This is a genomic window from Mesorhizobium sp. LNHC229A00, assembly GCF_000502415.1.
Lineage (GTDB): Bacteria > Pseudomonadota > Alphaproteobacteria > Rhizobiales > Rhizobiaceae > Mesorhizobium.
This window is the reverse complement of record NZ_AYWQ01000006.1, coordinates 1-56,021: the sequence shown is the minus strand read 5'-3', so window position 1 is coordinate 56,021 and position 56,021 is coordinate 1. Positions and strand designations below refer to the sequence as shown.

Genomic DNA, 56,021 nt, shown 5'->3' with positions numbered 1-56,021 from the left:
TCGGCGGGCACATCGTCGCCGAGCCCGTCACGCTCGTTGACGACACACCATAGCGCGCCGGTCGCCGGCTGGACGGTCATGCCCGAACAGTTGCGCAAGCCGGTGGCGACTGTGCGGCCATTCTTGCCGTCGGGATCGAAGGCCCGGACCTCGGCCCGGCCCGCCTCGGAACCCCAACTGGCGCCGAGCGGCTCAGCCTTGGCCCAGGCGTCGAGCCCGCCCCTGGGCCTCTTGCCCATGTCCTCGGCGACATTCGAGCCGGAGCCGACGGAGAGGTAAAGTGTCTTGCCGTCGGGCGAGAAGGCGATGTCGCGGGTCCAGTGGTGGGTCGAGGGGATGTCACCGACGATGGTTTGCGGCTCGCCCGAGGCCTTCAGGTCGCCATTGCCATAGGCAAAACGCACGATGCTGTCGCTATTGGCGACGTAGACCCATTGCGGGTCCTTGCCCGGGGGATAGAAGGCAATGCCATAGGGCCGGTTGAGACCGCCGGCAAAGATACTTTTCTCAGCGGCTTTCGCGCTGCCCTTCGCCAGGCGATAGACGCGGACCTGGTTGGCCTTGCTGTCGGCAACGAACAGGTCGCCATTGGGTGCGATGCGCACGACGCGCGGATTGTCGATCCCCGAGGCGATCAACTCGGCCGAAAACCCCGGCGGCAGATGCGGCTTTGCATCCGCCGGCATGTCGATTACGCCGGCGCTGTTGGAGGCGGATTCGGTTACATAGGGCTTCGGCAGGTCTTCCGGCTTGATCAGCCGGCGTATGCCGGGCCTGTCCGCCCGCCAGTCGCCGAAGGCGGCCGTACCTTTGAGCAGAGGCTGGTCCGCTTGCTGGGCGAGCGCCGCGGTCGTGATAAACAGTGCGGACATCGCCAGTCCAGCCAGTCGCATCACTTCCTCCAATCAGTCGTGAGGGAAATCAACGATCGGTTTGCCCGTGGGTTCCGTGACGCACAATGACTTGAAGCAACCTCCTGGAATCAGGTCCCGGCAGCGTAAAAATCGTCGTCCAGGCGTTTTTCCAATTCAACGAGATCGGCCGGCAACGGCAGGCCCATGGCGCGCATTTCCCGTAGTTTTTCGCGCAGCTGTTCCTGAATTTCGTGCTGGTCCTCCGGCTGGTTGACCATCTCTTCGAGCAGCAGACTGATCTGGGCCTTGAACGATTCGAGCGCCATTCTTTTTCTCCTTTGCAGCCTGTTTGGATTGGGCCCCGCCAGGAAAGTCATCGTCCTCGGGACAAGCCCGGGGATGGCGACTCTCGAAGTCACTCGCGGTCGAATTCCGGCATGGAAACCAAAGCGATAATTCCTCGGCTCTCTTACCTCAGCATGCGGGAAATCAGCTGCGCCGTATAATCCACCATCGGCACGATGCGGGCATAGTTGAGCCGGGTCGGGCCGATGACGCCGAGCGCACCGACGACGCGGGCGTCCTTGTCGCGATAGGGCGCCACCACCAGCGACGAGCCCGACAGCGAGAACAGCTTGTTCTCCGAGCCGATGAAGATGCGCACGCCCGATCCCTGCTCGGCGAGGTCGAGCAGCTGGATCAGCCCGTCCTGCGTCTCCATGTCCTCGAACAGGTGGCGCAAGAGTTCGATGTCGGCCTGGGCGGTGACGTTTTCCAGCAGATTTGCGCGGCCGCGCACGATGAGCCGCGCCGGCAGGCCGCTTTCGGCGCCGGCCCACACCGCAAGTCCCTTCTCGACGAGGTCCTGCGACAGCGTGTCGAGGGCGGCTCTCGTCTCTTCCTTGATGCGGGCGATCTCGGTGCGCGCCTCGGCCAGCGTGCGGCCGCGAATATGCGCGTTGAGGAAGTTCGAGGCCTCGTGCAGTTGCGAGACGGTGATGCCGGCGGGCAACTCGACGACGCGGTTCTCGACATCGCCATTCTGCGAGACCAGCACGGCAAGCGCCTTGGTCGGCTCCAGCTGGATGAATTCGATATGCTTGAGCGCCACCTCGTTCTTGGCCGCCAGCACCAGGCCGGCGCCGCGCGACATGCCCGACAGCATCTGGCTGGCCTCGGTCAGCATATGCTCCAGCGTCGCGCCCGAGCCGGAGGCCCGCACCTGTGCCTCGATGGTGCGGCGCTCCTCGTCGGAGAGGTCGCCAAGCTCCATGAAGGCGTCGACGAAGAAACGCAGGCCAGCCTGGGTCGGCAGGCGCCCGGCCGAGATGTGCGGCGCATAAATCAGCCCGAGATGCTCGAGGTCGCTCATCACGTTGCGGATGGTGGCGGGCGACAGCGAGGACGGCAGGATGCGCGACAGGCTGCGCGAGCCCACGGGTTCGCCGTCCCGCAGGTAGGAATCGACGATGCGCCGGAAGATGTCGCGCGAGCGCATGTCGAGTGACTGAAGAGCCAACGACTGCGAAACGGGATCGACTGCCTTGGTCATTCGGCCAAAAACCTCCGGTTCAAGGATATAGACTTCGGTGCGCCGCGCGCAACCCGGTGTCTGTGCCGGATCGCTCGGCCATTTTCCTTTGCACCACGGGCTTGGTGGGGCTACAAGCCGGCCACAATTCAAAAATGACAAGAAAGCAGGCCGAATGCGCCCCTCCAAACGCCAATTCGACGAAATGCGCGCCATATCCTTCGAGCGCGGCGTCTCCAAGCATGCCGAAGGCTCGTGCCTGGTGAAGTTCGGCGACACGCATGTCCTGTGCACCGCGAGCCTCGAGGAAAAGGTGCCTGGCTGGATGCGCAATTCCGGCAAGGGCTGGGTGACGGCCGAATATGGCATGCTGCCACGCTCGACCGGCGAGCGCATGCGCCGCGAGGCCTCAGCCGGCAAGCAGGGCGGCCGCACGCTGGAAATCCAGCGGCTGATCGGCCGTTCGCTGCGCGCCGTGGTCGACCTGCAGGCGCTGGGCGAACAGCAGATCACCGTCGACTGCGACGTCATCCAGGCCGATGGCGGCACTCGCACCGCTTCGATCACCGGCGGCTGGGTGGCGTTGTATGACTGCCTGCGCTGGATGGAAGCGCGGCAGATGGCGAGCGTTTCGAAAGTGCTGAAGGATCATGTCGCGGCGATTTCCTGCGGCATCCATGACGGCCAGCCGGTCATCGATNCACCGCTTCGATCACCGGCGGCTGGGTGGCGTTGTATGACTGCCTGCGCTGGATGGAAGCGCGGCAGATGGCCAGCGTTTCGAAAGTGCTGAAGGATCATGTCGCGGCGATTTCCTGCGGCATCCATGACGGCCAGCCGGTCATCGATCTCGATTATATCGAGGATTCCTCGGCCGGCACCGACGCCAATTTCGTCATGACCGGCAAGGGCGGCATCGTCGAGATCCAGGGCACCGCCGAAGGCGAGCCTTTCTCCGAAGAGCAATTCGCGGCCTTGATGGGCCTGGCCAAGAAGGGCATTTCCCGGTTGGTCAGCCTGCAGCAGATGGCGGTGGCCTGAGTTTTCGATGCCGAGCCTGGGCGCCCCCCTCTGGCCTGCCGGCTATCTCCCCCTCAAGGGGGGAGATCGGATGTTCGATCGGCTTTCGACATCTATCAACGGCGCAGGATGTGCGGCGGAGCTGAAACCGCCAATCTCCCCACTTGAGGGGGAGATGCCCGGCAGGGCAGAGGGGGGCGCCTCGTGACACCCTCCGCAATCCTGGAATCGGCCCTCTACGTCACCGACCTCGCTGAAGCAGAAGTCTTCTACACCGACATTCTCGGCCTCACTCCCCTCGGCAAGGTCGACGGCCGCCACCTGTTCTTCCGCTGTGGCGTGGGCGTGCTGCTCGTCTTCAACGCCGAGGCGACCAAAATTCCGCCCGCACCCGATGCAAGGCTGAAAGTGCCGCCGCATGGCGCGGTCGGCGAGGGCCATCTGTGCTTTGCCGCGACCGCCGATGAAATTGAGCTTTGGAAAGCCCATCTCATGGCGAAGAAAATCGCCATCGAAAGCGAATTCGAATGGCCGCAAGGTGGCCGTTCGATCTATATACGCGACCCTTCGGGCAATTCGATCGAGTTCGCCGAGCCGAGAATCTGGGGCCTTTGATGCATTCGCCAAACCTCCATGCGCTTGATGGCAAGAAGATCGTCGTCGCCAGCCACAATGAAGGCAAGCTGCGCGAATTCGCCGAGCTGATGGGGCCGTTCGGCTTCGAGGCGAAATCGGCCAAGGCGTATGGCCTGCCCGAGCCGGACGAAACCGGCACCACCTTCGAGGAAAACGCCTACATCAAGGCCTTTGCCGCCGCAAAGGCGACCGGGCTGCCGGCACTGTCGGACGATTCTGGCCTGTGTGTCGACGCGCTCGACGGCGCGCCCGGCGTCTATACAGCGAACTGGGCCGAGACTCCGGACGGATCGCGCGATTTCGCCATGGCCATGCAGCGCACCGAAGTGGCGATGCAGGAAGTTGGCGCGGCCACGCCCGAACGGCGCACGGGCCGCTTTGTCGCCGTCATCTGCCTCGCCTTTCCCGACGGCGAGGCCGAATATTATCGCGGTGAGGCCGAGGGCACGCTGGTCTGGCCGCCGCGCGGCGAGCTCGGCTTCGGCTATGATCCGGTGTTCCTGCCCAATGGCTTCGACAAGACCTTCGGCGAAATGAGCGCGGAGGAAAAGCACGGCTGGAAACCCGGCCAGGCGACGGCGCTGTCGCACCGCGCCCGCGCCTTCCAGAAATTCGCCCAAGCCCGGCTTGGTTCGGTGAGGCTTGGCTCGGCATGATCGGATCCGGCACCACCATGGCTCTCGACCGCGGTCCCGGCTTCGGCGTCTACGTGCATTGGCCGTTCTGCGCGGCCAAGTGCCCCTATTGCGACTTCAACAGCCATGTCCGCCACCAGCCGGTCGACCAGGAGCGCTTTGCCGCGGCCTTCGAGGCCGAGTTGGCAACGATGCGCCAGCGCACCGGGCCACGCGAAGTGACCAGCATCTTCCTCGGCGGCGGCACGCCGTCGCTGATGAAGCCGGAAACCGTGGCCAGGGTCCTGGACTCCGTGGCCAGGAACTGGACGGTGCCTGACGGCATCGAGGTAACGCTCGAGGCCAACCCGTCCTCGGTCGAGGCGGAGCGGTTTCGCGGTTACCGGGCGGCGGGCGTCAACCGCGTCTCGCTCGGCGTGCAGGCGCTGAACGACAAGGATTTGCGTTTTCTCGGCCGGCTGCACAACGTAAGGGAAGCCTTGCACGCCATCGGGCTCGCGCGCGACATCTTTCCGCGCCTGTCCTTCGACCTGATCTATGCGCGTCCCGGGCAGACGCCAGAGGATTGGCAGGCGGAACTCGAACAGGCGATCGGCCATGCCGCCGACCACCTATCGCTGTACCAGCTGACCATCGAGGAAGGCACGCCCTTCCATGCGCTGCACGCGGCGAAGAAATTCGTCGTTCCCGATAACGACCACGCCGCCGATCTCTATGCACTGACGCAGGAGATCACGTCGGCGCACGGCCTCCCGGCCTACGAGATCTCCAACCACGCCAGGCCGGGGGCCGAAAGCCGGCACAATCTGACCTACTGGCGCTACGGCGAATATGTCGGCGTCGGCCCCGGCGCGCATGGCCGCTTCGTCGAGAACGGCCATCGTGTGGTGACCATCGCCGAACGGATGCCGGAAACCTGGGCCAATCTGGTCGAGGCCAAGGGCCATGGCATCACTGGCGGCGAGCTCCTGACGCGCTCCGAAGAGGCGGACGAGTTTCTTTTGATGGGGCTCAGGCTCGCCGAAGGCATNGGCGGCGAGCTCCTGACGCGCTCCGAAGAGGCGGACGAGTTTCTTTTGATGGGGCTCAGGCTCGCCGAAGGCATCGACCTCTCCCGCTACGAGGCCTTCTCCGGGCGCGGCCTGTCGAGCGCGCGGCTGTCGGTGCTGCAGGGCGAAGGCCTGGTGGCGCCGATCGGCAATTCCCGCCTGCGCGCCACGCCGGCCGGTATGATCGTGCTCGACGCCGTTGTGGCCGATCTGGCGCGGTAGAGCATGATCCCGAAAAATAGGAACCGGTTTTCGGACGAGATCATGCTCACCAAGAGACAGTAACGTTGAAAAACGTCCTTTTCGTCTGCAGCCAGAACCGCTTGCGCAGCCCGACCGCCGAGCAGGTGTTTTCCACGCGGCGCGACATCGAAGTCGCCTCGGCCGGCACCAATCATGATGCCGACGCGCCGCTGACGCACGAACTCGTCGGCTGGGCGGACATCATCTTTGTCATGGAGAAAACCCACCGGACGAAACTGCGGAAGCAATTCAGTGCTGGCCTGAAGGCGGCCAAGGTGATCTGCCTCGACATCCCCGACGACTATGAATTCATGGACCCGGAGCTGATCGCGCTTCTGAAGGCGCGCGTGTCCCGGTATCTGGACTGAGCGCTTGCGTTCGCCCCTTTGCCTTCGGCCGAACACCGTTGACCCCGAAGCCCATCTGCCCGAATTGTAGCCCCCGATCCTCCCGGCTCCGGACGCCATGGCCACGCGCGAACCACCCAAACCCTCGGACCCCCCGCTCACCTTCGCGGTGCTGGTGTTCCCCGGCTTTCCGATGATGGCGTTCAGCTCGGTCATCGAGCCACTGCGCGCCGCCAACCTACTGGCGAAGCGGCAATGCTACCGCTGGATCATCGTCGGGGCGACCCAGGGTCCGGTCGAGGCCTCGAACGGCGTCGTCATCCAGCCAGGCTTTTACGCCGAGGCAGCGCCCAAGGTCGACCGCATCGTGGTCTGCTCTGGCGGCGACGCCGATCATCTCGTCGCCGAGGACGCCGCGAGCTGGATCCGCCGCAGCCTGCGCGCCGGCGCTCATATCGGCGCGGTCGCGGATGCGGCGTTCTTCCTGGCCCGTGCGGGCCTGCTCGACGGCCATGCCTGCACCTTGCACTGGACCAGCCAGGCCGCCTTCACCGAGGCCTTTCCCAACATCGAGCTGCGGCGCGATCTCTATGTGATCGACCGCAAGCGTTTCACCTCGGCCGGCGGCGTCGGCAGCCTCGACATGATGCTGGAGATCATCACCCGGGATTACGGCGCCGAACTTGCCGCGGGCGTCGCCGAGTGGTTCGTGCACAGCCAGTTGCGCTCCAGCGTCGACCGCAAGCTGATGCCCTTGCGCCTGCGCACCGGCGTGCAAAACGAACTGGTGCTGTCGGCCATCGCCATCATGGAGGACGCGGTGGAGGAGCGGCTCGGCATGGCCGAGCTGACGGCAAGGCTCGGCGTTTCCTCCGACAAGCTCGAGCGCTCCTTCCGCTCCGAACTCGCCATCTCGCCCAATGGCTATTATCGGCGGCTCAGGCTGAAACGCGCCGCCGACCTCTTGGCGCACTCGACGCTGGCTGTGCGCGACGTGGCGCTGGCCTGCGGTTTTGCCTCTATGTCGAGCTTTGCCCGTGCCTTTCGCGAGAAGCACGGCCATCCGCCGAAGCTGGCGCGGCGGCATTAGCTCAGCGGCATACCGCATAACAAACGCGGTTTTTCGCACAATGTTTTCTCACCTTCTGCGCCATGGTCTCGCCTTGCAATCCAGCCAAGGCCAGGCACCCCATGAGCATCGTCGTATTCGACCCAGACAGCACCGAGGACGTCGACTTCAAGGATCGCATGCGCCACCCGGCCGCGGCCGATCCGGCCGGCGGCATGTGGCTGTCAGACACCGAGCCGTCCTTCATCGATGCCGACGCCTTGCGCAAAGGCCGGCTCAACAAACTGCGCGGCTGGATGCGTGACGCTGGCTATGGCGGCGTCGTGCTGTTCGATCCCTACAACCAGCGCTATGCCACCGGCTCGCGCAACATGTTCGGTTATTTCCTGCGCAACTCGACCCGCTATTTCTTCATTCCGACCGACGGGCCGATCGTGTTGTTCGAATATCCGCAGAGCTACCATGTCTCGATGGTGCTCGACACGATCGACGAGGCGCGTCCTTCCAAGCTGGTCTGGTCTTCGGTCTCCGGCCGCGACGACGAGACCGCCGGGCCCTTCGCGGACGAGATCGCCGAACTGCTGAGAAGGCACGGCGGCGGCTCGATGAAACTCGGGCTCGACCGCTGCAGCCATTTGCAGGCCTTGGCGCTTGAAAAGCGCGGCTGCGAGGTTCGCGATTGCCAGGGCGAAATCCTGGCCGTGCGCGCCGTGAAGACGCCGGAGGAGGTGAAATGCCTGCAGGTGTCGATGGCCGGCGCCGAGGCCGCCGTCTATGCGGTGCGCGAGGCGATCAAGCCCGGCGTCTCCGAAAACGATCTGTTCGCCATCATGTATGGCGAGGTCATCCGCCAGGGTGGCGAATTCATCGAGACCCGGCTGCTGACCTCGGGCCAGCGCACCAATCCGTGGTTCAACGAGGCCAGCGGCCGCAAGATCAGGCCCGGCGAATTGCTGGCGCTCGATACCGACACGATCGGCTGTTACGGCTATTATTCGGATTTTTCCCGCACCTTCCGCTGCGGGCCGGGCAAGCCGACGCCTTATCAGAAGTCGCTCTACCGCATGGCGCACGATCAGGTTCAGCATAATATTTCCATCGTGAAGCCCGGCATGGCGTTCCGCGAGATCGCGGAGAAGGCGTGGAAAATTCCGGACCGCTTCGTCGACCAGCGCTACACCTCGGTCATGCACGGCGTCGGCATGCATGGCGAGACGCCGTTCATCGCGCATGCCATGGATTACGAGACCTATGGCCGCGACGGCCATATCGTGCCAGGCATGGTGGTGAGCGTGGAAAGCTATATTGGCGAGAAGGGCGGCCGCGAAGGCGTCAAGCTGGAGGACGAAATCCTGATCACCGAGACCGGCACCGAGCTCCTGTCGCGCTTTCCCTATGAGGATGAGTTTCTGGAGACGCAGGTTTGATGTGGGTTGGCCACCTCACCGTAAACGGGCGAAACACCCCTCGCTTCGTCATCCCAGGGCGAAGCAAGGAGCGTTGCGACGCGGCGCGGACCCTAGGATCCAAGCCGCGACTTCAGCGCGCCGGCAACGGTGCGGATCTGCTCCAATGCACGCGACGGTCGAGGTCACCGCATGGATCCTCGGGTCTGCGCGTCCGCTTCGCTCCCGCTCCGCCCGTGGATGACGAAGTCGGGGAGGCTTCGGCCGGCCTGCAAGAGTTCCGACAGCCCACGGGACGGAAAGGCGTTGGCTTTCGAACCAGGCGCGCTCGCATGAGACCACTCGCATGAAAAGCCCTATCTCCCTCAAGCGCGGCACGGTGGCCGCCGTGTTCATCGACCTGCAGGAAGAGCACCGGCAGGACAAGCGCTACCTTGTCGAGGGCTACGAAAGAATCCTCGCCAACGTGCAGCGCCTACAGGCGGCGGCGCGGCAAAACCATGTGCCGCTTCATCACTGGGCCTATATCGTCGATCTCGACAGCCAGGACCGGCCCTTTCATCCGGTCGGCGAAGACGGCAAGTCGGCCTTTTCCGACAAGAGCGACCCGCTGACCGAGATCTGCCACGAGGTGGCGCCAGGCAATGGCGAGGCGGTGCTGATCAAGGCCGAGGCCAGCGCCTTCCGCTCCGGTCCGGCTGGCGACCGGCTCAAGGCTTCCGGCATCGAATGGCTTGTCATAGCTGGCGTGTGGACCGAGGCCTGTATCGACGCGTCGGTCAGGGATGCCGTGGCAAGGGGCTTTCGCGTGCTTTTGGTCAAGGATGCCTGCGGCAGCGGCAGCATGGCCATGCACCAGACCGGCATCCTCAACCTAGCCAACCGGCTCTATGGCGGCGCGGTTACCGACACCGGCGGCGCCTGCCGGCTGCTGGCCGGCGAGATGGTCACCGTCTGGCAGGTCGAAGGCTCGGTACCCCTGCGCTTCACTTTTGAAAACGCCGCCCATCTCTATGCCGAGCTTTGACGTGCCCCTCGGACTGAAATGACCAGCCGCGGCAAATACGGACCATGGCTCGACCCGGCGCTCTGGGCCTATATCGACAGCGTCAACGCCTGGTACCCGCCCGAGATCGTCGGCCTGCCGATCGACAAGCAGCGCGCGGTCTATGCCAGGATGTGCCGGGCCTTCCACCAAGGCCGCCCGCCCGGAGTCATGGCCACGGACAGCCTGGTCGCCGCTTCGAGCCATGATATCCCGGTTCGCCGCTACCGGCACGCCGGCGCCACACCGCGCGCGACGGTGCTCTATTTCCACGGCGGCGGTTTCATCCTCGGCGGGCTCGAAAGCCATGACGACATCTGCGCCGAAATCTGCGCCGGCACCGGCTTCGACGTGCTGTCGGTCGGTTACCGGCTGGCACCCGAGCATCTCCACCCGGCCGCCTTCGACGATGCGCTGGTGGCTTTCGAATGGGCGGCAGCGACCAGCGAGTTGCCGCTCTTGCTCTGCGGTGAAAGTGCGGGCGGCAATCTGGCGGCGGCGGTGGCACAGGCCACGCGTCACCATCCGCGCGCCGCGATCGGCCAGGTGCTGATCTATCCCGATCTCGGCGGCAACGAGGCGATCGGCTCCTACGTCGAACACGCCGATGCGCCGTTGCTGTCGACGAGCGACGCCGCCTTCTACCGGGACCTGCGCTCAGCCAGAAAGCAATCGCCCGACGATCCGACCTTCTCGCCGCTGCGCGACCGCGGCTTTTCCGACCTGCCGCCAACGGTGATCGTCACGGCCGAATGCGATCCGCTGTCGTCGGACGGCGAAGTCTATCGCGACCTTGTCCTGGAGGCCGGCGGCAAGGCCTGGTGGCATGAGGAGCCCCGCCTCGTGCACAGTTTCCTGCGCGCCCGCACGACCGTGCCGGCCGCGGCGGAGGCTTTTGCGCGTATCATTGCGGCGGTTGCCGCGCTGGGCCGGAGGGAGTGGCCCTACTGAGGCCGCTCCTCGGATGGTTTTACGAGGACAGCGCCTGGGCTGCTTGCTGGGGGGAGGCTTTCAGCCACAGCGCCTTTTCGCCGAGCGTCGCGACCATGGCGGCGTGCGCCATGCGCTCCGCTTCGGTCAGGCGCGGCACAAGCGGCGCCGGGCGCTCGGCAACGATGATCTCGATATGCCTGACATTGTTGCCGCCCTGGGCCGGCGCGGTGGCGCTGTCGAGGATCAGTGCGGCCTGCTTGCCGCCGATCAGCTCGATATAGACCTCTGCCAGCAATTCGGAATCGAGCAGGGCGCCGTGCTTGGTCCGCTTGGTATTGTCGATGCCGTAGCGCCGGCACAGCGCGTCGAGCGAATTGGGTCCCATCGGGTGCTTGCGGCGCGCCAGAGCCAGCGTATCGACGACAAGCCCGTTATCGACAGGCGGATGACCGAGCCGGCCAAATTCGACATTGAGGAAGCCGATATCGAAGGTGGCGTTGTGGGCGACCAGCTTGGCGCCTTCCGTGAATTTCAGCCATTCCTCGGCGATTTCGGCGAAGCTCGGCATGCCCGCGAGATCGGCCGCGCTGATGCCGTGCACGGACTGCGCCTCGGCATGGATCGCGCGGCCTTGCGGGTTAATATAATGATGGAAGGTCCTGCCGGTCGGAAAGCGATTGACCAGCTCGACGCCGCCAAGCTCGATGACGCGGTCGTCGCGCGAATCGAGGCCGGTGGTTTCCGTATCGAAAATAATCTCGCGCATCGAATCAGGTTGCTCCTGGGAGCAGAATCGTCAGGCCGGAACAAAATGGCAATGGGCAATGCTGACGGCCTGCGTCAGGAGCCGACTTATCCCTTGATTTCGGCAATGACCGAAGCAACCGCCGCACGCGCGGCGTCCAGCCCCTCGCCGGTGTCGATGACGAAATCGGCCAGCCGGCGCTTTTCGGCATCCGGCACCTGCTTGGCCAGAATCGACGCCAGTTTTTCCTCGCTCATGCCAGGCCGCGCCAGCACGCGCCGGCGCTGGACTTCGGCCGGCGCCGTCACCACGACGACCTTGTCGACGCGGCCACGGCCGCCCGTTTCGAACAGCAGCGGGATGTCGAGGACCACGAGCGATTCGCCTGCGTCGAGATGCCTGGCCAGGAAGGCATCGGCATCGGCACGGACCAGCGGGTGGACAATGGCCTCGAGTTTTTTCATGGATGCCGCATCGCCGAGCACACGGGCGCCGAGCTTCGCGCGGTCGACGCTTCCGTGAACCGTGGTGCCTGGAAAGGCGGCCTCGACCAGGGGGGCCGCCTTGCCGGCATAGAGGCGGTGCACCGTCTCGTCGGAATCATGCACCGGCACGCCTGCTTCGGCGAACATCCCGGCCGTGGTCGACTTGCCCATGCCGATCGATCCGGTGAGGCCGAGCACGATCATGGTTTCGGCGCCGGAGATTTGGGCACCAGATCGGCAACGATGAGTGAGCGCAGTTCAGCCGTCACCTTCGGCCTGACGCCGAACCAGCGTTCGAAGCCGGGCACCGCCTGGTTGAGCAGCATGCCGAGCCCGTCGACCGTCTTCAGCCCTCGTGCCCGTGCGGCGGCGAGCAGGGGGGTCTCGAGCGGCACATAGACGATGTCGTTGACCACCGCGTGGTCGGGCAGCAGTCTGGGGTCGGCGGGCAGACCCTCATTGCCCTGCATGCCCAGCGCAGTTGTGTTGACCAGCAGGCCGGCGTCGCGCAGCAATTCGCCGGTCGCGGCCAGGGGATGCGCCGACACCCCGCCGCCAAAGCGGTCGCGCAACTCCATTGCCCGGGCGAGCGTGCGATTGACGATGCGGATGTCGCCGACGCCGCGCTCCTTCAGCGCATGGATGACGGCACGGGAGGCGCCGCCGGCACCCAGCACCACGGCCGGGCCGTTGGACGCCCAGCCCGGAGCGTGGTCGTCGAGATTGGCGGCAAAGCCATGGCCGTCGGTGTTGCCGCCCCACAAAGTGCCGTCCTCGAACCACAGCGTGTTGACGGCGCCGATCTCGTCGGCCGCATGGTCGCGGCGCGCGACCCTGGCAAAAGCCGCCTCCTTGTGCGGGATGGTGACGTTGCCGCCGCGATAACCGTTCGCCTGCAGGGTCGCCAGGAATTCGGCGAAGTATTCGGGCGCGACATCGATCGCCCGATAACTGCCTTCAATGCCATGCTTGACCAGCCAGTGACCGTGGATCATCGGCGAGCGCGAATGTTTTATGGGGTGGCCGGTGACGAAGGCCTTTTTCGAGGTTTCAGCCATCGATGGCTCCCAGTGCGCGCAGCTCCGCCAGCAACGGCAGCAGCGGCAGGCCGACAATGGTAAAATGGTCGCCTTCGATTTTTTCGAACAGCTGGATGGCTTCTCCCTCGACCTGGTAGGCGCCGACACTCGACAACGCCTTGACGCCGACACGGGCCAGATGCCGGCCGACGAAGGCGGGGTCGAGCTTGCGCATGGTCATCGAGGCGATGCCGACATGGCGCCACAGCACCTTGCCGTCGCGCACCAGCACGGCGGCGCTGTTGAGCTGATGGGTCTTGCCCGACAACGCCAGGAGATGGCGGCGCGCGCCCTCCATGTCGGCCGGCTTGTGGAACACCTCGTCACCGAGCGACAAGGTCTGGTCGCAGCCAAGCACCAGTGCCCCGGGCCTGCGCTCGCTGACGTCGGTGGCCTTTGCTTCGGCGAGCACCAGGGCGACGTCCTCGGGCGAGGCGCCGCTGTCCTGCAAGGGTGCTTCCAGCGCCCGCTCGTCCAGCGTCGCGGGAACCGGCTCGATGTCGACGCCGGCATGGACCAGCATCGCCTTGCGGAACGGGCTGCCTGAAGCGAGGATGATTTTTTCCGTCATTTTTGCACTCGGGCACAGACATAGGCGCGGTTGGAGTGTGAGCTGTTTTACTCGTTAAAGTTAGCGCCGCCCTCATTGTCCTGCCGGACATTTCTCCCCGCATAGAGACAGGGAGAAGGGGCAGCTTCAACGTGGGCTCTCTCTTCGGCCACGCTGGTGATTGGCGAAACCATCGACGACATGGCCCCTCTCCCCGTCTCTATACGGGGGAGGATGCCGGCAGGCAGGTGAGGGGCGGCGCCGACCCTCCGCGGCAAGCCTCGGAAAACCTCTTGGCTGATCTATCGCGTCTTTCCCCGCAGGGCAACGATCGCCGCCGCCGTTTCCTCGATCGAGCGGCGGCTGACGTCGATCATCGGCCAGCCGTGTCGGGTGCAGATCTGGCGGGCATAGGCGAGTTCCTCGTTGATGGCGGCGCGGTCGACATACTCGGTCGGCACATAGGTGCTCGAATTGCCAAGGATGCGGTTCTGGCGCACATGCGAGATGCGCTCGGCGGTGGCGATCAGACCGACGACCAGCGGCGCCCTGGCGTTGACAAGGCTTTCGGGCACCGGCACGCCGAGCACGATCGGGATGTTGGCGGTCTTGATGCCGCGATTGGCGAGATAGATGCTGGTCGGCGTTTTCGAGGTGCGTGAAATGCCGATCAGCACCACATCGGCGTCATCCATGTTTGCCGGCAGCTGGCCATCATCATGGTCCATGGTGAAGTTGAGCGCATCGATGCGCCGGAAATATTCGGCGTCGAGAACATGCTGGGCGCCGACGCGGCGGCCGGCCGGCGTTCCGAGATAGGACTGGAAGACAGTCAGCACGGGCTCCAGCACGGACACGCAGGGCAGGCCCATGGCCGCGCAGCGTTCGTCGATGCCATGCGCCAGCTTCTGGTCGACCACCGTGTAGAGGATGATGCCCGGCTCCTCCTCTATGTCCTCGAAGACCTTGGCTATCTGCTTTTCGGTGCGGATGAGCGGGTAGATGTGTTCGATGGCGCGTGCATCCTTGTATTGCGCTGACGCCGCGCGGCCGGCGGCGAGCAGGGTTTCGCCCGTGGCATCGGAAATCAGATGCAGGTGGAAGAAGCTCTGGGGTTTGTTCACAGGGATCACCTGGGGCTGTGGGCGGATGTGGATAAGATCGGACCGGCAGGCATGCCGGCCGGAGGCGACTGTATCAGATGCCGGTTTGTCCACAATTCGATGCGCTGTCAGCTTCTCCGGGCGGCTGGGGACAAGTCCGTGGACGAGGAGTTTTGCCGTTTGACTGTCCACAGGGCAGGCCTCGAGGGCATCTGACCTAGCGCATTGACTCCAATGGCGGATTCCTGATTGTCCCCAGAACCCTGCCAGTCGCGGTAGGGAATGCGCGACAATATGCTTGCTGGCGTTTTGGCGGCCAAAGCGGGACAGGTGACAACCACCACAACCAACAGACTCTTAGAATCAGAAGACTCTTTTANAATAAGATATTTGATTAAGAGGAAGCCGGGAGAGGCGAGCGCTCGATGCGTGCAAGACGGATCATGCTGGATGTGCTGAAAGGCGAGGCGGTGTTTCCTCCTCCGCTCTGGATGATGCGACAGGCCGGGCGCTATCTGCCGGAATATCGTGAGACGCGAAGACGGGCCGGCTCGTTCCTTGATCTCTGCTACGACCCCGACCTTGCCGTGGAAGTGACGCTGCAGCCGATCGAGCGCTTTGGCTTCGACGCTTCGATCGTGTTTTCGGACATCCTTGTCGTTCCCCATGCGCTTGGTCGCGATGTGCGCTTCGAGGAAGGGCGTGGGCCGTTGCTGACGCCGATTTCGGCGGCCGAGATTCCGGCGCTGGGAAGCGACATGTTTCACGTGAATCTCGAACCGGTCTACGAGACGCTTCGCCGGCTGCGGGTGAAATTGCCCGACGAGACGACGCTGATCGGCTTCTGCGGCGCCCCGTGGACGGTCGCGACCTATATGATCGCCGGCCACGGCACCCCCGACCAGGCGCCGGCGAGGCTGTTCGCCTACCGCGAGCCGGCGGCGTTTAGGCAGTTGCTGAAAGTGCTCGCCGACCATTCGGCGTCCTACCTGATCCGGCAGATCGAGGCCGGCGCGGACGTTGTGCAGATTTTCGATTCCTGGTCGGGCGTGCTCGACGATGCGTCCTTCGAACGCTTCTGCGTCGAGCCGGTGGCCGAGATCGTCAGGCAGGTTCGGGCGGTCCATCCCGACGTGCCGATCATCGGTTTTCCCAAGGGCGCCGGCGCCCGCTATCAGAGCTATCGCGAGAAGACCGGCGCGACGGGGCTGGGCATCGACTGGACGGTGCCGCTGGAGGCCGCGAAGGCGTTGCAGCGGCAAGGCGCCGTCCAGGGCAATCTTGACCCCTTGCGGCTGGTCGCCGGCGGGCAAGCGTTGGCGGATGGCGTCGAAGCGATCCTCCAGGCGCTGGGGAATGGGCCGCTGATCTTCAATCTCGGCCACGGCATCACGCCGGAGACGCCGGTGGCGCATGTCGAGGCGATGGTAAAACAGGTTCGGAGCGCGGCACGCTGATGGCTGACAGAGATAACACCAACAGCGCCGGCCAAGCGATGAAGCGCATGGTCGTTGGCATTGCTGTCCTGATCGTTCTCACCGCGCTTTTGTTTTTCTTCGCGCCGGAAAGCTTCTACCCCTGGGCAAAGGCGATCCATATCCTCGCCGTCATCTCCTGGATGGCTGGGATGCTTTATCTGCCGCGGCTGTTTGTCTATCACGTCGATGCGCCGAAAGGCTCCGTGCAGTCGGAGACTTTCAAGGTGATGGAGCGGCGTCTGCTGCGCGGCATCATCAATCCGGCGATGATCCTCACCTGGGTCTTCGGGCTGTGGCTGGCCTGGAAGATCTTTGCGTTCCAGGGCGGCTGGCTGCATGCCAAGATCGGCCTTGTGCTGATTTTGTCCGGTGTTCATGGTTATCTGGCGGCCGCGGTGCGTAAATTCGCCGAGGACCGCAACGAAAAACCAGCAAGACACTGGCGGATCGTCAACGAGATCCCCACATTGCTGATGATCGCAATCGTGATCCTGGTCGTCGTGAAGCCCTTCTGAGGCTTCATCGGACCCGCTCAAAAGGCGGCTTGCTCTTTCAGCCGACCGACGATACAAGACGGGTCTTCCTTCCCGTCATGCGCCGCCCGTCATTGCTTTCGGCCGCGCCCGGCATTTGTCGCATCCCGCCGATCTTTCCCCCAAAGCCTACCCAGAGTCCGTCTAATGCAAGAAATGAAACTCACCGAGTTCAAGAACAAGAAGCCGCCAGAGCTGATCGCTTATGCCGAATCGCTCGAGGTCGAGAACGCCAGCGTCATGCGCAAGCAGGAACTGATGTTCGCTATCCTGAAGAAGCTCGCCGCCCAGGACATCGAGATCATCGGTGACGGCGTGGTCGAGGTGCTGCAGGACGGTTTCGGCTTCCTGCGCTCCGCCAATGCCAACTATCTGCCAGGGCCCGACGACATCTACATTTCGCCGTCGCAGATCCGGCGCTTTTCGCTGAAGACCGGCGATACGGTCGAAGGACCGATCCGCAGCCCGAAGGAGGGCGAGCGCTATTTCGCGCTGCTCAAGGTCAACACGATCAATTTCGACGATCCCGAAAAGATCCGCCACAAGATACACTTCGACAATCTGACGCCGCTCTATCCGACCTCGCGGCTGAAGATGGAGGTCGACAATCCGCCCGGCAAGGACATATCGCCTCGCGTGATCGACCTGGTGGCGCCGATCGGCAAGGGCCAGCGCGCGCTGATCAACGCACAGCCGCGTACCGGCAAGACGGTGCTGTTGCAGAACATCGCGCACTCGATTACCGCCAATCATCCGGAATGCTACCTGATCGTGCTGCTGATCGACGAGCGTCCCGAGGAAGTCACCGACATGCAGCGTTCGGTCAAGGGCGAAGTCATCTCCTCGACCTTCGACGAGCCTGCGGTGCGCCACGTCCAGGTCGCCGAAATGGTCATCGAGAAGGCCAAGCGGCTGGTCGAGCACGGCCGCGATGTAGTGATCCTTCTTGATTCGATCACTCGGCTGGGCCGCGCCTACAACACCGTCGTGCCGTCCTCCGGCAAGGTGCTGACCGGTGGTGTCGACGCCAACGCGCTGCAGCGCCCGAAGCGTTTCTTCGGCGCCGCGCGCAACATCGAGGAAGGCGGCTCGCTGACCATCATCGCCACCGCGCTGATCGACACAGGCAGCCGCATGGACGAAGTCATCTTCGAAGAGTTCAAGGGCACCGGCAACTGTGAAATCCAGCTCGACCGCAAGGTGGCCGACAAGCGTATCTATCCGGCCATCGACATCCTCAAGTCCGGCACCCGCAAGGAAGACCTGCTGGTGTCGCGCCAGGACCTGCAGAAGATCTTCGTGCTGCGCCGCATTCTGGCGCCGATGGGAACCACCGACGCGATCGAGTTCCTGATCGACAAGCTGAAGCAGACCAAGACCAACGGCGATTTCTTCGATTCGATGAACACGTAATCGAGGCGCGGCAGGGCCTTCTCCTCGTCATCCTCGGGTCAAGCCGGGGATGACGGGATCACTTTCGCCGCAACAATCCTTCCAATTCATCGGCATCCGTCACCATCGGCAGGCAGACCTGACCGGTGCACAGCCAAGCGCCGCGCCGGTTGGTCGGCGGCAGGATTCCGCCGGGCAGCAACGGTCGATTCGCCGCCGTACCGATTGGCACGGCGATATCGACGCGGCGCGGATCCGGGTTTCGATTCGCCACCGGAACGAGCTTCGGATCCTCCAGCTCGTCCACGATGACCAGTTTCAACGGCTCGACGGCAAGCGCACAGGCATTGACGATACCCGCCTGGCCATAGGCCTGCTGCGCGGCGCGGCCGGCGGCATGCTCGGCGGTTTTCCACGCCTTCTCCTGCAAGGCGAGACTGCCAATAATAGAAGCGAGCCGGACCTGGGCCTCGATGATCTGGCTGGTGGCTGAGGGGATGGCCTCGTCGACATCGCCCCTGATGCGGATCGGCACATCGGTGGTGTCCGAGGCGGTCAGATAGTAGCCTTTGCCTTCCGTGTCGGCGTGCCAACGGTCGAGCTGTTCAAGGAACCGGCCGGCCTGGTCGACATAGCTCCAGTCATCAGTGGCTTCGAACAGCGAGATCGCCGCGTTGGTCATGGCGGCATAGTCGCTCGACAGTGCGGGAAACAGCTTCCGGACGCCAAGCATGGAGTGCGGCAAGCGACCGTCGCGGCCGGCTTTGCCGATATGGGCAAAGGCCTTGGCCGCGGCCTCGATCCAATCCGGCCGCGCCAGCGAACGACCCGCCTCGGCGATGGCGGAGATCATCAGGCCGTTCCAGTCGGTAAGGGTCTTTGCGTCCAGGCCCGGCCTGACGCGTTGTTCGCGGACAGCGAGAAGCCTTGCCTTGAGCGGGACAAGCCGTTCCCGGTCGGCAACACCAAGCGCCTGCTGGGAGAGGGTCTGATGGATCACCGGCTTACCTTCCCAACCGGGCGGGCTGGAGAGAGTGAAGTACTTGAAAAACCAGACTGATTCGTCCCCCAGAACGGATTCGATCTCCTCCCTGCTCCAGGTGTAGAACAGACCTTCCTCACCATCGCTGTCGGCATCGAGACTGGCGGCAAAGGCGCCGCCTTCGACGCGCATTTCGCGCAGAAGCCAGCCGACCGTATCCTCGATTCGGAACCGGAACAAATCGTTGCCGGTCGCCGCGAGAGCCCAGTTGCAGAAGCGGATGAGCTGCGCGTTGTCGTAGAGCATTTTCTCGAAATGCGGCACCAGCCATTCGGCGTCCGTCGAGTAGCGGCTGAGCCCACCGCCAATGTGATCGTGGATGCCGCCGCTGAGCATATGTTCGAGGCTGACGAGGACATCGTCGCGATGTGCGGTATTGCCGTCGCGCAGCCAGGACAGCCACAGCGTCTGCATGAACGGCGCGTTCGGGAATTTCGGCGCGCCGGCGAGGCCGCCGCGATCGCGGTCGATCATGCCACCGACGCGGCCGGCGAGGTCGGACAGCGTATCGCGATCGAGAACCGCCTTGGAATGCGTGGCCGAGAGCCGCGCCTCGACATGCGAGGTCAGGCCGTCGGCGCTCTGGTGCAGGCTTGCCCTTTTTTCCCGCCAGGCCTTGTCGACCGCTTCCATCACCTGGATGAACCCGGGACGGCCATAGCGCGGCTGGCGGGGGAAATAGGTGCCGCCCCAGAACGGCTTGCCCTCGGGGGTCAGGAACATGGTCAGCGGCCAGCCACCTTGCTCGCCCATCGAGGAGAGGGCCGCCATATAGATCTGGTCGATGTCGGGTCGCTCCTCGCGGTCGACCTTGATATTGACGAACAGACGGTTCATGACGGCGGCTACGTCGTCATTCTCGAAGCTTTCATGGGCCATGACATGGCACCAGTGGCAGGCGGCATAGCCGATGGAGAGCAGGATAGGCCTGTCCAGCGCTTTTGCCTCCGCCAGCGACGCCGGTGACCATCCGCGCCAATGCACGGGGTTGCCGCTGTGCTGCTGCAGATAGGGGCTGGCCTCTTCGGCAAGCAGGTTTTGCGCGGGCAATGTCACAATGGCCAACTTTCAGGAGCGATACGGGGCGGTGACGAGGCGAAAGCTAGGGCGGTTCGGTAGAGCGGGCAAATGATTTCAGGCGATTCGATCGTGGCGCTGTCGAGCGGCAGGCTTCCGGCCGGCGTTGCGGTGTTGCGCATATCCGGCCCCAATACTCGATTCGTGGTCGAAACGATTGCCGGCGGCATGGTTAAGGCGCGGTCCGCGGTCCTGCGCAGGTTCAGGGCTCCAGATGGAACCGTGCTCGATAACGGCTTGGTTCTGTTCTTTCCCGGTCCGGCGAGCTTCACCGGCGAGGATGTCGCCGAGTTCCATGTTCATGGCGGGCGCGCCGTGGTGGCCAGGATGCTGGAAACGATCGCTGGATTCGACGGCGTCAGGCATGCCGAGCCCGGAGAATTCACGCGCCGCGCCTTCTTCAACGGCAAGGTCGATCTGGTCGAGACGGAGGCGCTGGCCGACCTCGTCAATGCGGAGACCGAAGCGCAGCGGCGTTTCGCCATCCTGAACGCCGGGGGCGCACAGAGCGCACTCTATCTCGGCTGGCGGCGGCGGCTGATCCATGCGCGGGCCATGATCGAGGCCGAGATCGACTTCGCCGATGAAGACGATGTACCGGGTTCCGTTTCGGACGCGGTTTGGTCTGACGCAAGGTCGATGATATCGGAGATCGACCGCCACATTGCCGGCTTCCATGCCGCCGAGATCATCCGGGACGGCTTCGAAGTCGTCATTCTCGGTGCGCCCAATGCCGGCAAGTCCAGCCTGTTCAATGCCTTGGCGCGGCGCGATGCCGCTATTGTAACGGATGAACCCGGCACGACCCGAGATTTGCTGGAGGTTGTTCTAGATCTCCGGGGCCTGCGTGTCCGACTGACCGACACCGCCGGCCTGCGAGAAGCGCCCGGCAAGATCGAGACGATCGGCATCGAGAAGGCAAGAGCGAAGGCGGATCGCGCCGATCTGCTGCTGCTGCTCGAGGATGCCGCGAACCCCAAGGACACCGGCCCACTGTCGATGTCTGCCCCATCATTGCGCGTCGGCACCAAGCTCGACTTGCTCGATAAGAGAGCGCCCCACTATTTAGCTGGGCGGTACGAGTTCGGCATATCCGTGATCGACGGAACGGGCGTGGAGGGATTGCTGGCGGAGATCGGTCGCCGCGCTGCCGAGGCGGCCGGCGAGGCCGGCGATATCTTGCCGTCGCGGCTCCGCCATGTCGAGTTGCTCGATGCGGCGAACCGGCATCTGCACCGTGCCGCCGATGAACGCATGGCCCAGGAATTGCGCGCCGAAGAGCTGCGCCTGGCAGCGGAACGCCTGGGACGCATCGTGGGCGCGGTGGACGTAGAAGACTTGCTCGACGTGATCTTTTCCCAGTTCTGCATCGGCAAATGACTCACGTGAAACATGATGCTTCTGCTGATTCACGTGAAACAAGTAGGCGGCGATTCACGTGAAACGCAGATAGAGAGGCGGGTTTCGCTGTTTCACGTGAAACGCCGCGCGGAGTTTTCTTGACAGTCCCGCGTCGCGGGGACATGTGTCGCTCATCTTCTTTGAGTTCGGGACCAATATAGAATGACCGATCACTATGATGTGGTTGTGGTGGGCGGCGGCCATGCGGGTTGCGAGGCGGCCAGCGCCGCCGCGCGCGCTGGCGCCAGGACCGCGCTGGTGACGCTGCGTTTCGAGACGATCGGCGTGATGTCGTGCAACCCTGCCATCGGCGGGCTCGGCAAGGGGCATCTTGTGCGCGAGATTGACGCCATGGACGGGCTGATGGGCCGCGTGGCGGACGCCGCCGGCATCCAGTTCCGCCTGCTCAACCGCCGCAAAGGCCCGGCGGTGCGCGGCCCTCGCACGCAGGCCGACAGAAAACTTTATCGCCTTGCCATGCACGAAGCGATTCGGCAGCAGAACGATCTGGAGGTTGTGGAGGGTGAGGTTCTCGATTTCGAGATCTCCGATGGAAAGATCGCCGCGGTTCTCCTGGCCAACGGGCGGCGGCTTGTCTGCGGCGCCGTGGTGCTGACGACGGGAACCTTCCTGCGCGGACTCATTCATATCGGTGAAAAGAAGATTGTCGCTGGCCGCATGAACGAGAAGGCCAGCATGGGCCTGTCGGAGACCATGCACCGCGCCGGCTTCAAGCTCGGGCGACTGAAGACCGGCACGCCGCCGCGACTGGACGGACGAACCATCGAGTGGGTGTCGCTGGGAAGCCAGGCGGCGGACGAGAATCCCGTACCGTTCTCACTGATGACCGACCGTATCGTGACGCCGCAGATCGATTGCGGCATCACCCGCACCACGCCAGCCACGCATGATTTGATCCGCGCCAATCTTGGCCGGTCGGCCATGTATTCCGGCTCGATCGAAGGGGTTGGGCCGCGTTATTGCCCGTCGATCGAGGATAAGATCGTCAAGTTCGGCGACCGGGACGGACATCAGATCTTTCTGGAGCCGGAAGGGCTCGACGACCACACCGTCTATCCCAACGGCATTTCGACTTCGCTGCCGGAAGACGTTCAGCTGGACATACTGAAGACCATTCCTGGTTTGGAGCATGCGGTCATGCTGCAGCCTGGCTATGCCATCGAATATGATCATGTCGATCCGCGCGAACTGCATCCCACACTTGAGACCCTGCGCGTTGCCGGACTTTTTCTCGCCGGGCAGATCAACGGCACGACGGGCTACGAAGAGGCCGCCGGGCAGGGCCTGCTCGCCGGCCTCAATGCAGCGCGGCGGGCGGCGGGCGGCGCACCGATCGTGCTCAGCCGTACCGAGGCCTATATCGGCGTGATGGTCGACGACTTGACCAGTCGCGGCATCAGCGAACCCTATCGGATGTTCACTTCGCGGGCCGAGTTTCGACTCTCGCTGCGCGCCGACAACGCCGATGAGCGGCTGACGCCGCTGGCGCAGACGCTGGGAATCGCCTCGGCGCGGCGGATGCAGCGCTATGACGATGTCATGCAGCGGCTGGATGAAGCGCGCCGGATGGCGCTTTCGCTGACCATGACGCCGAACGAGGCGGCACGGCACGGTTTGGAGATCAATCACGATGGCGTGCGCCGGTCCGGCTTTGAATTGCTGGCATATCCCGGTGTCGATGTGGCTTGGCTCGCCGGGGTCGAGCCGAAATTTCACGACGTCGATGCCAAGACTGCAGAACGTCTTGAAACTGAAGCGAAATATTCGGTTTATCTCGATCGCCAGAGCACGGATGTGGCGCAGATCCGACGTGAAGAGGCCCGGCTGATCCCGGACACGGTCGATTTTGCCGGCGTGCCCGGTCTGTCCAATGAGCTGAAGCAGAAAATGCAGGCGCGGCGGCCGTGCTCCATCGCGGAGGCGCAGCGCATGGAAGGCATGACACCGGCGGCGTTGGCGATCATCATCGCGCATGTTCGGCATTGGGAATCGGTGGAGAATGCCGAGCAGAGGGATGTTGCGTGAGTTCTTTCTCCCGCGACCGCCTGCAGGAGGCCGCCGGCCCGGTTTCACGTGAAACATTCGATCGCCTGGTGGCGTTTGAAGCGATGTTCCAGAAATGGAACCGCAGCATCAATCTCGTGGCGCAGTCGACCTCGGGCGATGTCTGGCAGCGCCACATCGTGGACAGCGCGCAACTTGCTGGGATAGAGCCCCATGCCACGCACTGGGCTGACATCGGTTCTGGTGGCGGATTTCCCGGGCTCGTCATGGCCTTTCTGCTCGGCGATCGCCCGGGCGCCAGCATCGATCTGGTCGAAAGCAATCGCAAGAAAGCTTCGTTCCTGCAGACGGTCGTCGGCCAGTTCGGCTTGCCGGCACGGGTCGTGGCGCGACGAATCGAGGATAGCCATGTTGTTGTTTCGAAGCCGGAAATCGTCACGGCGCGGGCGCTGGCACCGCTTTCGGTGCTGCTGGACCTGTCGGCGCCATGGCTGACCTCGGGCGCGCGGGCGCTGTTCCACAAAGGCCGGGATTACCGCGCCGAAGTGCAAGAAAGCGTTAACCGGTGGACCTTCGATCTGGTAGAACATCCAAGCGTGACCGACGCCAGCGGCGTCATTCTCGAATTGTCCAATGTGCGGCCTGTCTGAACCCAGACCGGTCTGATTGTTTGGCGACCCAAAGATGAATCTCTGGCATAGATCCATGATGAAGAACGGCCCTCGAATCATCACCGTAGCCAACCAGAAAGGCGGTGTCGGCAAGACCACCACCGCCATCAACCTGGCCACCGCGCTGGCGGCAATCGGTGAGAAAGTGCTGATCGTAGACCTCGACCCGCAAGGCAATGCCAGCACCGGCCTCGGCATCGACCGCAAGGACCGGACGGTTTCGTCCTATGACGTGCTGACGGGCGAACTGGACCTGGAGGCCGCCGCCATTCCGACCGCGGTGCCCGGCCTTTCCATCGTGCCTTCGACGCTGGACCTGCTCGGCATCGAGATGGAGATCGCCTCGGCGCCGGACCGGGTGCTCAAGCTGCGCAATGCGCTGCGTGCCGCGACCGAGCGCGGGGCGCCCTTCGGCTATGTGCTGATCGATTGTCCGCCCTCGCTCAATCTTTTGACTTTGAATTCAATGGCGGCAGCCGACTCTGTTCTCGTGCCGCTGCAATGCGAGTTCTTCGCGCTGGAGGGTCTCAGCCAGTTGCTCGAAACCGTCGAGCAGGTTCGCAGCTCGATCAATCCCGATCTTACTATCCAGGGCATTGTGCTGACCATGTATGATGGTCGCAACAATCTCGCCAACCAGGTGGTGCAGGACGTGCGCGAGCATATGGGCGACAAAGTCTATGAGACGATCATTCCGCGCAATGTGCGGGTGTCGGAAGCCCCCTCCTATGGCAAGCCGGCGATTCTCTATGACCTGAAATGCTCGGGCAGCCAGGCCTATCTGCAATTGGCCTCCGAAGTGATCCGCCGCGAGCGCAAATTGCGCGCCGCTTGACCAGATCCAGTGCATACTACGAGCCGATTCGATACCGAAACGACCTGAAATAGACGTGGAATAAAGATGAGCGAAGATCTCTCAAGGAAAAGACTGGGTCGCGGACTGGCAGCACTGATCGGCGAGATCGATCGGCCGGCTGCCCCGGAAAAGCCCGGCATGAGCGCGGACGGCAAGGTGCCGATCGAGTTCATCAGCGCCAACCCGAAAAATCCGCGCCGGCATTTCGGCGATGCCGAACTGACCGATCTTGCCCAGTCGATCCGCGAACATGGCGTGGTGCAGCCGGTCGTGGCACGGCCCTCGCCGACGCAGGCCGGCCGCTATGAGATCATTGCCGGCGAGAGGCGCTGGCGGGCCGCGCAGCGCGCCGGGCTGACCGAGATTCCGGTCATCATCCGCGACGTCAACGACCGCACCGCGCTCGAGCTGGCGATCATCGAGAACGTCCAGCGCGCCGACCTCAACGCGGTCGAAGAAGCGCAGGGTTACCAGCAACTCATCGACGACCATGGCTACACCCAGGCCGATCTCGGCCAGGTCATCGGCAAGAGCCGCAGCCATGTCGCCAATACATTGAGACTGTTGAAGCTGCCCGACGTGATCCGCGACATGCTGGTCGACGGCGCGCTGTCGGCGGGCCACGCCCGCACGCTGGTGACGGCGGAGGATCCGGCCGGCCTCGCCAAGCGCATCGTCGAGGAGGGACTTTCGGTGCGTCAGGCCGAAGCGCTGGCGCAGATGCCGGCCGTCGCCAGTTCCAACGGCACCAAGCCAGCCGCGCCAGCCGAAAAGGACGCCGACACGCTGGCGCTGGAAAAGCTGCTCACCGACACGACCGGCATGATTGTGTCGATCGACCACAAGGGCAAGGGCGGGGTGCTGCGGGTCGCCTATCGGAGCCTGGAACAGCTGGACGAGCTGTGCAGGCGGCTGAAGCAGGATTAAAACGTTTAGCCGGCAAATTATGCGGCTTTATTCCCCGCGATCGGTGCAGCCCTCATCCCCCTGCCGGGACCTTCTCCGCGTATAGAGACGGGGAGAAGAGGCTGGCTGCGACGCCGGCGCCTTCTGTGGCGCTGGCGATTTGGCGAAAGCAGCGAGAAGAGCATCCCTCGCCGTTTACGGGGAGAGGATGCCGGCAGGCAGGTGAGGTCAGCGCCGGCGGAAATCAGCTTGGCGCGGGGCGTGGGCCCAATTGAGATAGGCCGGCGGGACAGCGCCCCTCTGCCTTGCTGGACCCCCCTTCGCTGGTCGCTCCGGGCGTTCGTCGTTTCGGAAAGCCAAGCAATTGGCTTCCCGTCCGCGACGCGGATCACTCCGAACCCCCACAAGGGGGAGACTGGCCGCTTTCTACCGCTGTCCCAGCCTGGCGCTCTCCACCGCGATTCCCAGCAGCGCCTGCCTTGCCAGCGCGACGGACAGGTCCGGGCGTCGCCGCGTCTGCAGCACGGCCTGATGCAACCGGGCCAGCGCGCGGCCGAGCGCTTCGCTGTTCCAGCGCTCCAGGGTCTTCTCCACCAGCTTGCGCCTGGAGAAAAAGACCGGCGGGCGCGCGGCGGCAACGACGGAAGCGGCGTTGCGGCCGCCGGTCTCCATTTGGCCGCGCATGACCTGGATCTGCTGTAACTGCCGCATGGCCGAGGACAGCACCTGGAAGGGCTGCCCGCCGCCCTGGCAGTGGCGCGTGAAAGCGGTGTCGAAATCGCCGACCTTGCCTTCGAGCAGCGCGTCGACAGCGTCGTCGTAAGAGGCGCCGGACACGTCGCCGGACATGGCTCTCACCTCTTCCAGCCCGATCTCCTTCTGGCCGTGGGCGTAGAGGACGAGTTTTTCGATCTCGCCGCGCGAGGCCAGCCGGTCGCCACCGAGATTGCGGCGCAGCGCCTGCCGCGCCTCCAGCGTCATCGACATGCCGGCCTTGCGCAGTTCGTCGTCGATGACGGTGTCGATGTCCCTCGCCTCGTCGGCGTAGCAAGGCAGCGCCATGGCATTGTCGGCGCCCTCGACCACGGCGCGCAGCCCGACGCCTTTCTTCAAATCGCCGGCTTCAATGAGAATGATGGCGTCCCGCACCGGCTCCGCCGTCAGCGCCTTGACGTCGTCGGCCAGTGCCCTCTGGCCGCTGGCATTGCGCACCCAGAGCAGCCGCCGGTCGGAAAACATTGGCACGGTGCGGGCCTCGTCGAGCAGGCGGCCCTCGTCGCGATCGACCTCGGAACCCTCGAGCCTGACCACCGAGAATGGGTCGTCGAGCGGAAGGCCGGTCTTTCCGGCAAAGGCCTTGGCCCGCTCGGAGACAAGGCCGCGATCGGGGCCATAAAGCAGGACGATCGAGATGCGCGGATCAGGCCGCGCCAGCCAACCGTCGACCTCATATGCCTTCTTCTGTGCCATGGAGGGTGGTTAGCATGATGCTGGGAGGGAGTGAACGTCTTCCTGCTCGGATCGCCAACGTCGGCGAACCCCAAGTCCAGCACCAATCACCTTCTCTTGCGGCAACCAGCGCGGAACCATACGCAAATTGCGCGCGGCTGCCCAACATCGACAAGAAATTTCTCGGACATATCTTCATCTTGAACGCGGGAAGCCGGATCGGCCGGCGCGGCTGGAACCGACACCCCCACGCATTCGCACTGGCGGCGCGGATATGCAAATATCCCACCCAGGCAACATTGGAGGACTCGAGGTCATGGCCGATGCTGGGATGTTGCGGTTTCACGTTCCGGAGCCGGAAGTGCGGCCGGGCGGGACGCCTGATTTCTCCAATGTGACCATCGCCGAGGCCGGCTCCGTGCCACGCCCCGACATCGATGTCGATCCGCGCATCATCCGCGACATGGCGTTTTCGATCATCCGGGTGCTGAACCGCAATGGCGAGGCCGTCGGGCCGTGGGCCGGGCTGCTTTCCAGCGAGGAATTGCTGGAGGGCCTGCGCAACATGATGACGCTGCGGACGTTCGATGCGCGCATGCAGATGGCGCAGCGCCAGGGCAAGACCTCCTTCTACATGCAGCATCTGGGCGAGGAAGCGGTGAGCTGCGCCTTCCGCAAGGCGCTCAGCCCCGGCGACATGAATTTCCCGACCTATCGCCAGGCCGGCCTGCTCATCGCCGACGGCTATCCGATGGTCACGATGATGAACCAGATCTATTCCAACGAGGCCGATCCGCTGAAGGGCCGGCAGCTGCCGATAATGTATTCGTCTAAGGAGCACGGCTTCTTCTCGATCTCGGGCAATCTGGCGACGCAGTACATCCAGGCGGTCGGCTGGGCGATGGCGTCGGCGATCTCCAACGATTCCAGGATCGCCGCGGCCTGGATCGGCGACGGCTCGACGGCGGAATCCGATTTCCATTCGGCGCTGGTGTTCGCCTCCACCTACAAGGCGCCGGTGGTGCTCAACGTCGTCAACAACCAGTGGGCGATCTCGACTTTTCAAGGCATCGCGCGCGGCGGTTCCGGCACCTTCGCGGCCCGGGGGCTCGGCTTCGGCATCCCGTCTCTGCGCGTCGACGGCAATGACTATCTGGCGGTACACGCGGTGGCCAAATGGGCGGCGACAAGGGCGCGGGAGAATCTTGGGCCGACGTTGGTCGAATACGTCACCTACCGCGCCGGCGCGCATTCGAGCTCGGACGATCCCTCCGCCTACCGGCCGAAGACCGAGTCCGACGCCTGGCCGCTGGGTGACCCGGTCGTGCGGCTGAAGAACCATCTCATCAAGCTCGGTGTCTGGTCGAACGAACGGCATGCGCAGGCCGAGGCCGAAATCCTCGATACGGTGATCGCGGCGCAGAAGGAAGCGGAAAGCCACGGCACGCTGCATGCCGGCGGCAAGCCGTCGACGCGCGAGATGTTCGAAGGTGTGTTTGCCGAGATGCCGCCGCATCTCAGGCGCCAGCGCCAGCAGGCGGGAGTCTGAGCCATGCCAAGACGGACCATGATCGAGGCCATTCGCGACGCCATGGACGTGTCGATGGAGCGCGACGACAAAGTCGTCGTGTTCGGCGAGGATGTCGGCTTCTTCGGCGGCGTTTTTCGCGTCACGCACGGGCTGCAGGCCAAATACGGCAAGAGCCGTTGCTTCGACGCGCCGATCAACGAATCCGGCATTGTCGGCTCGGCCATCGGCATGGCCGCCTATGGTTTGAAGCCGTGCGTGGAAATTCAGTTTGCCGACTACATGTATCCGGCCTACGACCAGCTGACGCAGGAAGCGGCGAGGCTGCGCTACCGCTCGAACGGCGATTTCACCTGCCCGATCGTGGTCCGCATGCCGACCGGCGGCGGCATTTTCGGCGGCCAGACGCATAGCCAGAGCCCGGAAGCCTTGTTCACCCATGTGTCGGGCCTGAAGACGGTGGTGCCGTCCAACCCGCATGACGCCAAGGGGCTTTTGATCGCGGCGATCGAGGATCCCGACCCGGTGATCTTCCTGGAGCCGAAGCGGCTCTACAACGGCCCGTTCGACGGCCATCATGACCGGCCGGTGACGCCGTGGTCGAAGCATGAGCTCGGCGAAGTCGCCGACGGCCATTACACAGTGCCGCTCGGCAAGGCCGCCATCCGCAGGGCGGGCGGGGCGGTCACGGTGCTCGCCTACGGCACCATGGTTTATGTCGCCCAGGCGGCGGCCGAGGAGACCGGCATCGACGCCGAAATCATCGATCTCAGGACGCTGCTGCCGCTCGATCTCGACACGATCGTGGCTTCGGTCAAGAAGACCGGCCGCTGCGTCGTCGTGCACGAGGCGACGCTGACCTCGGGTTTCGGCGCCGAGCTTTCGGCGCTGGTTCAGGAAAACTGCTTTTACCACCTGGAGGCGCCTGTGGCCCGCGTCGCCGGCTGGGACACGCCCTATCCGCATGCGCAGGAGTGGGAGTATTTTCCCGGTCCCGCGCGTGTCGGCCGCGCCTTGCTTGAAACCATGGAGGCCTGACATGGGCGAGCACATCATCAAGCTGCCCGATGTCGGCGAGGGTGTGGCCGAGGCCGAGCTCGTCGAATGGCATGTGAAGATCGGCGACATCGTGCGCGAGGACACGGTGCTCGCCGCCGTGATGACCGACAAGGCGACGGTCGAAATCCCGTCGCCCGTCGATGGCGAGATCCTGTGGCTCGGCGCCGAGATCGGCGACACGGTGGCGATCGGTTCGCCCATAGTGCGGCTGAAAGTAGCGGGCGATGGCAATGTGAAAGCCGGCAAAGTGGCTGAACCGGCGACCGGGGCGGAGCCGCCCGCCAGGCTGCCGAGCCCGAAGCCCGAAGCCGCCTCGCCACCCAAGCCGGCAAAGCCCGCCGAGACACCGGCGAAACCCGCATCGTCGTCGTCTGCGCCGAAAACCGTGACACGCCCCTCGGCTTCGGGCGCGCCGCGTCCGGAAGGCGAAAAGCCGCTGGCCTCCCCGGCTGTTCGCCTGCGGGCGAACGAGGCGGGCATCGACCTCAGGCAAGTTTCAGGCAGCGGCCCGGCCGGTCGCATCGGCCATGAAGACATCGAGGCCTTCCTGGCGCGCGGCCCGCAAGCGGCCAGGGCACCCGGCCTCGCCTGCAACGATGCGGTCGAGGACATCAAGCTGGTCGGCTTGCGGCGCAAGATCGCCGAGAAGATGACGCTGTCGAAGTCGCGTATCCCGCACATCACCTATGTCGAGGAGATCGACGTCACGGCGCTCGAGGAACTGCGCGCCGCGCTCAACAAGGAAAAGCGTGCCAAGGGAGGCGCGGAGAGGCCGAAGCTGACCTTGCTGCCGTTCCTGATGCGGGCCATGGTCAAGGCGATCGCGGACCAGCCGCAGCTCAATTCCCTGTTCGACGACGAGGCCGGCATCATCCACCAGCATGGCGGCATCCATATCGGCATCGCCGCGCAGACTCCGTCGGGACTGGTGGTGCCTGTCGTCAAGCATGCCGAGGCGCGCGACGTCTGGGACTGTGCCGCCGAGGTCGCCAGGCTGGCCGAGGCTGCGAAGTCGGGAACGGCGACACGTGACGAGCTGTCCGGCTCGACCATCACCATCACCTCGCTCGGCGCCATGGGGGGTATGGCGACGACGCCCGTGATCAACCACCCCGAAGTGGCGATTGTCGGCGTCAACAAGATGATGGTGCGGCCGGTTTGGGACGGCACGGGGTTCATTCCGCGCAAGATGATGAACCTGTCGTCGAGCTTCGACCACCGCGTCATCGACGGCTGGGACGCGGCGGTGTTCATCCAGCGGATCAAGGCGCTGCTGGAGACGCCGGCGCTGATATTCGTGGATTGAGGATTATTTAATGCGTTCTCAGCGTGTTTCCCAGTCGCTTTACATTGAGCGCCGCGCTGCCCCTCATTGCCCCGCCGGGCATTTCTGCCCGTATAGTGACGGGGAGAAAGACGTTGTCATCGAGGGTTTCGCCAATCACCAGCGTTGCAAAGAGAAGGCCGGCGTTGCGGCCAGCTCGCTTCTCCCCGTCACTATACGGGGAGAAGGTGCCGGTAGGCGGAAGAGGGGCAGCGCTAGGCCGGATGGGAGGGCGTCACCGGCAGTTTTCACCAGAAGGACGCTGCCAACATGAAGGAAATCTCCTGCAAGCTGCTCGTCATCGGCGCCGGTCCGGGCGGCTATGTCTGCGCCATTCGTGCGGGACAGCTCGGCGTCGATACGGTCATCGTCGAGGCTGCGAAGCCCGGCGGCACCTGCCTCAATGTCGGCTGCATCCCGTCCAAGGCGCTGATCCACGCGGCGGAGGAATTCGAGAAGGTGTCGCACATGGCCGGCGGCAACAGCCCGCTCGGTATTTCGGTCACCGCACCGGTGCTCGATCTGGCCAGGACCATCGCCTGGAAGGACGGCATCGTCAGCCGGCTCAACAGCGGTGTCGCCGGCCTGCTGAAGAAGGCCGGGGTGAAGACCGTGCATGGCTGGGCGAGGTTTCGCGACGGCAAGACCGTCGAGGTCGAGACCGAGACCGGAAGCCAGGTGATCCGGGCCGAGACGATCGTGATCGCCACCGGCTCGGCGCCGGTCGAATTGTCTTTTCTTCCCTTTGGCGGGCCTGTGATCTCGTCCACGGAGGCGCTGGCCCTGAGTGAGGTTCCCAAGAAACTCGCTGTCGTCGGTGGCGGCTATATCGGGCTCGAACTCGGCATGGCCTTCGCCAAGATGGGCTCCAGGGTCACCGTGGTTGAAGCCTTGCCGCGCGTGCTGGCGCAGTATGACGCGGAGCTGACCCGGCCTGTCGTCAAGCGGCTTGCCGCGCTCGGCGTCGAGGTGATGCTGGGCGCCAAGGCCAAAGGGCTATCGACAGACGGCGATGCCCTGCTGGTCGAGACATCGGACGGCAAGAGCACCAAGGTCGCCGCGGACAAGGTGCTGGTGACGGTCGGCCGCAAGCCGGTGACGGAAGGCTGGGGGCTCGACCAGATCGATCTCGACAGGGCCGGAAAGTTCATCCGTATCGACGACCAGTGCCGGACCTCGATGCGCGGCGTCTTCGCCATCGGCGACGTCACCGGCGAGCCGATGCTGGCGCACCGGGCGATGGCGCAAGGCGAAATGGTCGCGGAGATCGTCGCCGGCCACAAGCGCAGCTGGGACAAGCGCTCGATCCCGGCCGTCTGCTTTACCGATCCCGAGCTGGTGACGGCGGGTCTGTCGCCCGAAGAGGCCAAGGCGCAGGGCGGCGAGATCAAGATCGGCCTGTTTCCATTCGCCGCCAATGGCCGCGCCATGACGAAGCTCGGCGAAGACGGCTTCGTCCGCGTCGTGGCGCGCGCCGACAATCACCTGGTGCTCGGCATCCAGGCGGTCGGGCAAGGCGTGTCGGAACTGTCGGCGGTGTTTGGGCTGGCGCTGGAAATGGGGGCACGACTGGAAGATGTCGCTGGCACCATCCATGCCCATCCGACGCAAGGCGAAGGTTTCCAGGAAGCTGCGCTCAAGGCGCTCGGGCACGCCCTGCATATTTGAGCGGGCTGTGGGGCCTACCCCTTGGAAGGATACGGCGGCGCCCCTACGCCGCTCACCCCGCAAGCCGGCTCACCATGTCATGCTGCGCGTAGGCCCGGCCGAAACGGTTGGCCAGAAATGCATCTAGTGCGATGTCTTCCTGCCTGACGAAGCCGGTCGCCGGCAGCGATCCGTCCGCCAGCATGTCGAGCACGGCGCAGATGCCAGACGCGGTGGTGATCTGGATGGCGCTGCGCACCTCTTGACCGATGCGCCGGGAATAGATCTTGTTGGCGTAGGTCTCCTGCAGCAGACGGCCGTTCCTGCGGCCGGAGACGGTGACGAAGACGATGACCACGTCCTGCAGCGTCGCCGGCAGGGCGCTTTCGAAAATATCCTTCAGCACGTCGCGGCGATGACGCAGGCCAAGGTCGTTGAGCAGCGCCTTCATGATCGCTGCGTGGCCGGGATAGCGGATGGTGCGGTAGTTCAGCGTGCGTACCTTGCCCTTCAGCGTCTCGGCCAGCGTGCCGAGGCCGCCGGAGGTGTTGAACGCCTCGTAGGTGACACCGTCGAGCGAAAACTCCTCGCGCTCCTCCAGCGGCGGCACTTCGACCAGCTCGCCCTCGACGATCGCCTCGCAAGGCTCGCAATATTCGTTGATGACGCCGTCGGTGCTCCAGGTCAGATTGTAGTTCAGCGCATTGGACGGGTATTGCGGCAGCGCGCCGACGCGCATGCGCACGCTTTCCAGCGTGTCGAAGCGGCTGGCGAGATCATTGGCGACGATCGAGATGAAGCCGGGCGCCAACCCGCATTGCGGGATGAAGGCGCTCTTGGCGTCGCGCGCCAGTTCCTTGACGCGGCGCGTCGAGACGACATCCTCGGTGAGATCAAGATAGTGCACGCCAGCACTTGCCGCCGCCTCGGCGATGCGCGTGGTGAGATGGAAGGGGGCGGCGCTCAGCACCGCGAACTTGCCGGCGAGCGCTGCTTCAAGCGCACCGGGCGCCGCGATGTCGAGTTCCAGCGTCTCCACGCCGGCTGGGACTTCCGCCGCGGCGAGCTGCGCCGCCGAGCGGTCGAGGAGGGTGACCTGATAGTCTCCCGTCCCGGCAAGCATTTCGGCGATGGTCGAGCCGATCTTGCCGGCCCCGACGATAACGATCTTGTTCATGATCAAATTCCCCTGCGATCCGTGTTCGCGGAAATCATCGCAACTTGCCTGTCGAAAGGAAGCATGGAATTCTGCAAACTGAACCCAATCTTTTGCCGATCCGCCGAAGGATTTCGTCGAAATGCTCAGTGATGCCGAACAGGCCCTGCTCTCGCTGCTGCGCGCCAACGCGCGCGCCTCGACGGCCGAACTGGCGCGGCGGCTCGGCGTGTCGCGCACTACGGTGCAAAGCCGAATCGAGCGGCTCGAGCAGCGCGGCATCATCACCGGCTATGGCGCCCGGCTGGCGCCGGACTATGAGCAGGGGCTGGTCAGGGCGCATGTGCTGCTCACCGTAACGCCCAAGCTGGCTGACAAGGTGGTGCGCAGCCTGCAGGCGCTGCCGCCGGTCAGAACGCTGCACTCCGTCAGCGGCAATTTCGACATGATCGTCATCGTCGACGCGCCGTCGATCCGCGACCTCGACACGCTGCTCGACCAGATCGGCGCCATGGAGGGCGTGGAGCGGACATCGTCGTCGATTATTTTGTCGACGCGCATCGACCGCTGAATGGACTTTCAAGCTGGTTTGGCCAGCACCGGTAATTTGTCGGCTAATCCATCACCAAGGGAAAACTCACCGCCACGCCCAGCCCGGGCCGGCAGTCCTCGAGCGCGATGGTCGCGCCGTGCAGGTCGGCAATGGCCCTGACTAGGCTGAGGCCGAGGCCGCTGCCTGGCGTCGATCGGCTGTGGTCCAGCCGGTAGAGACGCTGAAACACTTTTTCGCGCTCGTCGGCGGGAATGCCGGGGCCATTGTCGGCGACGCCAGCAAGCACGCGGTCGTCCCGGCGCGTCACCGAGAGTTGGATGGATGTGCCGGGCGGGCAATGGCGCAGCGCATTCTCGACCAGGTTGGCGAACATCTGCGTCAGCAGTTCCGGATCGCCATGGATGCGGTCGGCGGTCTGACGCAGCTCGACCGATGACAGCACCTTGCCGTCATCCTCGGCCACACCGGCGTAGATTTCGGCGATGGTCTCGAGGATCTCGCCGAGAGCGACATCGGTGAAGCGCGCCTTGCGCGCGCCGGCCTCGATCTGCGCGATGCGCAGCAGCGCGTCGAAGGTCTCATTGATCTGATGGCCCTCGCCGCGCGCGTCAGCCAGATCGTTGGAGACGTCCTGGCGCCGCGCGGCCTTGTCGGCGGCGCTCTCCAGGATCATCTGCAGGCGGTTCAGCGGCGTCTTCAAATCATGCGCGATGTCGGCGCTGACCTGCTTCATGCCCTCGACCAGCGCCGACAGGCGGTCGAGCGCCGCGTTGATCTGGCCGGAGACGATGTCGATGTCGTCGTCCTTGCCGGTCAGTGGGATGCGGGTGTCGAGGCGGCCATGCGAAACGTCGACCATCGTGGCGGCAATGCCGTCGAGACGGCGCTGGACGCGCGAGGCGAGCAGGGCGCCGCCGGCGACAGCCAGGCCGGTGATGATCAGCGTCGCCCAACCGAAGCTCATCAGCATGATCGTTTCCAGTTCCTCGGTCTCGGAGAGGCTGAAGGCGATGGTCAGCGTGTTGGCGCCGACCGAGCCGGAATAGGCGCGATATTCGGTGTCCGGCGGCAGGCCCGGCATTTCGGCGCCGAACATCGAGAAACCATCTGGAAGCCCGGCCGCGGTGAAGTTCCCGGCAATACGGCTGCCGGCCGCGTCGGTCAGCGAAAAGAGCTGCTCCTTCCTGGGGCTGCGCGCGGAGTGGTTTTCGACCGTCTCCACCAACTCCCTGAGATCCTTGTCGGCATAGGTCGCGGCGATGACGGCAAAGGTCTCGCTGATGGTGTCGTCGAGCTGCTCGGCAAGGTCGGCGCTCATCATCTGGTAGACGATGGCGCCGGACAGCACGAAGGCCAGCATGAACAGGAAGGCGAACGTCAGGGCAAGCCGGAATGGCGTGCTGCGCAGCAGGCGGGTCCGGGTCGCGGTCATCGGGTCGCGATCACTGGGAGAGCGGCGCGTGCAGGCTGTAGCCGGTGTTGCGGATGGTGTGGATGAGCTGGGTGCCGAACGGCTTGTCGACCTTGGTCCGCAACCGGCTGATATGGGTTTCGACGACACTGGTCTTGGGATCGAAATGGAAATCCCAGACGCGTTCCAGCAGCATGGTGCGGGTGATGACGCGGCCCTCGCCGCGCATCAGCACCTCGAGCAGGCTGAACTCCCTCGGCTGCAGGTCAATTGGGTGGCCCTGCCTGACGACGCGCCGCATGATGAGGTCCATTTCGAGGTCGGAGACCCGCAGAACGGTCTTCTGTTCCTGCGCGGCCGGCCGTCGGCCGAGCGCGTTGATGCGGGCAAGCAGCTCGGAAAAGGCGAAGGGCTTGACCAGATAGTCGTCGCCGCCGGCCTCGAGCCCCTCGACGCGGTCGTCTATGCCGCCGACCGAGGTGAGGAAGATCGCCGGCGTGCCCACGCCGGCGGCGCGGACAGCCTTGACCATCGAAAGACCGTCGAGGCCCGGGATCATCCGGTCGGCGACGATCACGTCGTAGCCGCCGCTGGTCGCGGCGAAAAGCCCGTCATGGCCATTGCGCAGGAGGTCGCAGACATGGCCGGCCTCGGTCAGGCCGCGCACGATATAGTCCGCCGTCCTGTGGTCGTCCTCGACGAGAAGTAGCCGCATCGCTGTTCCCTGGCTGCCGGTATCGGCGACAGGCTATCACCGGCTCGGGTTCGTTCCTAGGATGGTCGCGCCGGCGGCTCAGTCCGATTCCAGCAGAATCTCGTCGGCATCGTCGGGGGTGGTCTTCAGGGTCATGTAGAGAACGAGCGCGATGATGCAGCCGAGGAAGATCAGGCTGGTGAAAATGGTGCCGAAACCGAGGCCGCCATATTCGGCTGGCTGTGACAGCCAATCGCCGAAAGAGGCGCCAAGCGGACGCGTCAGTATATAGGCGAGCCAGAACGCCAGGATGGCGTCCAGATGGAAGAGATACCAGGCGAGCGCGATGAGCGCGATGACGCCGCCGAACAGCAGCCCCGTGGTCAGATAGCCCAGGTCGAAGGTCTCGGCGACGAGGTCGCCGGCGGCGGTGCCGAGCGAGAAGGTGAACAGGATCGCCAGCCAGTAGAAGATTTCGCGCCTGGTGGTGAAGATGGTGTGGATCGAGAGCGTCCGTTCGCTTGCGTACCAGACCGCGAATGTCGCCGCGAGCACCACCGAGAAGGCAATCGTGGTGGTCTGCAGGCGCACGCCGAAATTGTCGACGAGATTATCGGTGACCAGCGTGCCGACGACGCTGATCAGCACCACCGCCAGCCAGTAGGCCCAGGGCACGTAAGGTTTTTGCGCGAATTGCAGGGCGAGGGCGACGATCAGCACGCCGGTCATGATCAGCGAGGTGACGGTCAGGCCGAGGCCGAGGTTGACGGCGAGATAGTCGGCCGCCGTCTCGCCCATGGTCACCGCCATCAGCTTGACCAGCCAGAAGTCGAGGGTGACGTCCGGCACCCTGTTTCGGCTCGGGTGTGTGTGGGGTGCGAGCATGGCTGATGTCCTCGATGGCCGGGTCAGGTTACTTGCCCATGACCTTCATGGCCTGGGCGAAGAAGTCGTCGTCGCGCTTGTCGTCGTCGGCATTGCAGCGCTCGATGCCCTTGGTCTCGAGTTCCGAAACCTTGGCCTTGTCGCCGGCGCTCAGCTTGGCTGTCGCCTCGGCGGCGCGAAGGGTCTTCAACGTCTTCTCGCAGGCGCGGTGGCCGCGAAAACGGAGGAAATCGACGCCGAGACGGCGAGGGTCCCCACTGCGACGGCAAGTGCAAATTTTCTCATGAAAGCATCCTTTCCCTGACCTGGTCGAAGCCGGCCGCCGAGGTGGCGGGCCGGTATTCCAACCATAGGGAAGTGACTTCTCACCAGCCTGTCCGGCGCCATACAAATTCGTAAGGATGCGATGGCCGACGCAAAAGGCCTTTACGAATGCCTCGCGATGCGCTGATAGAGGATAAGCGCCTTGTATCCGCCATCAATGGCGTGCCCCAATGGCCGGGCCTGCACCAGAGTGCCCAGGAAAACACGAAAATGACCTACGCTTCCCTCAAGCCGGTTTCACAGGCTTTCGACCAGCGCAAGCGGCTGATATTCATCCGGGTCGCGGCGGCGCTGGCGGTGCTGCTGCTCTTCCTGACCAAACCGGCGCTCAGCGAAGGCTCCAACGGCCACGAAACGCTCGAATTCTTCGGCTTCTGCTTGGTGCTCGCCTGCGTCGCCGGCCGGCTGTGGAGCATCCTGTATGTCGGCGGCAAGAAAAATGAAGAGCTGGTCTCGACGGGACCATTCTCGATGAGCCAGAACCCGCTCTACTTCTTCTCTTCGGTCGGCGCGGTCGGCATCGGCCTGCTCTACGGCTCGCTGGTGGCCGCCGCCGCGCTCGGCGCCGCCAGCTTCCTGATCTTCCGTGTCACGGCGCGCAAGGAGGCGGAATATCTCCTGGGCAAGTTCGGCCCGGTCTATGGCGCTTACATCAAGGCGACGCCCCGGTTCTGGCCAAACCCGCTACTCTACCACGACAATGACGAGCTGCAGTTCTCGACCCGGGCACTGAGGCGCACCTTTTTCGACGGGCTCTATTTCCTCGCCATCTTCCCAGCCATCGAACTGATCGAGTATTTCAGGGAGACAGGCGTGCTGTTCCCGGCCTTCATCACGCTGTACTGAGCAGTTCGCCACGGGAATTTGCGCGGCTGATCGGCCATCACGAATGTCGATCGTCATTCATGGGAATCGAAACTAGCTTCCCAGCGGATAAGGCATGTAGCCGACGAAGCCGGCTATCTTCCAGCTCGCGCCAATCTTTCTGCAGAAGTACAGTGTCTGCCACTTCAGCCGATCGACGCTGCCATCCGCCTTGGCGACGCTGCCGTCGAACTTCTTGTGCAGCACGGCGCGGTCGCCGTCGACATCGATGTCGCGCAGATTGGTGACGCGAAACAGCGCCTCGCGCAGCGGCTCGGCGAATTTGGTCGCCGCCGTTTCCTTCGCCTGGCGCAGCCACTCGTCGCGGTAAATCTCCAGCCGCGGGAATTGCAGCCGCCAGGCATCGGCATTGGCCAGGAAATGCGCATGCATGCCGAAGAAGCTTTCGGCGATGAAATCGTTCTCGACCAGGGCCCAGTCCTGGCCGATGAAGGCATCGATGTCGCGCCGCACCAGCATCTCCCACAGCGCGTGACGGTCGGCGTCGCCGGAAGGGAAGGGGTTCCTGTCGAAGGTCATTGTCGAGGGTCTCCGGTTTCGCAAGGGCGTCTATCCGTCGTGGCGTCGAGCCCGTCCGGCAAACGCGCACGATGCAAGCGCTTCTGTAATAAAGCAACACNTCCGTCGTGGCGTCGAGCCCGTCCGGCAAACGCGCACGATGCAAGCGCTTCTGTAATAAAGCAACACGGATTTCCAACAATGTTGCTTTCCAACAAGGGCCTCTATCGGGAACGCCGCGATCGCGGTAAATCTCGTCCCAAAGCGGGCGCCACCACGGTGTCCGGCCATGTCACCGGAGGAGGCCGTCCCTTGCCCAAGCAGACTTTCGGAACGTCCCATGTGCCGCTGTCGCCCGCCGTGCGGGCCGGCGATTTTGTCTTTGTCTCGGGCCAGGTTCCGGTTGGCGGCGACGGCATCGTGGTCAAGGGCGGCATCATGGAGCAGACCGAGCAGGTGCTCGCCAATGTGAAGGCCGCATTGGCGCTCGCCGGCTGCACCCTGGACGACGTGGTCAAGACCACCGTCTGGCTCGAGGACGCGCGCGACTTCGGCGCTTTCAACGCGGTCTATGCCAGGCATTTCCCGAAAAATCCGCCGGCACGCACCACGGTCGAATCGCGGCTGATGATCGACATCAAGATCGAAGTCGAGGCCGTCGCCTACAGACCGGCCTGAAACGATAATTGGGCCAATCGGAGGTTCCAACAAATGCAATTCGACCTCCTGGTGAAGGGCGGACGGCTGATCGACCCGGCGGCCGGCGTCGATGCGCCGCGCGATGTCGCCATCGCCAATGGCCGGGTCGCCGCGATCGACGCCGACATTCCAGCGACCAGCGCCGCCCAGGTGATCGACGCCACGGGTTGCATCGTGGCGCCCGGTCTGGTCGACCTGCACAGCCACGTCTACTGGGGCGGCACTTCGCTCGGTGTCGACGCCGACAGCCTCGCCGCCAAGAGCGGCACCACCACTTTCATCGACGCCGGCAGCGCGGGCGCGGGCAATTTCCTCGGCTTCCGCCGCCATGTCATGGAGCGTTCGAAGGTGCGCATCCTGGCCTATGTCAACATTTCCTTTGCCGGCATCTTCGGCTTCTCGCAGACGGTGTCGGTCGGCGAATGCAGCGATCTCCGTCTCTGCGAGCCGCGCGAGGTGGTGGCGGCGGTGCGCGAGCACGCCGATGTCGTCGTCGGCGTGAAAGTCCGCTCGGGCAAGCATGCCGGCGGCACCAGCGGCATCGCGCCGGTTGATCTGGCGCTGGAGGCCGCCGACAAGGCCGGCCTGCCGCTGATGGCGCATATAGACGAGCCGCCGCCCGGCCGCTCCGAAGTGCTACCGCGCCTGCGCCGGGGCGACATCCTCACACATTGTTTTCGGCCCTTCCCCAATGCGCCGGTGTTCGCCTCCGGCATGGTGCGGCCCGACATGCGGCTGGCGCGCGAGCGCGGCGTTATCTTCGATCTCGGCCATGGCATGGGTTCGTTCGACTTCGAGGTCGCCCGCGCCATGCTGGCCGAAGGGTTGGCGCCCGACGTCATCTCGAGCGACGTGCATCTCTACTGCGTCGACGGGCCGGCCTTCGACATACTGGTCTGCATGTCGAAGCTGATGGCCCTCGGCATGCCGCTGGTCGATGTTCTGCGGGCGGCGACGCAAGGGCCGGCGCGGGCGATCGCAAGGCCTGATCTCGGCACGCTGGCGGTCGGCACCGTCGGCGATGTCGCCGTGCTTCGCCAGCGGTCGGGCCGCTTCACCTTCGTCGATGCGATCGGCGCATTGCTGGTCACGGACCAGCGGCTGGTGTCGGAAGGCATCGTCATCGGCGGCACATGGTGGCCGAACGAGGCGGCAAACGATGTCGGCGAGACCGAAGGTTTCGAGGCGCATGCCCGGCACACCCATGTCGATATCGCAGCCCGGCACTTTGGCCACAGCCACGATTGAGCCAGGCCGGTTAGTCAGTGAGCGGTCGAAGGACTATCGGACGGGTACGCCGCATCCACTGCGTTGACGAAACTCTCGGCGCCTACTGTCGTCAAAAGCTCGACGCGCTCGCGGATAAGATCGTCACTCCAGTTCCACCATTGCGACGACTGCAAACGCTCAATAATTTCAGGCGCGAATCTGTACCGGATGATACGAGCGGGATTGCCGACCGCGATGGCATAGGGCGGGACGTCCCTGGTGACGATGCTGCCGGCGCCCAGCACAGCGCCATTGCCGACCGTGACACCCCCAAGGATGATGCTGCGAGCGCCAATCCAGACATCGTGGCCGACCGTGATGGGTCCGTTGCCCTCGTCGCCGGGCGCATTCCGGATTTTTCCGTTCGCAAACTGGATCGGATAGGTGGTCACGGCGTCGAGGCGATGCTTCGCCGCGCAGATGAACAGAACACCCGGGCCAACCGAGCAGAACGAACCTATGCGAACCGGCACGTTCTTGTGCGGACTGAAGAACGATTCCTTGTTGAGGCCGTAAGTATGACGACCGATCTCGACGCCTGGCAGTGGCGGCAACGGGTCCTTCTTCAGTCCCAGCTTTATGCGAAGCCCTCTCAACAGTCCCACCGGCTTCCCCCCAGAATTGCCAGGCATACAGGGGCGACTACTCACCCTATCTGAAAAGTGCGCAAGCAATTTCGAGTACGTGCCCACCGCTACTTGCGTTACCCGGTCAGGAATTGCTCGGCTTCCCGTAGACTGGCGTCCCGACACCCTCCATCCGCGCCTTGATCTGCAGCGCCACGTATTTCGAGTAAAAACGCGACAGCGCCAGGTTGCCGCCGTGGAACCACAGTGCTTCCTGCGCCGTCGGCTTCCACATGTTGCGCAATTCGCCTTGCCAGGGGCCGGGGTCGCCCTTGACACCGGAGCCGAGGCCCCAGCAGGGTCCGACCTTGTCGGCGACCTCGCGCGAGACGAGCGCCGCCACATTTTCGTTCATCGACTGGTAGCCGGTGCAGGCGATGATGGCGTCGGCCTCGAGCTCGCTGCCGTCCTCGAACAGGATGCCTTTCGCCGTCAGCGATTTTATCGCGACGCCGCCGCGGATACCGACCTTGCCGTCGATGATCAGGTCCGAGGCGCCGACGTCGATGTAGTAGCCGGAGCCGGTGCGGTAGGCCTTCATCAGCAGGCCGGTTTCGTCGTCGCCGAAATCGAGCGCGAAGCCGGAGGCGGCGAGACGCTCGTAGAATTCGGCGTCGCGCGCGCGGATGACGTCGTAGAGCGCGCGCTGGCCCTTGGGCACCAGCGCGAACGGCGTCGAGGCAACGATCATGTCGGCCTTCTCGGTGGTGATGCCGCGCGTCAGCGCGTCTTCGGAGAATATCTCGAAACCGACCTGCATCAGCGTGTCCGACTTGACCACGGTGGTCGGCGAACGCTGGATCATCGTGACGTCGGCGCCGCTCTCCCAGAGGTCGACGCAGACGTCGTGGCCGGAACTGGCCGCGCCGATGACGGCGACTTTCTTGCCGCGGAATTTCTCGCCGCTGGCATACTGGCTGGAGTGCAGCAGCTCGCCTTTGAACTGGTCGATACCCGGCAGGTCGATCTTGCGCGGCGGACCGTAGGCGCCGGTGGCGAAGACGATGTGCTTCGGCTTCAGCGTGATGCGCTGCCCGACGCGGTCGACCACAACGGTCCATTCCTTCTCCGCCTCGTCGAAGCTGGCGCTAAGGCATCTGGTGGCGACCCAGTAATTCAGCTCCATGACGCGCGTGTACATTTCCAGCCAGTCGCCCATCTTGTCCTTGGGCGTAAAGACGGGCCAATTGTCGGGGAATGGAATGTAGGGCAGATGGTCGTACCAGACCGGATCGTGCAGCACGAGCGTGCGGTAGCGGTTGCGCCAAGAATCGCCCGGCCGTGCGTTCTTCTCGATGACGATGGTGGGCACGCCGAGCTGCCGCAGCCGTGCTCCGAGCATGATGCCGCCCTGGCCGCCGCCGATGACCAGGCAATAGGGCTGCGCCGTTACGCCGAGTTCGCGCGCCTCGCGCGCCCGCGCTTCCGACCAGGTCTCGCGTTCCGGGTCCGCCTTGTGGCGCACGCCCAGCGGCCGCGCCGCGCCCTTGCGCTCCTCGAACCCTTTCAAGTCGGTCATCGCCGTGAACAGGGTACGGCAGCGGCCGTCGCGCAGCCGCATGATGCCTTCGCCCGTGGCCGCCGTCGTTTCGAATGTGAACCAGGCCTCGATGGTGCCTTCATCCGAGGTCGCCTCGCCGGTGAGCCGCCACGCGGCAGGCTTGGTCGTCGCCAGCGTCGCTTTCAGCATGTCGGCGATGGCCTCGCGGCCTTCCATCGTCGTGACGTTCCAGGTGAAGGTCAGCAGGTCGCGCCAATAGCAATCGTCGACGAACAGGTTGCTTGCGGCGGGAACATCGCCGGCTTCGAGCGCTTGCGCCAGGGATGCGAGCCATGCGGCTGCCTGTTTCGTCGGTGCCATTTCGAGCATTTCTTCCCTCTTGCTGCATCCGCCCAACCTGAGTTGGGACGGTAATTGTTGAACCCGGCGCTGCCCCTCATCCGCCTGCCTAATCCCCGAGCGGCTCCATTTCCTTGCCCGTGCGGTGGATCTGGGCGTTGTATTTGATGCGGCACACGGTCTCGCGGGCCGGGCCGTCGAGCTTGTAGGCCGAGGCCACCGCCAGGAGGTCGATCATCGCCAGGAAGGCGAAGCGCGAGGCCGTCGGCTTCAGCGTGTCGGGATATTCGGGCACGGCAACCGTCAGCTTGACGTCGCAGGCGCGGGCGAGCTCGGTATCGGGTGCCGTCACGGCGATCGCGTTGGCGCGATAGTGCTTGGCGAGTTCGACCGCCTCGATCACCTCGCGCGTGCGCCCGGTCGCCGAGATGGCGACCACCAGGTCGCCGGGCTTCAGCGTCGAGGCGGTCATGCGCATCAAATAGGGGTCGCACTGGGCGCTGATCGAGATGCCATAGCGAAACAGCCGGTACTGAGTTTCCTGCGCCAGCGCCGAAGAGCTGCCGCCGAGCCCGAATACGGTGACCTGGCGGGCCCGGGCGATCAGCTCGGCGGCTTTTTCCAGCTCACCCGGATCGAGCTGCCGCTCGGCTTCCTGCAGCGCCCGGCGCGCTTCGCCGAACACCGCGTTCCAGAACGGCATGGCGGCGTCTCCCTCCCTGGCCGGCGACGTGTCCAGGTAGAGTGCGCCGACGACGAGGCTCTGCGCCAGCTTCAGCTTGAAATCGCGCACGCCCTCGCAGCCTATGGCCCGGCAGAACCGGGTCACCGTCGGTTCGCTGACCCCGGCTCGCTGGGCCAGCGCCGCGTTGGAAGCGTCGACGGCATATTTGACATTTTCGAGCACGACATCGGCGACGCGGCGTTCGGCCGGGCGCAATTCGCCGTAGGAATCCTTGACCAGTGAGATGATGTCGGGAATGCGCCGGACGGGTTCGCCCCCGGCTCCCTCTTCGTCCGCGATCGGATGGCTGGCAGCTTCGGTCATGAAGGCGGTGTTCCCTAGCCCGTTTTCGACCTGACCTCTTATCATGTTCGCACGCTGTCGTTCCATGCGCACGGCACCGCTGCAACCGATGCGTGCCGCCAGGGCAACTGCGTGTGCGCCTGACAAATCATGTAGGAAAGCAACACGGATTTCAAGGCAAAGAATACCACATCAAAACAGATAGTTATACCAGGCCAGCGATTCTCGTACCACGCTTGTCATCGTCGACGCTTGACAGCAAAGTAGGATAGTTACACACTGATTTCTGGCAGTCTGATGACCATTGGATCATCACGCAATCTCCGAGGGGCGGATGAACGCGGGCGAGATAACAACGCCGAAGCTTGGCGTGCAGGCAGCGACCAAGATCTATCACACGGCGTCCGGCGACCTCTTGGCGCTGGACCGCTGCAGCCTCGACGTCAGAGCCAATGAAATCGTCTCAATCGTCGGCCCGTCCGGTTGCGGCAAGACCACGCTGTTGTGGTCGATGTCGGGGCTGCACGGCCTGACAAGCGGCGCGATCAAGCTCGACGGCAAAGAGATTTCCGGGCCGCATCCCGATATCGGCATCGTTTTCCAGGAAGCCAACCTCCTGCCCTGGCGCAATCTCGACGCCAACATCCGCTTCCCCTTCGAGATCAAGGGCGAAAAACCGGACCGCGCCTGGATCGCGCATCTCCTGAACCGCGTCGGCCTCGACGGTTTCGGCGGCAAGTTCCCGCGCGAGCTTTCGGGCGGCATGCAGCAGCGTGCGGCGATCGTGCGGGCGCTGGCGCTGAAACCGTCGGTGCTTTTGATGGACGAGCCGTTCGGCGCGCTCGACAGTTTTACCCGCGAGGAGATGAACCGGCTGGTCGAGGAGATCTGGCTCGACACCAAGACCACCATCGTCTTCATCACCCACTCGATCGAGGAAGCGATTTTCCTCTCCGACCGCGTCGTGGTGCTGAGTGCGCGGCCGGGCCGCGTCGCCAAGGAGTACCGCGTGCCGTTCCCGCGGCCGCGCTCCCTGGAGATCATGGCGACGAAGGAGGTGTTCGACCTCACCAACCGGATCAAGATGGACATTGTCGGAGAGCGCACCAGACCGAAGGCGCTGGAGCGACCGAGCGCCGAGATCGTGAGGATCAGGCCATGAGCGACGCCATTCCCGAATTTTCGAGGGCGAAATCAGGTGATGGGCAAGACGTCAGCCTGACCAACCTCTCGGCCTTCGCCAGCGGCCCGGGCATCAAGTCGGGCAAGGAGGTGGCGGCCATCCTCGCCGTCGCCGTCATCATCATCGGCGGCATCGAACTGGCGCTGCGGCTGTTCCATGTGCCGCTCTACATCATGCCGCCGCCGAGCTCGATCGCGTATGCCCTGTTCGACGAGTTTCCGCTGATCGCGCCGCATCTCGGCTACACGCTGGTCGAGCTGGTGTCCGGCTTTGCCGTCGGCGCCGCCGTCGGTCTTATGCTGGCCGCCGTCATCACCCAGTTCCCGTTCGCGGAAAAGATCGTCGCGCCGTATATATTGCTGCTGGTCACCACGCCCATGCTGGCGCTGGTGCCGTTGCTCATCCTGCGTTTCGGTTTCGGCTACACGCCGCGCATCATCGCGGTGGCGCTGGCCGCCGGGCCGATGGTGATGATCAATGCCGCCACCGGCTTTCGTCGCGTCGACAGCGCCAAGATCGCGCTGGCGCGGTCCTATGGCGCCAGCACCTTACAGATCTTCTGGAAAATCCGCGCGCCGATGGCGCTGCCGATGATCCTGGTCGGGCTGATGATCGGCGCCATCTTCGGCCTGCTCACCGCCGTCGGCGCCGAGATGGTCGGCGGTGGCTTCGGCCTCGGCAACCGGCTCACCACCTATTCGTCGATGATCCAGATGCCGCAATTCTTCGCCGTGGTGCTGATCCTGTCGATGCTCGGCATTCTGATCTACGTGCTGTTCTTCCTCATCGGCAAGAAATGGGCGAGCTGGGAGGCTTGAAGCGAAGGCAATGAGCACGCCCGGAGGCGGGCGGCAGACCAACAATCAACAAAAGGGGAGTGCCATGACCAAGGACAATCTCATCCAACAGGCGGGAATGAGCCGCCGCACCTTCCTGCAGGTGACCGGCGCCGGGCTGGTGACGGCGACCGCGCTCGGCGCCACCGGCCTCAGGGCAAGGGCCGAGGCCTATGGAAAGTTCACCTGGATCTCGCCGCGCGGCACGCTCGAAGTGCTCGACGACTATCCCTACTGGGCGGCCAAGAAGGCCGGCTATTTCGACGGGCTGGACACCGACATGCAGCCGGGACCGTCCGACGGCACGGCGACGGTGAAGTTCGTCGATGTCGGCCAGGCCGATATGGGCTTTCCCTCGCCCGGCGTGTTTTCCTTCGCCATCCAGAACGGCATGAAGCTGAAGTCGGTGTTCCACATGGGCGCGCGCGACACGTTCAGCATTGCCTTCCGCAAGGGCGAGGGCTCGAACGATCTGAAGAAGCTCGAAGGCAAGACCATCCTGCTCGGCTCCGCCGCCTGGCAGTCGATCACCGATCCGCTGCTTGCCGCGCAAGGCGTCGATATCAAGAAGGTCAAATATGTAGAGGCCGGCTGGCCGACCTGGGGCACCGCGCTTGCCGGCGGCCAGGGCGACGCGGCGCTGTCATGGGAAGGGCTGCGCGCCGAATGGATCGCCAAGGGTCTCGACTTCGAATACTGGCTCGGCGTGAAGAACTCGAAGCTGCCGGCCAACACCTTCGTCGTGCGCGCCGCCGACCTCGAGGACCCCGACAAGAAGGCGTTCCTGGAAAAGTATCTGCGCGGCTGGGCGATGGGCCTTGAGTTTGGATATCAAAATCCACGCGCGGCGGTTGAAGCGGTGTTCGAGCAGTTCCCGACGCTGGCCAAGAACCTCGGACCGGAGCTCGGCACCACCTCGATCCTGCAGCAGATCAACGTCTTCCGCGGCGACATGGACAAGCGCGGCGGCTGGGGCTCTCACGACATGGCGAGCTGGCAGGGCTTCTTCGACGAGATCCACAAGATCGGCCAGATCACCAACCCGGTGAAGGCCGAGGATGTCTGCAGCAACGACCTGATCCCGGCCGCCAACGACTTCGACAAGGCCAAGGTCAAGGCCGACGCCGACGGCGTCAAACTGTCGGAAGGCTTTGCCGCGCTCGATGTCGACAAGATCAAGGCGCATCTGTTCGATTCGGCGGTGAAGTAGGGCTGCGCAAATCGCATCCGAGATCTGTCGATGGCGGCGGAGCCCCTCATTGCCCTGCCGGGCATTTCTCCCCGTATAGCGACGGGGAGAAAGATGCTGTCATCAATGGTTTCGCCCATCTCCAATGTTTCCAGAAGGGCGCGGAGGTTGCGGCAAGCTCCCTTCTCCCCGCCTCTATACGGGGAGAAGGTGCCGGCAGGCGGATGAGGGGCAGCGGAAACGCGGGATGACCAACAAGGGCGGCAGCGCGCCGCCCACACGATCCAATCAAGAATTTGGGAGGCTGACATGGCCGACAAGGTAAAAGTACTGGTGGTGGGTCTCGGCAATATGGGTGCGTCGCACGCCAGCGCCTATCACCGCTCGGAGGGGTTTGAGATCGTCGGCATCATGAGCCGCTCGATCAAGAGCAACACGAAAATCCCGGCCGAACTCGCCGGTTATCCGCTCTACGAGGATTTCGATCTGGCGCTGAAGGAGACCAAGCCCGACGCGGTCTCGATCAACAGCTGGCCAAACACGCATGCCCAATACGCGCTGAAGGCGATCGCGGCGAACTGCCACGTGTTCATGGAAAAGCCTTTGGCCACCAACATCGAGGACGCCGAAAAGGTGGTGGCGGCCGCGCGTGCGAAAAACCGCAAGCTGGTGCTCGGCTACATCCTGCGCGTCCACCCCTCGTGGATCAAGTTCATCGAGGTCGGCAAGACGCTGGGCAAGCCGTTGGTCATGCGGCTCAACCTCAACCAGCAAAGCAGCGGCAGCGCCTGGCACTGGCACAAGAACCTGATCGATTCGCTGATCCCGATCGTCGATTGCGGCGTGCATTATGTCGACGTCATGTGCCAGCTGACCGGCGCCAAGCCGGTACGCGTGCATGGCATCGGCGCCAAACTGTGGGCCGAAGCCGACAAGCAGAATTACGGCCATCTGCATGTCACCTTCGATGACGGTTCGGTCGGCTGGTACGAGGCCGGCTGGGGCCCGATGATGAGCGAGACGGCCTATTTCGTGAAGGATGTCGTCGGCCCGAAAGGCGCGGTATCGATCGTCGCCGGCCAGCAGGCGAGCAGCGCGGCCGAGTTGGCCGAAGTGTCGAACTCCGCCGACATCGACCGCCACACCAAGACCGACGCGCTGAAGATCCATTATGCCGCCGTCGACGGCGACAAGAATTTCAAAAAGCCCGACGAGATCGTCAGCATGGAGGACGAGCCCGGCCACCAGGAACTGTGCGACCGCGAGCAGGCGTTCTTCCTGCGCGCCATAAGCGAGGACCTCGATCTGACCGAGCAGATGGATGCCGCGGTCAACAGCCTGCGCATCGTGCTCGCGGCCGAACAGAGCATCGAGCTGGGACGGACGGTGGAACTGGCCTGACGTCATCCGGTTGCCGGCGCTGGAGGGCGCCGGCAGTGAGAACATTGGCGAGATTGGAGCCCCTGCGACAACCATCTCAAGTTTTCCCTGCCCCTCATTGCCCTGCCGGGCATTTCTCCCCGTATAGTGACGGGGAGAAAGACGCCGTCACCGACGACTTCGCCAACCTTTAAGGCCACAGGAGTGGCGCCGGGGTTGCGGCCGTCCTCCCTTCTCCCCGTCACTATACGGGGAGAAGGTGCCGGCAGGCGGATAAGGGGCGGTGCCAACATTGGCAAATGACCGAAGTGATGGCTCGGTCGCCTCGACGAGTGTCGAGGACAGGAGAATAGGGAGAGAGAGATGGTCACCGACAGTCTTTTGAAAACCTATGCCGAGTCCGACGCGCTTGGCCTCGCCGCGCTGGTCCGCGGCGGCCAGGTTTCGCCGGCGGAACTGGTCGAGGCGGCGATCACGCTAGTCGAGCGGTTGAACCCGTCGCTCAATGCGGTCATTCATCGCCTCTATGACATGGCGCGCGCGCAGGCCGCGACGGTCGACAGATCGGCACCCTTTGCCGGCGTACCATTCTTGCTCAAGGAACTGGCCTCGTCCTGGACAGGTGCGCCCAACACCAATTCCTGTTTCTACCTCAGAGATGTCGTCGCCGATTTCGACACCGAAGTCGTCCGCCGCATGAAGGCGGCGGGACTGGTGCTGGTCGGCAAGTCGAACGCGCCCGAAAACGGATGGTCGATCACGACGGAACCAAAACTCTACGGCACGACGAAAAACCCGTGGAAGGAGGGCATCACGCCAGGCGGATCGAGCGGCGGCGCGGCCTCGGCTGTCGCCTCGCGCATGGTGCCGATCGCGGAGGCCAGCGACGGCGCCGGCTCGATCCGCATCCCCGCCTCCTGCTGCGGGATCGTGGGCCTGAAACCGTCACGCGGCCGCGTCAGCCTGGCGCCGTTTGGCGACTATTGGTACGGCGGTGCCTACTTCCTCTGCTGCTCGCGCACGGTGCGCGACACGGCGGCCTATCTCGATGCGGTGGCCGGCGCCTTGCCCGGCGAGCCCTATACGCCGCCGGTGCCGGATGCCTCCTGGATTAGCCTGTCGGGGAGTGCGCCGAAAAACCTGCGCATCGGCTTCACAGTCACGCCGCCCAACGGCACCGCCATCGATCCGGAGGTGAAGGCGGCGGTGCTGGCGACCGTGGCCGCACTCGAGCGGTTGGGGCATCATGTCGAGGAGCACGACATGCCGCTCGATGCCAACGGCGTATGGGCGACCTACACCAACATGACCTGCGTGCAGACGGCGGCGACCTTCGACTATCTCGAAACGGTGATCGGCCGGCCGGTGACGTCAGGCGATGTCGAGGCGGTGACCTGGGCAATCATCGAGCGCGGCCGCGCCACCAGCGGGGTCAGGCACATCTCCGATGTCGAGCAGCTCAGGCAAGTCGGCCGCGATATTGTCGGCAACCTCAAGGCCTATGATCTCTTCGTCACGCCCACCTTGACGCAACTGCCGCGCCCGTTCGGCTTTTACGACATGTCGGAGACGGATATCGACCGCTACAACGCCAAATGGGCGGATGCAGTCTTTGCCTTCCCCTTCAACATCTCCGGTCAGCCGGCGATCTCGCTGCCGCTCGGCTGGTCGCAGGGCGGCGCGCCGGTCGGCGTGCAGCTTGTCGGCCGCTATGGCGACGAGGCGACGGTACTGGCGGCGTCGGCGCGGCTGGAACAGGAAATGCCATGGAAGGACAGGCGGCCGGCCGTGAGCGCTTAGTTCTTCACGCGCCCAGGTGACCACCGCCGCGGTGCTGGCCTACCCAATCACTTCCAGCCGCCGCGGCAGCCGGTTCATCGCCACGGGGCCTTCCGGCGTGATCAGGAACTGGTCCTCGAGGTTGAAGCTGGCTAGGCCGTCGATGTAGAGCGGGATCTCGAAGGCCAGCACCATGCCGGCCTCGATGACGACCTCGCTGCCAGCCGATATGAACGGCCATTGCTCGGAAAAGACCGACTGTCCGACGCCGTGGCCGAAGTGGCCGCGGCGGTAGGAGCGCAGGCCTTGGCGCGCCAGGCTGTCGGTGGCGACGCGGTGGACATGGGCAAGCGTGTTCCCGGGAACAAGCTCGGCCAGCCCGTCGTCGAAGGCGCGCTCGGCAATGGCGTGCAGTTCAGCTTGATCGGCCGAAGGCGGGCCGAAGGTGAAGTTGCGCGACATGTCGGAGGCGTAGCCACCGACCGTACAGACCATGTCGCATTTCAGCGGATCGCCCGCCACGGCCCTGGCGTCGGCGCCCTTGGCCCGGGCGCCCAGCGTCACATATTCGGCCGTGATGACCGGATGGGACAAGCCGGCCGCCGCCGTGGCGACGCCCTGCCGGTAGAGCGCGACGAGATCGCTCTGGCGCATGCCGGCCATGGCATCCACCTGCAGCCGCTCCAGGCCGGCTTCCGACAGGATGATGCCTTGCCGCAGCAGGTCGATCTCGCGCTGCGACTTGACCGCGCGCAGCCGGTCCAGCACGGGCGAGCCGTCGACAACAGGGCAATCCGGCAGCAGCGCCTGGATGGCGGCAAAATCGGCGGCGGGAATGAAGTCGAGGTCGAGGCCGAGCGTGGCACGCTGCAGCCCGAACTCGGTGAGGATTGCCTGCAACTGGCGCACCGAGCCGGCGAGGTCGAAGGTTGCGGGACGCGCGAAATCCGGCGCGCGGCCGAGCGAAGCCTGGCCAGCCTCGATACGCTCCGCCAAGGGCAGCCCTGCAGGTCCTGTCTCGACCGGCGCGGTTTCGATCCAGATCGGGTGCGAGCGCACGACCATCTCGGGCGCGGCGGTCCGCAGTTGCCTGGCATTGAAGTCCGCGACCACAACGCCGATCGGCAGGTCCTGTCTGGCCGGGACGACGACGAAGCCGGCGCCGGCGCGCCGGAACAGGCCGGCCGGGCCGATCGAAGCGCCGGTCGCATAATGGAAGGCCTCGGGCGCTGAGAGCACCAGCGCCGCGATGCCGGCGCGTTGCATCAACTGCGTGGCGCGCTGCCGGTCGACAAAACCCGTCATGAGGCTTCTCCGTATGCATGGAACCGGCAACGGAGCATCGCGGGCGCCGACAATCAAGCGACCGAAGGTCTACTTGATCGATTCCAGCTTGGTCAACGCGGCGCTGAAGCCGGCCAGCGACACCGGCTGGTGACCGGCTTGCGGGTGACGGATCCATGCCGATGTTCAGATTGGTTCCCGGCTTCATCGCCTTGACGAGGTCCGGCGGCAGCGTCTTCTGTCCCTGGTCGATCTGGTAGCTGGCGCCGGACGGCAGGAACAGGCGACATCGCTTTTCTGTCCATCCATCGCCGCAAGGGTTATGGCATGGCGCTGCTGCGCGATCAGATCGACGAGGCATGGTTAGCCGGCCCATCAATCCATGTGGAGAAGAACAAACCGGCGGGGACTCTACGCGTCCAATTGGAACATTTCAAACGCTGTCCGGTTGCTTCCTCTGGATATCCATAGGAAGACGGCCATGGTGATTAGCCACGAAGAACGTGTCGCGCATATCAGCAAGCGGGCCCGCGAACTCTGGGAGCGGGAAGGCTTGATGCCCGACCGTGAGAAGGCCTGCTGGGACAAGGCGGTCGAGGAGTTCGAGTCCGGTCGGCTGACCGGCGGACGAAAGCAACCAGGCGCGGATGCCGCTGGCGACAGTTCGGGTACCAAATACTGAGGCCCCGCTTTGTCGCGGAACGAGATCACCGGGGTTGCGGCTGGTGACGTGCCGGTCGCCAGGAGAGCCATTTACGCAAGCGGTGCGTCGGCAGGGCGCGGCAAACGGCGACATCACGGCAACCGACGCTCACATAGGCGCACAGTATCAGTGGAACCAGATCGTCCTGGGTGGCGAGGCGACGTGGACTGCCACGGGCATCAAAAAGACCATCGTCAGCCCCTATTTCCCAGACAGCGACACTGAAACCGGTAAAATCTCCAACTACGTTACAGCCGTTGGACGCATTGGTTATGCCTTCGATCGTGTGTTGATCTATGCAACGGCCGGGTATGCCGGCGGCAAGGTCAAGTTCACGACTTGGGACAATGATGCTTTGGTCACATACGAGAAGAACGACTGGCAAAGCGGCTATGCCCTCGGCGCCGGGATCGACTATGCCATTACCGACAACCTATCTCCTGGCGTCGATTACACCCACATCGATCTTGGGTCCAAGACCAGCAGCGGCAATAACGTGTTTGATGATGGCACAATCGGAGTGAACTCAGAGACGTATCGGACCGACGCCAAAGTGGATGCCGTCATGGCCCGCGTCACATACAAATTCGGGACGGGTCAGTAGCCCAGTCGAGCGGCGCAGGAATTTCCCGTGCACCCAACGGAAGGCGTGGGTTAGCCTGTGCGACAGGCCGGCGGCGCCCGACATCACAGATCCGTGATGCTCGGGATGAACGGCGTCCCGAAAAGCGTTTCAGTCTTGTTCGCCGGGTGCTCCCGAGACCGCGAGCGCCCTGAAATCAAACCGATTTTGGGAGAACAATGATGAAACATCACCTCTTCCCCATGGTACTGGGCTTGCTGATGACCTCCGCCGGCCTGGCTTCGGCTGCCAACGTCCACTCGGTAACGGGGACGAAAGGCCAACCCGATCAAACGATCGGCACCGCTCAGACAGGAAGTGTTACGCCGGGCAATGCCAGCACNCCGATAATCGCCACTCGGTAACGGGGACGAAAGGCCAACCCGATCAAGCGATCGGCACCGCTCAGACAGGAAGTGTTACGCCGGGCAATGCCAGCACCGCGCCGGGTTCAGCCTTCAACCCGGACGGAAATGCGGGAACACATTACGCAGGTACCCAGCCGCAGAACTCCAAGAACCCGAAGAGCGTATCTCAGTACGACGTTGCCGGCTTCCAGCAGTCCCATAAGTGACGTCCGGCTCTTGGGCGGTCGAGTTCAATCCGTCAAAAACGAAAAAGCCGCGGCGAACCGCGGCTTTTCGGTGCTTGATTTCCTGGAGGAAACTGGAGCGGGTGAAGCGATTCGAACGCTCGACCCCAACCTTGGCAAGGTTGTGCTCTACCCCTGAGCTACACCCGCTCACACGGCGTCTTGGCCGCAAGCCGGGCCTATATGGCTGAAGAGCGCGGCGATTGCAACAGGGAAATAGCAGGCTTTTTGCAACCTTCCGAGCGATGCCGGCAAACCGCCCGCGACGCGCCGATTTGATCGCCGCTTGCGCGACGGTCTTGTGTCGGCCGCCTCATTGGCCGTAAACGGCAAGGCCAAGAAACCGACGAAGAAGAGACCCATGCCGAAGACCGAAGCTGACCTGATGGCCTTTCTTGCCGAACTCGGCATCGCGGTTTCGACGATACGCCACCCGCCGCTCTATACGGTTGCCGATTCGCAGGCGCTGCGCGGGGAGATCGCCGGCGGACACACCAAGAACCTGTTCCTGAAGGACAAGAAGGACAATTTCTTCCTGGTCACCGTCGGCGAGGACGCGGTCGTCGATCTCAAGCAGATACACCAGCTGATCGGCGCCGCCAGCCGGGTTTCGTTCGGCAAACCGGAAATGCTGATCGAGCTGCTCGGCGTCACGCCGGGGGCGGTCACGGTCTTCGGCATCATCAACGACAGGGAAAACCGGGTCAGGCTGGTGCTCGACAAGGATCTGATGGACCATTCCGTCATCAACGCGCATCCACTGACCAACGAGGCGACGACATCGATCGCGGCCGCCGATCTCATCAGATTCGTCGAGGCAACCGGGCATGATGCTGCTATCTTGAAAGTCTCGGCATGATCGCCACATGGGTGGCAAAGCCGATTTCCAATTGAGACAGGGCGCCGGGCCACGGGCCGGCGGCGCGACCGAAAGGGTGACGAGATGAGCGACAACAATCCGTTTGGCGGATCATTCGGAAACAAGGGCGGCCAGTATGCCACCACGGTGCAGTATGGCGGAACCGAGCCCAAAGCCGGACTCGGCCAGGCGTCCGCGCCGCCAGCAGCCGCCCCCAACGCCGGCCCCGTCGCCGGCGACGTCATCAAGGACACGACGACCGCGGCCTTTGCCGCCGACGTCATCCAGGAATCGCGCCGCCAGCCAGTGCTGGTCGACTTCTGGGCGCCGTGGTGCGGACCTTGCAAGCAGCTCACCCCGCAGCTGGAAAAGGCGGTCAAGGCCGCCGGCGGCAGGGTCAAGCTGGTCAAGATGAACATCGACGACCATCCCTCGATCGCCGGCCAGCTCGGCATTCAGTCGATTCCGGCGGTCATCGCCTTCAAGGACGGCCAGCCGGTCGACGGCTTCATGGGCGCCATTCCCGAGAGCCAGATCAACGAATTCATCACCAAGGTCGGCGGCAAGGGCAATGGCGCGCCGCCGGTGGCCGAGGCGCTGGCCGCGGCG

54 protein-coding genes, 1 tRNA gene and 1 pseudogene (1 of these 56 running past the window's edge) are annotated in these 56,021 nt (G+C 64.1%); 35 read left to right on the top strand and 21 right to left on the bottom strand.

The genetic code is table 11. The features are described 5' to 3' along the window. The 3 genes from X742_RS157035 to hrcA all read right to left on the bottom strand — a co-directional run. Nucleotides 1-893: the 5' portion of a sorbosone dehydrogenase family protein gene (locus X742_RS157035; protein WP_031247884.1), read on the bottom strand. The gene continues 472 nt to the left of window position 1, outside the view; the window shows 893 of its 1,365 coding nt (coding positions 1-893); the start codon lies at nucleotides 891-893; its stop codon lies beyond the left edge, outside the window. Nucleotides 894-982: 89 nt separating this feature from the next. Next, on the bottom strand, nucleotides 983-1,180 hold the full coding sequence (locus X742_RS157040; protein ID WP_015314792.1) for a hypothetical protein: 198 nt from the start codon (nucleotides 1,178-1,180) through the stop codon (nucleotides 983-985). Between the two features lie 143 nt (nucleotides 1,181-1,323). Next, complete coding sequence (gene hrcA, locus X742_RS157045) at nucleotides 1,324-2,406, bottom strand: heat-inducible transcriptional repressor HrcA (protein WP_023771957.1); 1,083 nt, start codon at nucleotides 2,404-2,406, stop codon at nucleotides 1,324-1,326. A 154-nt stretch (nucleotides 2,407-2,560) separates the two neighbouring features. Between hrcA and rph the strand changes: the two are divergent. The 10 genes and pseudogenes from rph to X742_RS157085 form a co-directional block, all read left to right on the top strand. Beyond that, nucleotides 2,561-3,085: pseudogene (rph, locus tag X742_RS0136765) on the top strand (ribonuclease PH); the annotation flags it as partial. A gap of 68 nt (nucleotides 3,086-3,153) precedes the next feature. Further along, complete coding sequence (locus X742_RS0136760; protein ID WP_031247880.1) at nucleotides 3,154-3,426, top strand: hypothetical protein; 273 nt, start codon at nucleotides 3,154-3,156, stop codon at nucleotides 3,424-3,426. Nucleotides 3,427-3,609: 183 nt separating this feature from the next. After that, nucleotides 3,610-4,020 carry a VOC family protein gene (locus tag X742_RS157050; RefSeq protein ID WP_023771955.1) on the top strand — a complete coding sequence of 137 codons (411 nt, stop codon included), beginning with the start codon at nucleotides 3,610-3,612 and terminating at the stop codon, nucleotides 4,018-4,020. Then, nucleotides 4,020-4,697 carry an RdgB/HAM1 family non-canonical purine NTP pyrophosphatase gene (rdgB, locus tag X742_RS157055; protein WP_023771954.1) on the top strand — a complete coding sequence of 226 codons (678 nt, stop codon included), beginning with the start codon at nucleotides 4,020-4,022 and terminating at the stop codon, nucleotides 4,695-4,697. The genes X742_RS157050 and rdgB overlap by 1 nt, the downstream gene beginning before the upstream one ends. Further along, the gene (hemW, locus tag X742_RS157060; protein ID WP_023771953.1) at nucleotides 4,694-5,947 is read left to right on the top strand and encodes a radical SAM family heme chaperone HemW; all 1,254 of its coding nucleotides are present in this window, start codon (nucleotides 4,694-4,696) and stop codon (nucleotides 5,945-5,947) included. Before rdgB ends, hemW begins: the two co-directional genes overlap by 4 nt. Before the next feature lie 65 nt (nucleotides 5,948-6,012). After that, nucleotides 6,013-6,336 carry a low molecular weight protein tyrosine phosphatase family protein gene (locus tag X742_RS157065; protein WP_023771952.1) on the top strand — a complete coding sequence of 108 codons (324 nt, stop codon included), beginning with the start codon at nucleotides 6,013-6,015 and terminating at the stop codon, nucleotides 6,334-6,336. Nucleotides 6,337-6,433: 97 nt separating this feature from the next. After that, nucleotides 6,434-7,405, top strand: a complete 972-nt coding sequence (locus X742_RS157070) for a GlxA family transcriptional regulator (RefSeq protein ID WP_031247877.1) — start codon at nucleotides 6,434-6,436, stop codon at nucleotides 7,403-7,405. 101 nt (nucleotides 7,406-7,506) lie between these two features. Then, nucleotides 7,507-8,811, top strand: coding sequence for a Xaa-Pro peptidase family protein (locus X742_RS157075; protein WP_023771950.1), 1,305 nt, complete (start codon nucleotides 7,507-7,509; stop codon nucleotides 8,809-8,811). Between the two features lie 325 nt (nucleotides 8,812-9,136). After that, the gene (locus X742_RS157080) at nucleotides 9,137-9,817 is read left to right on the top strand and encodes an isochorismatase family protein (RefSeq protein WP_023771949.1); all 681 of its coding nucleotides are present in this window, start codon (nucleotides 9,137-9,139) and stop codon (nucleotides 9,815-9,817) included. 18 nt (nucleotides 9,818-9,835) lie between these two features. Next, nucleotides 9,836-10,786 (top strand): alpha/beta hydrolase, encoded by a 951-nt coding sequence (locus tag X742_RS157085; RefSeq protein ID WP_023771948.1) that lies wholly within the window; start codon nucleotides 9,836-9,838, stop codon nucleotides 10,784-10,786. 19 nt (nucleotides 10,787-10,805) lie between these two features. On the opposite strand, the gene dnaQ is transcribed toward X742_RS157085, so the two are convergent. From dnaQ to X742_RS157110, 5 genes are all read right to left on the bottom strand, one after another. Next, entirely contained in the window at nucleotides 10,806-11,534 is a 729-nt protein-coding gene (gene dnaQ, locus X742_RS157090; RefSeq protein ID WP_023771947.1) for a DNA polymerase III subunit epsilon, read from the bottom strand. Nucleotides 11,535-11,620: 86 nt separating this feature from the next. Then, on the bottom strand, nucleotides 11,621-12,202 hold the full coding sequence (gene coaE / locus X742_RS157095; RefSeq protein WP_023771946.1) for a dephospho-CoA kinase: 582 nt from the start codon (nucleotides 12,200-12,202) through the stop codon (nucleotides 11,621-11,623). After that, entirely contained in the window at nucleotides 12,199-13,056 is an 858-nt protein-coding gene (locus X742_RS157100; RefSeq protein ID WP_023771945.1) for a shikimate dehydrogenase, read from the bottom strand. Before X742_RS157100 ends, coaE begins: the two co-directional genes overlap by 4 nt. Then, nucleotides 13,049-13,648, bottom strand: a complete 600-nt coding sequence (locus tag X742_RS157105) for a Maf-like protein (RefSeq protein WP_023771944.1) — start codon at nucleotides 13,646-13,648, stop codon at nucleotides 13,049-13,051. Before X742_RS157105 ends, X742_RS157100 begins: the two co-directional genes overlap by 8 nt. 281 nt (nucleotides 13,649-13,929) lie before the next feature. After that, entirely contained in the window at nucleotides 13,930-14,751 is an 822-nt protein-coding gene (locus X742_RS157110; RefSeq protein ID WP_023771943.1) for a pyruvate, water dikinase regulatory protein, read from the bottom strand. Nucleotides 14,752-15,155: 404 nt separating this feature from the next. Between X742_RS157110 and hemE the strand changes: the two genes are divergently transcribed. The 3 genes from hemE (at nucleotide 15,156) to rho (ending at nucleotide 18,154) form a co-directional block, all read left to right on the top strand. Further along, the gene (gene hemE, locus X742_RS157115; RefSeq protein WP_023771942.1) at nucleotides 15,156-16,187 is read left to right on the top strand and encodes a uroporphyrinogen decarboxylase; all 1,032 of its coding nucleotides are present in this window, start codon (nucleotides 15,156-15,158) and stop codon (nucleotides 16,185-16,187) included. Then, entirely contained in the window at nucleotides 16,187-16,723 is a 537-nt protein-coding gene (gene hemJ / locus X742_RS157120) for a protoporphyrinogen oxidase HemJ (RefSeq protein WP_023771941.1), read from the top strand. Before hemE ends, hemJ begins: the two co-directional genes overlap by 1 nt. Nucleotides 16,724-16,888: 165 nt before the next feature. Further along, nucleotides 16,889-18,154 (top strand): transcription termination factor Rho, encoded by a 1,266-nt coding sequence (rho, locus tag X742_RS157125; protein ID WP_015314810.1) that lies wholly within the window; start codon nucleotides 16,889-16,891, stop codon nucleotides 18,152-18,154. Between the two features lie 58 nt (nucleotides 18,155-18,212). Here rho and X742_RS157130 read toward each other — a convergent pair whose 3' ends face one another. Next, nucleotides 18,213-20,231: a thioredoxin domain-containing protein gene (locus X742_RS157130; RefSeq protein ID WP_023771940.1), complete on the bottom strand. Its 2,019-nt coding sequence runs from the start codon at nucleotides 20,229-20,231 to the stop codon at nucleotides 18,213-18,215. A 72-nt stretch (nucleotides 20,232-20,303) separates the two neighbouring features. Between X742_RS157130 and mnmE the strand changes: the two genes are divergently transcribed. The 5 genes from mnmE to X742_RS157155 all read left to right on the top strand — a co-directional run bounded on the left by mnmE (nucleotide 20,304) and on the right by X742_RS157155 (nucleotide 26,132). Beyond that, the gene (mnmE, locus tag X742_RS157135) at nucleotides 20,304-21,632 is read left to right on the top strand and encodes a tRNA uridine-5-carboxymethylaminomethyl(34) synthesis GTPase MnmE (RefSeq protein ID WP_023771939.1); all 1,329 of its coding nucleotides are present in this window, start codon (nucleotides 20,304-20,306) and stop codon (nucleotides 21,630-21,632) included. Nucleotides 21,633-21,815: 183 nt separating this feature from the next. Next, a complete protein-coding gene (mnmG, locus tag X742_RS157140; RefSeq protein WP_023771938.1) occupies nucleotides 21,816-23,699 on the top strand; it encodes a tRNA uridine-5-carboxymethylaminomethyl(34) synthesis enzyme MnmG in 1,884 nt (627 codons plus the stop codon). Continuing rightward, nucleotides 23,696-24,328 carry a 16S rRNA (guanine(527)-N(7))-methyltransferase RsmG gene (gene rsmG / locus X742_RS157145; protein ID WP_023771937.1) on the top strand — a complete coding sequence of 211 codons (633 nt, stop codon included), beginning with the start codon at nucleotides 23,696-23,698 and terminating at the stop codon, nucleotides 24,326-24,328. The genes mnmG and rsmG overlap by 4 nt, the downstream gene beginning before the upstream one ends. Nucleotides 24,329-24,383: 55 nt before the next feature. Beyond that, nucleotides 24,384-25,184, top strand: coding sequence for a ParA family protein (locus X742_RS157150; protein WP_031247876.1), 801 nt, complete (start codon nucleotides 24,384-24,386; stop codon nucleotides 25,182-25,184). Between the two features lie 66 nt (nucleotides 25,185-25,250). Beyond that, nucleotides 25,251-26,132: a ParB/RepB/Spo0J family partition protein gene (locus X742_RS157155; RefSeq protein ID WP_023771935.1), complete on the top strand. Its 882-nt coding sequence runs from the start codon at nucleotides 25,251-25,253 to the stop codon at nucleotides 26,130-26,132. A 405-nt stretch (nucleotides 26,133-26,537) separates the two neighbouring features. Here the strand turns inward: X742_RS157155 and holA are convergent, their stop codons facing one another. Further along, on the bottom strand, nucleotides 26,538-27,581 hold the full coding sequence (holA, locus tag X742_RS157160) for a DNA polymerase III subunit delta (RefSeq protein ID WP_023771934.1): 1,044 nt from the start codon (nucleotides 27,579-27,581) through the stop codon (nucleotides 26,538-26,540). Nucleotides 27,582-27,876: 295 nt separating this feature from the next. Between holA and X742_RS157165 the strand changes: the two genes are divergently transcribed. The 4 genes from X742_RS157165 (at nucleotide 27,877) to lpdA (ending at nucleotide 33,139) form a co-directional block, all read left to right on the top strand. Continuing rightward, on the top strand, nucleotides 27,877-29,109 hold the full coding sequence (locus X742_RS157165) for a 3-methyl-2-oxobutanoate dehydrogenase (2-methylpropanoyl-transferring) subunit alpha (RefSeq protein ID WP_023771933.1): 1,233 nt from the start codon (nucleotides 27,877-27,879) through the stop codon (nucleotides 29,107-29,109). Nucleotides 29,110-29,112: 3 nt separating this feature from the next. Further along, nucleotides 29,113-30,126: an alpha-ketoacid dehydrogenase subunit beta gene (locus tag X742_RS157170; protein WP_023771932.1), complete on the top strand. Its 1,014-nt coding sequence runs from the start codon at nucleotides 29,113-29,115 to the stop codon at nucleotides 30,124-30,126. Nucleotide 30,127: 1 nt separating this feature from the next. Then, nucleotides 30,128-31,453 carry a dihydrolipoamide acetyltransferase family protein gene (locus X742_RS157175; protein WP_023771931.1) on the top strand — a complete coding sequence of 442 codons (1,326 nt, stop codon included), beginning with the start codon at nucleotides 30,128-30,130 and terminating at the stop codon, nucleotides 31,451-31,453. Between the two features lie 288 nt (nucleotides 31,454-31,741). Continuing rightward, nucleotides 31,742-33,139, top strand: coding sequence for a dihydrolipoyl dehydrogenase (gene lpdA / locus X742_RS157180; protein WP_023771930.1), 1,398 nt, complete (start codon nucleotides 31,742-31,744; stop codon nucleotides 33,137-33,139). A gap of 52 nt (nucleotides 33,140-33,191) precedes the next feature. Here lpdA and X742_RS157185 read toward each other — a convergent pair whose 3' ends face one another. Then, entirely contained in the window at nucleotides 33,192-34,295 is a 1,104-nt protein-coding gene (locus X742_RS157185; protein WP_023771929.1) for a saccharopine dehydrogenase family protein, read from the bottom strand. Between the two features lie 121 nt (nucleotides 34,296-34,416). Here X742_RS157185 and X742_RS157190 point away from each other — a divergent pair, with 121 nt between their 5' ends. Then, entirely contained in the window at nucleotides 34,417-34,845 is a 429-nt protein-coding gene (locus tag X742_RS157190; protein WP_023771928.1) for an Lrp/AsnC family transcriptional regulator, read from the top strand. A 43-nt stretch (nucleotides 34,846-34,888) separates the two neighbouring features. Here the strand turns inward: X742_RS157190 and X742_RS157195 are convergent, their stop codons facing one another. The 4 genes from X742_RS157195 to X742_RS1000000175655 all read right to left on the bottom strand — a co-directional run bounded on the left by X742_RS157195 (nucleotide 34,889) and on the right by X742_RS1000000175655 (nucleotide 38,007). Beyond that, nucleotides 34,889-36,259, bottom strand: a complete 1,371-nt coding sequence (locus X742_RS157195; protein ID WP_023771927.1) for an ATP-binding protein — start codon at nucleotides 36,257-36,259, stop codon at nucleotides 34,889-34,891. Between the two features lie 10 nt (nucleotides 36,260-36,269). Beyond that, the gene (locus tag X742_RS157200; protein WP_023771926.1) at nucleotides 36,270-36,953 is read right to left on the bottom strand and encodes a winged helix-turn-helix domain-containing protein; all 684 of its coding nucleotides are present in this window, start codon (nucleotides 36,951-36,953) and stop codon (nucleotides 36,270-36,272) included. 78 nt (nucleotides 36,954-37,031) lie between these two features. After that, complete coding sequence (locus X742_RS157205; RefSeq protein WP_023771925.1) at nucleotides 37,032-37,817, bottom strand: membrane protein; 786 nt, start codon at nucleotides 37,815-37,817, stop codon at nucleotides 37,032-37,034. 28 nt (nucleotides 37,818-37,845) lie between these two features. Then, a complete protein-coding gene (locus X742_RS1000000175655; RefSeq protein ID WP_245275534.1) occupies nucleotides 37,846-38,007 on the bottom strand; it encodes a hypothetical protein in 162 nt (53 codons plus the stop codon). A 344-nt stretch (nucleotides 38,008-38,351) separates the two neighbouring features. On the opposite strand from X742_RS1000000175655, the gene X742_RS157210 reads away from it, so the two are divergent. Beyond that, nucleotides 38,352-38,987, top strand: coding sequence for an isoprenylcysteine carboxylmethyltransferase family protein (locus X742_RS157210; RefSeq protein ID WP_023771924.1), 636 nt, complete (start codon nucleotides 38,352-38,354; stop codon nucleotides 38,985-38,987). Between the two features lie 72 nt (nucleotides 38,988-39,059). Here the strand turns inward: X742_RS157210 and X742_RS157215 are convergent, their stop codons facing one another. After that, nucleotides 39,060-39,545, bottom strand: coding sequence for a hypothetical protein (locus X742_RS157215; RefSeq protein ID WP_023771923.1), 486 nt, complete (start codon nucleotides 39,543-39,545; stop codon nucleotides 39,060-39,062). 291 nt (nucleotides 39,546-39,836) lie between these two features. Here X742_RS157215 and X742_RS157220 point away from each other — a divergent pair, with 291 nt between their 5' ends. Together X742_RS157220 and X742_RS157225 are read left to right on the top strand one after the other, a co-directional pair. After that, entirely contained in the window at nucleotides 39,837-40,202 is a 366-nt protein-coding gene (locus X742_RS157220; RefSeq protein WP_023771922.1) for a RidA family protein, read from the top strand. Nucleotides 40,203-40,235: 33 nt separating this feature from the next. Next, complete coding sequence (locus tag X742_RS157225; RefSeq protein WP_023771921.1) at nucleotides 40,236-41,471, top strand: amidohydrolase/deacetylase family metallohydrolase; 1,236 nt, start codon at nucleotides 40,236-40,238, stop codon at nucleotides 41,469-41,471. Nucleotides 41,472-41,485: 14 nt separating this feature from the next. Here the strand turns inward: X742_RS157225 and X742_RS1000000176500 are convergent, their stop codons facing one another. The 3 genes from X742_RS1000000176500 to X742_RS157235 form a co-directional block, all read right to left on the bottom strand. After that, entirely contained in the window at nucleotides 41,486-42,046 is a 561-nt protein-coding gene (locus X742_RS1000000176500; RefSeq protein WP_023782059.1) for a CatB-related O-acetyltransferase, read from the bottom strand. 157 nt (nucleotides 42,047-42,203) lie between these two features. Continuing rightward, complete coding sequence (locus tag X742_RS157230) at nucleotides 42,204-43,988, bottom strand: NAD(P)/FAD-dependent oxidoreductase (RefSeq protein ID WP_023771919.1); 1,785 nt, start codon at nucleotides 43,986-43,988, stop codon at nucleotides 42,204-42,206. A 79-nt stretch (nucleotides 43,989-44,067) separates the two neighbouring features. Further along, a complete protein-coding gene (locus tag X742_RS157235) occupies nucleotides 44,068-45,006 on the bottom strand; it encodes a MurR/RpiR family transcriptional regulator (RefSeq protein ID WP_023771918.1) in 939 nt (312 codons plus the stop codon). 313 nt (nucleotides 45,007-45,319) lie between these two features. On the opposite strand from X742_RS157235, the gene X742_RS157240 reads away from it, so the two are divergent. From X742_RS157240 to X742_RS157260, 5 genes are all read left to right on the top strand, one after another. Further along, nucleotides 45,320-46,147: an ABC transporter ATP-binding protein gene (locus tag X742_RS157240; protein WP_023771917.1), complete on the top strand. Its 828-nt coding sequence runs from the start codon at nucleotides 45,320-45,322 to the stop codon at nucleotides 46,145-46,147. Continuing rightward, nucleotides 46,144-46,986, top strand: a complete 843-nt coding sequence (locus tag X742_RS157245) for an ABC transporter permease (protein ID WP_023771916.1) — start codon at nucleotides 46,144-46,146, stop codon at nucleotides 46,984-46,986. Before X742_RS157240 ends, X742_RS157245 begins: the two co-directional genes overlap by 4 nt. A gap of 64 nt (nucleotides 46,987-47,050) precedes the next feature. After that, nucleotides 47,051-48,214, top strand: a complete 1,164-nt coding sequence (locus X742_RS157250; RefSeq protein WP_023782062.1) for an ABC transporter substrate-binding protein — start codon at nucleotides 47,051-47,053, stop codon at nucleotides 48,212-48,214. 288 nt (nucleotides 48,215-48,502) lie between these two features. Continuing rightward, entirely contained in the window at nucleotides 48,503-49,594 is a 1,092-nt protein-coding gene (locus tag X742_RS157255; protein WP_023771914.1) for a Gfo/Idh/MocA family oxidoreductase, read from the top strand. Between the two features lie 342 nt (nucleotides 49,595-49,936). Continuing rightward, nucleotides 49,937-51,373 carry an amidase gene (locus X742_RS157260; protein ID WP_023771913.1) on the top strand — a complete coding sequence of 479 codons (1,437 nt, stop codon included), beginning with the start codon at nucleotides 49,937-49,939 and terminating at the stop codon, nucleotides 51,371-51,373. A gap of 39 nt (nucleotides 51,374-51,412) precedes the next feature. Here the strand turns inward: X742_RS157260 and X742_RS157265 are convergent, their stop codons facing one another. Continuing rightward, nucleotides 51,413-52,657: a Xaa-Pro peptidase family protein gene (locus X742_RS157265; protein WP_023771912.1), complete on the bottom strand. Its 1,245-nt coding sequence runs from the start codon at nucleotides 52,655-52,657 to the stop codon at nucleotides 51,413-51,415. Between the two features lie 460 nt (nucleotides 52,658-53,117). Between X742_RS157265 and X742_RS157270 the strand changes: the two genes are divergently transcribed. Both X742_RS157270 and X742_RS157275 read left to right on the top strand, forming a co-directional pair. Further along, nucleotides 53,118-53,318, top strand: coding sequence for a DUF2934 domain-containing protein (locus X742_RS157270; RefSeq protein WP_031240359.1), 201 nt, complete (start codon nucleotides 53,118-53,120; stop codon nucleotides 53,316-53,318). 43 nt (nucleotides 53,319-53,361) lie between these two features. Further along, on the top strand, nucleotides 53,362-53,943 hold the full coding sequence (locus X742_RS157275) for an outer membrane beta-barrel protein (RefSeq protein WP_245275551.1): 582 nt from the start codon (nucleotides 53,362-53,364) through the stop codon (nucleotides 53,941-53,943). A gap of 685 nt (nucleotides 53,944-54,628) precedes the next feature. On the opposite strand, the gene X742_RS157285 is transcribed toward X742_RS157275, so the two are convergent. Continuing rightward, nucleotides 54,629-54,703 (bottom strand) — tRNA-Gly (locus X742_RS157285). 211 nt (nucleotides 54,704-54,914) lie between these two features. Between X742_RS157285 and X742_RS157290 the strand changes: the two genes are divergently transcribed. Both X742_RS157290 and trxA read left to right on the top strand, forming a co-directional pair. Beyond that, the gene (locus X742_RS157290) at nucleotides 54,915-55,412 is read left to right on the top strand and encodes a prolyl-tRNA synthetase associated domain-containing protein (protein ID WP_023771907.1); all 498 of its coding nucleotides are present in this window, start codon (nucleotides 54,915-54,917) and stop codon (nucleotides 55,410-55,412) included. A gap of 84 nt (nucleotides 55,413-55,496) precedes the next feature. Further along, the coding region (gene trxA, locus X742_RS17500) for a thioredoxin (protein ID WP_023771906.1) at nucleotides 55,497-56,021 on the top strand (525 nt) is incomplete at its 3' end.

Excerpts from the sequence above, each read along its gene's own strand:
- X742_RS157175 (WP_023771931.1), top strand. The coding sequence starts at position 30,128 with ATGGGCGAGCACATCATCAAGCTGCCCGATGTCGGCGAGGGTGTGGCC.
- rdgB (WP_023771954.1), top strand. The coding sequence starts at position 4,020 with ATGCATTCGCCAAACCTCCATGCGCTTGATGGCAAGAAGATCGTCGTC.
- X742_RS157265 (WP_023771912.1), bottom strand. The coding sequence starts at position 52,657 with ATGACGGGTTTTGTCGACCGGCAGCGCGCCACGCAGTTGATGCAACGC.
- lpdA (WP_023771930.1), top strand. The coding sequence starts at position 31,742 with ATGAAGGAAATCTCCTGCAAGCTGCTCGTCATCGGCGCCGGTCCGGGC.
- X742_RS157100 (WP_023771945.1), bottom strand. The coding sequence starts at position 13,056 with ATGGCTGAAACCTCGAAAAAGGCCTTCGTCACCGGCCACCCCATAAAA.
- X742_RS157155 (WP_023771935.1), top strand. The coding sequence starts at position 25,251 with ATGAGCGAAGATCTCTCAAGGAAAAGACTGGGTCGCGGACTGGCAGCA.
- X742_RS157230 (WP_023771919.1), bottom strand. The coding sequence starts at position 43,988 with ATGCTCGAAATGGCACCGACGAAACAGGCAGCCGCATGGCTCGCATCC.
- X742_RS157215 (WP_023771923.1), bottom strand. The coding sequence starts at position 39,545 with ATGACCTTCGACAGGAACCCCTTCCCTTCCGGCGACGCCGACCGTCAC.
- X742_RS157075 (WP_023771950.1), top strand. The coding sequence starts at position 7,507 with ATGAGCATCGTCGTATTCGACCCAGACAGCACCGAGGACGTCGACTTC.
- X742_RS157070 (WP_031247877.1), top strand. The coding sequence starts at position 6,434 with ATGGCCACGCGCGAACCACCCAAACCCTCGGACCCCCCGCTCACCTTC.
- X742_RS157255 (WP_023771914.1), top strand. The coding sequence starts at position 48,503 with ATGGCCGACAAGGTAAAAGTACTGGTGGTGGGTCTCGGCAATATGGGT.
- X742_RS157200 (WP_023771926.1), bottom strand. The coding sequence starts at position 36,953 with ATGCGGCTACTTCTCGTCGAGGACGACCACAGGACGGCGGACTATATC.
- hemJ (WP_023771941.1), top strand. The coding sequence starts at position 16,187 with ATGGCTGACAGAGATAACACCAACAGCGCCGGCCAAGCGATGAAGCGC.
- X742_RS157240 (WP_023771917.1), top strand. The coding sequence starts at position 45,320 with ATGAACGCGGGCGAGATAACAACGCCGAAGCTTGGCGTGCAGGCAGCG.
- coaE (WP_023771946.1), bottom strand. The coding sequence starts at position 12,202 with ATGATCGTGCTCGGCCTCACCGGATCGATCGGCATGGGCAAGTCGACC.
- X742_RS157170 (WP_023771932.1), top strand. The coding sequence starts at position 29,113 with ATGCCAAGACGGACCATGATCGAGGCCATTCGCGACGCCATGGACGTG.
- X742_RS157185 (WP_023771929.1), bottom strand. The coding sequence starts at position 34,295 with ATGAACAAGATCGTTATCGTCGGGGCCGGCAAGATCGGCTCGACCATC.
- mnmE (WP_023771939.1), top strand. The coding sequence starts at position 20,304 with ATGATTTCAGGCGATTCGATCGTGGCGCTGTCGAGCGGCAGGCTTCCG.
- X742_RS157080 (WP_023771949.1), top strand. The coding sequence starts at position 9,137 with ATGAAAAGCCCTATCTCCCTCAAGCGCGGCACGGTGGCCGCCGTGTTC.
- X742_RS157225 (WP_023771921.1), top strand. The coding sequence starts at position 40,236 with ATGCAATTCGACCTCCTGGTGAAGGGCGGACGGCTGATCGACCCGGCG.
- X742_RS157245 (WP_023771916.1), top strand. The coding sequence starts at position 46,144 with ATGAGCGACGCCATTCCCGAATTTTCGAGGGCGAAATCAGGTGATGGG.
- X742_RS157105 (WP_023771944.1), bottom strand. The coding sequence starts at position 13,648 with ATGACGGAAAAAATCATCCTCGCTTCAGGCAGCCCGTTCCGCAAGGCG.
- hemE (WP_023771942.1), top strand. The coding sequence starts at position 15,156 with ATGCGTGCAAGACGGATCATGCTGGATGTGCTGAAAGGCGAGGCGGTG.
- holA (WP_023771934.1), bottom strand. The coding sequence starts at position 27,581 with ATGGCACAGAAGAAGGCATATGAGGTCGACGGTTGGCTGGCGCGGCCT.
- X742_RS157205 (WP_023771925.1), bottom strand. The coding sequence starts at position 37,817 with ATGCTCGCACCCCACACACACCCGAGCCGAAACAGGGTGCCGGACGTC.
- mnmG (WP_023771938.1), top strand. The coding sequence starts at position 21,816 with ATGACCGATCACTATGATGTGGTTGTGGTGGGCGGCGGCCATGCGGGT.
- hrcA (WP_023771957.1), bottom strand. The coding sequence starts at position 2,406 with ATGACCAAGGCAGTCGATCCCGTTTCGCAGTCGTTGGCTCTTCAGTCA.
- X742_RS157195 (WP_023771927.1), bottom strand. The coding sequence starts at position 36,259 with ATGACCGCGACCCGGACCCGCCTGCTGCGCAGCACGCCATTCCGGCTT.
- X742_RS157290 (WP_023771907.1), top strand. The coding sequence starts at position 54,915 with ATGCCGAAGACCGAAGCTGACCTGATGGCCTTTCTTGCCGAACTCGGC.
- X742_RS157150 (WP_031247876.1), top strand. The coding sequence starts at position 24,384 with ATGATGAAGAACGGCCCTCGAATCATCACCGTAGCCAACCAGAAAGGC.
- X742_RS157165 (WP_023771933.1), top strand. The coding sequence starts at position 27,877 with ATGGCCGATGCTGGGATGTTGCGGTTTCACGTTCCGGAGCCGGAAGTG.
- X742_RS157250 (WP_023782062.1), top strand. The coding sequence starts at position 47,051 with ATGACCAAGGACAATCTCATCCAACAGGCGGGAATGAGCCGCCGCACC.
- dnaQ (WP_023771947.1), bottom strand. The coding sequence starts at position 11,534 with ATGCGCGAGATTATTTTCGATACGGAAACCACCGGCCTCGATTCGCGC.
- X742_RS157040 (WP_015314792.1), bottom strand. The coding sequence starts at position 1,180 with ATGGCGCTCGAATCGTTCAAGGCCCAGATCAGTCTGCTGCTCGAAGAG.
- X742_RS157235 (WP_023771918.1), bottom strand. The coding sequence starts at position 45,006 with ATGACCGAAGCTGCCAGCCATCCGATCGCGGACGAAGAGGGAGCCGGG.
- X742_RS157270 (WP_031240359.1), top strand. The coding sequence starts at position 53,118 with ATGGTGATTAGCCACGAAGAACGTGTCGCGCATATCAGCAAGCGGGCC.
- rho (WP_015314810.1), top strand. The coding sequence starts at position 16,889 with ATGCAAGAAATGAAACTCACCGAGTTCAAGAACAAGAAGCCGCCAGAG.
- X742_RS157210 (WP_023771924.1), top strand. The coding sequence starts at position 38,352 with ATGACCTACGCTTCCCTCAAGCCGGTTTCACAGGCTTTCGACCAGCGC.
- X742_RS157190 (WP_023771928.1), top strand. The coding sequence starts at position 34,417 with ATGCTCAGTGATGCCGAACAGGCCCTGCTCTCGCTGCTGCGCGCCAAC.
- X742_RS157085 (WP_023771948.1), top strand. The coding sequence starts at position 9,836 with ATGACCAGCCGCGGCAAATACGGACCATGGCTCGACCCGGCGCTCTGG.
- X742_RS0136760 (WP_031247880.1), top strand. The coding sequence starts at position 3,154 with ATGGCCAGCGTTTCGAAAGTGCTGAAGGATCATGTCGCGGCGATTTCC.
- X742_RS157260 (WP_023771913.1), top strand. The coding sequence starts at position 49,937 with ATGGTCACCGACAGTCTTTTGAAAACCTATGCCGAGTCCGACGCGCTT.